This window comes from Ruegeria sp. AB10 (genome assembly GCF_056542745.1).
In genome coordinates this window covers 57,672-112,559 of sequence record NZ_JBQGAI010000003.1, presented here as the reverse complement: position 1 = coordinate 112,559, position 54,888 = coordinate 57,672, and the positions used below count along the sequence as shown (strand labels likewise).

Annotated in this window: 61 protein-coding genes and 1 pseudogene (2 of these 62 running past the window's edge); 37 read left to right on the top strand and 25 right to left on the bottom strand. The window is 60.4% G+C overall.

Annotation, left to right across the window (positions count from 1 at the left end):
* Window positions 1-2,176: the 5' portion of an esterase-like activity of phytase family protein gene (locus ACR0NT_RS07955; protein ID WP_170674401.1), read on the bottom strand. It extends 14 nt beyond the left edge of the window; the window shows 2,176 of its 2,190 coding nt (coding positions 1-2,176); its start codon is at window positions 2,174-2,176; its stop codon lies beyond the left edge, outside the window.
* Window positions 2,177-2,299: 123 nt separating this feature from the next.
* Window positions 2,300-2,506 (bottom strand): annotated as a pseudogene (locus ACR0NT_RS07950) (aldehyde dehydrogenase family protein); the annotation flags it as partial.
* Between the two features lie 412 nt (window positions 2,507-2,918).
* On the opposite strand from ACR0NT_RS07950, the gene ACR0NT_RS07945 reads away from it, so the two are divergent.
* The 8 genes from ACR0NT_RS07945 (at window position 2,919) to ACR0NT_RS07910 (ending at window position 10,565) form a co-directional block, all read left to right on the top strand.
* On the top strand, window positions 2,919-3,998 hold the full coding sequence (locus ACR0NT_RS07945) for a coiled-coil domain-containing protein (RefSeq protein ID WP_170674399.1): 1,080 nt from the start codon (window positions 2,919-2,921) through the stop codon (window positions 3,996-3,998).
* A gap of 8 nt (window positions 3,999-4,006) precedes the next feature.
* Window positions 4,007-4,501 (top strand): DUF4279 domain-containing protein, encoded by a 495-nt coding sequence (locus tag ACR0NT_RS07940; protein WP_170674397.1) that lies wholly within the window; start codon window positions 4,007-4,009, stop codon window positions 4,499-4,501.
* On the top strand, window positions 4,501-5,628 hold the full coding sequence (locus tag ACR0NT_RS07935; RefSeq protein ID WP_170674395.1) for a hypothetical protein: 1,128 nt from the start codon (window positions 4,501-4,503) through the stop codon (window positions 5,626-5,628). The genes ACR0NT_RS07940 and ACR0NT_RS07935 overlap by 1 nt, the downstream gene beginning before the upstream one ends.
* A gap of 90 nt (window positions 5,629-5,718) precedes the next feature.
* The gene (locus ACR0NT_RS07930) at window positions 5,719-7,650 is read left to right on the top strand and encodes an ATP-binding protein (RefSeq protein ID WP_170674393.1); all 1,932 of its coding nucleotides are present in this window, start codon (window positions 5,719-5,721) and stop codon (window positions 7,648-7,650) included.
* Window positions 7,647-8,171: a hypothetical protein gene (locus ACR0NT_RS07925; protein ID WP_170447408.1), complete on the top strand. Its 525-nt coding sequence runs from the start codon at window positions 7,647-7,649 to the stop codon at window positions 8,169-8,171. The genes ACR0NT_RS07930 and ACR0NT_RS07925 overlap by 4 nt, the downstream gene beginning before the upstream one ends.
* Before the next feature lie 133 nt (window positions 8,172-8,304).
* Window positions 8,305-9,642 (top strand): DUF6638 family protein, encoded by a 1,338-nt coding sequence (locus ACR0NT_RS07920; protein WP_170447406.1) that lies wholly within the window; start codon window positions 8,305-8,307, stop codon window positions 9,640-9,642.
* Between the two features lies 1 nt (window position 9,643).
* On the top strand, window positions 9,644-9,910 hold the full coding sequence (locus tag ACR0NT_RS07915; protein ID WP_170447404.1) for a hypothetical protein: 267 nt from the start codon (window positions 9,644-9,646) through the stop codon (window positions 9,908-9,910).
* Window positions 9,911-9,920: 10 nt separating this feature from the next.
* The gene (locus tag ACR0NT_RS07910) at window positions 9,921-10,565 is read left to right on the top strand and encodes a DUF1523 family protein (RefSeq protein ID WP_170447403.1); all 645 of its coding nucleotides are present in this window, start codon (window positions 9,921-9,923) and stop codon (window positions 10,563-10,565) included.
* 48 nt (window positions 10,566-10,613) lie between these two features.
* Here the strand turns inward: ACR0NT_RS07910 and ACR0NT_RS07905 are convergent, their stop codons facing one another.
* The 6 genes from ACR0NT_RS07905 to ACR0NT_RS07880 form a co-directional block, all read right to left on the bottom strand.
* Window positions 10,614-11,708 (bottom strand): flagellar basal body P-ring protein FlgI, encoded by a 1,095-nt coding sequence (locus ACR0NT_RS07905; protein ID WP_170447401.1) that lies wholly within the window; start codon window positions 11,706-11,708, stop codon window positions 10,614-10,616.
* Entirely contained in the window at window positions 11,705-12,712 is a 1,008-nt protein-coding gene (locus ACR0NT_RS07900) for a flagellin (protein ID WP_170447399.1), read from the bottom strand. The genes ACR0NT_RS07905 and ACR0NT_RS07900 overlap by 4 nt, the downstream gene beginning before the upstream one ends.
* A gap of 2 nt (window positions 12,713-12,714) precedes the next feature.
* Window positions 12,715-14,166, bottom strand: coding sequence for a flagellar hook-associated protein FlgK (gene flgK / locus ACR0NT_RS07895; protein ID WP_170447397.1), 1,452 nt, complete (start codon window positions 14,164-14,166; stop codon window positions 12,715-12,717).
* Window positions 14,167-14,199: 33 nt separating this feature from the next.
* Window positions 14,200-15,495 (bottom strand): flagellar hook protein FlgE, encoded by a 1,296-nt coding sequence (locus ACR0NT_RS07890; protein WP_170327825.1) that lies wholly within the window; start codon window positions 15,493-15,495, stop codon window positions 14,200-14,202.
* 98 nt (window positions 15,496-15,593) lie between these two features.
* The gene (locus ACR0NT_RS07885; RefSeq protein WP_170674391.1) at window positions 15,594-16,430 is read right to left on the bottom strand and encodes a flagellar motor protein MotB; all 837 of its coding nucleotides are present in this window, start codon (window positions 16,428-16,430) and stop codon (window positions 15,594-15,596) included.
* An 86-nt stretch (window positions 16,431-16,516) separates the two neighbouring features.
* Entirely contained in the window at window positions 16,517-17,836 is a 1,320-nt protein-coding gene (locus ACR0NT_RS07880) for a FliI/YscN family ATPase (protein WP_480442968.1), read from the bottom strand.
* Between the two features lie 105 nt (window positions 17,837-17,941).
* On the opposite strand from ACR0NT_RS07880, the gene ACR0NT_RS07875 reads away from it, so the two are divergent.
* From ACR0NT_RS07875 to ACR0NT_RS07835, 9 genes are read left to right on the top strand one after another with little or no spacing between them, the layout of a single operon-like run.
* Window positions 17,942-18,328 (top strand): FlgB family protein, encoded by a 387-nt coding sequence (locus ACR0NT_RS07875; protein WP_170447538.1) that lies wholly within the window; start codon window positions 17,942-17,944, stop codon window positions 18,326-18,328.
* 12 nt (window positions 18,329-18,340) lie between these two features.
* On the top strand, window positions 18,341-18,727 hold the full coding sequence (gene flgC, locus ACR0NT_RS07870; RefSeq protein ID WP_170674389.1) for a flagellar basal body rod protein FlgC: 387 nt from the start codon (window positions 18,341-18,343) through the stop codon (window positions 18,725-18,727).
* Between the two features lie 12 nt (window positions 18,728-18,739).
* Window positions 18,740-19,030: a flagellar hook-basal body complex protein FliE gene (fliE, locus tag ACR0NT_RS07865; protein WP_170674387.1), complete on the top strand. Its 291-nt coding sequence runs from the start codon at window positions 18,740-18,742 to the stop codon at window positions 19,028-19,030.
* Window positions 19,031-19,034: 4 nt separating this feature from the next.
* Entirely contained in the window at window positions 19,035-19,307 is a 273-nt protein-coding gene (locus ACR0NT_RS07860) for a flagellar biosynthetic protein FliQ (protein ID WP_170405833.1), read from the top strand.
* Window positions 19,307-20,017 (top strand): flagellar hook-basal body complex protein, encoded by a 711-nt coding sequence (locus tag ACR0NT_RS07855; protein ID WP_170674385.1) that lies wholly within the window; start codon window positions 19,307-19,309, stop codon window positions 20,015-20,017. Before ACR0NT_RS07860 ends, ACR0NT_RS07855 begins: the two co-directional genes overlap by 1 nt.
* Before the next feature lie 22 nt (window positions 20,018-20,039).
* Entirely contained in the window at window positions 20,040-20,825 is a 786-nt protein-coding gene (flgG, locus tag ACR0NT_RS07850; RefSeq protein ID WP_170674383.1) for a flagellar basal-body rod protein FlgG, read from the top strand.
* On the top strand, window positions 20,825-21,241 hold the full coding sequence (flgA, locus tag ACR0NT_RS07845; RefSeq protein WP_170674381.1) for a flagellar basal body P-ring formation chaperone FlgA: 417 nt from the start codon (window positions 20,825-20,827) through the stop codon (window positions 21,239-21,241). The genes flgG and flgA overlap by 1 nt, the downstream gene beginning before the upstream one ends.
* Window positions 21,241-21,972, top strand: a complete 732-nt coding sequence (flgH, locus tag ACR0NT_RS07840; RefSeq protein WP_170447379.1) for a flagellar basal body L-ring protein FlgH — start codon at window positions 21,241-21,243, stop codon at window positions 21,970-21,972. The genes flgA and flgH overlap by 1 nt, the downstream gene beginning before the upstream one ends.
* Window positions 21,973-21,984: 12 nt before the next feature.
* Window positions 21,985-22,500 carry a flagellar basal body-associated protein FliL gene (locus ACR0NT_RS07835; protein ID WP_480442865.1) on the top strand — a complete coding sequence of 172 codons (516 nt, stop codon included), beginning with the start codon at window positions 21,985-21,987 and terminating at the stop codon, window positions 22,498-22,500.
* Window positions 22,501-22,516: 16 nt separating this feature from the next.
* On the opposite strand, the gene ACR0NT_RS07830 is transcribed toward ACR0NT_RS07835, so the two are convergent.
* The 7 genes from ACR0NT_RS07830 to ACR0NT_RS07800 form a co-directional block, all read right to left on the bottom strand.
* Complete coding sequence (locus ACR0NT_RS07830; protein WP_170674380.1) at window positions 22,517-22,909, bottom strand: hypothetical protein; 393 nt, start codon at window positions 22,907-22,909, stop codon at window positions 22,517-22,519.
* Window positions 22,906-23,994, bottom strand: coding sequence for a flagellar type III secretion system protein FlhB (gene flhB / locus ACR0NT_RS07825; RefSeq protein ID WP_170674378.1), 1,089 nt, complete (start codon window positions 23,992-23,994; stop codon window positions 22,906-22,908). Before flhB ends, ACR0NT_RS07830 begins: the two co-directional genes overlap by 4 nt.
* Entirely contained in the window at window positions 23,991-24,764 is a 774-nt protein-coding gene (locus tag ACR0NT_RS07820) for a flagellar biosynthetic protein FliR (RefSeq protein ID WP_170447372.1), read from the bottom strand. Before ACR0NT_RS07820 ends, flhB begins: the two co-directional genes overlap by 4 nt.
* The gene (flhA, locus tag ACR0NT_RS07815; RefSeq protein ID WP_480442967.1) at window positions 24,761-26,788 is read right to left on the bottom strand and encodes a flagellar biosynthesis protein FlhA; all 2,028 of its coding nucleotides are present in this window, start codon (window positions 26,786-26,788) and stop codon (window positions 24,761-24,763) included. Before flhA ends, ACR0NT_RS07820 begins: the two co-directional genes overlap by 4 nt.
* Window positions 26,789-26,857: 69 nt before the next feature.
* Window positions 26,858-27,550 carry a lytic transglycosylase domain-containing protein gene (locus ACR0NT_RS07810; RefSeq protein ID WP_480442864.1) on the bottom strand — a complete coding sequence of 231 codons (693 nt, stop codon included), beginning with the start codon at window positions 27,548-27,550 and terminating at the stop codon, window positions 26,858-26,860.
* A 73-nt stretch (window positions 27,551-27,623) separates the two neighbouring features.
* Window positions 27,624-28,052: an Lrp/AsnC family transcriptional regulator gene (locus ACR0NT_RS07805; RefSeq protein WP_170674374.1), complete on the bottom strand. Its 429-nt coding sequence runs from the start codon at window positions 28,050-28,052 to the stop codon at window positions 27,624-27,626.
* A gap of 35 nt (window positions 28,053-28,087) precedes the next feature.
* Window positions 28,088-29,320, bottom strand: coding sequence for an MFS transporter (locus ACR0NT_RS07800; RefSeq protein WP_170674480.1), 1,233 nt, complete (start codon window positions 29,318-29,320; stop codon window positions 28,088-28,090).
* Window positions 29,321-29,518: 198 nt separating this feature from the next.
* On the opposite strand from ACR0NT_RS07800, the gene ACR0NT_RS07795 reads away from it, so the two are divergent.
* From ACR0NT_RS07795 to ACR0NT_RS07765, 7 genes are all read left to right on the top strand, one after another.
* Window positions 29,519-30,133, top strand: coding sequence for a ribonuclease D (locus ACR0NT_RS07795; protein ID WP_170674372.1), 615 nt, complete (start codon window positions 29,519-29,521; stop codon window positions 30,131-30,133).
* A complete protein-coding gene (locus ACR0NT_RS07790) occupies window positions 30,130-31,092 on the top strand; it encodes a KpsF/GutQ family sugar-phosphate isomerase (protein ID WP_170674370.1) in 963 nt (320 codons plus the stop codon). Before ACR0NT_RS07795 ends, ACR0NT_RS07790 begins: the two co-directional genes overlap by 4 nt.
* Before the next feature lie 33 nt (window positions 31,093-31,125).
* Window positions 31,126-31,707, top strand: coding sequence for an LPS export ABC transporter periplasmic protein LptC (locus tag ACR0NT_RS07785; protein ID WP_480442860.1), 582 nt, complete (start codon window positions 31,126-31,128; stop codon window positions 31,705-31,707).
* A 3-nt stretch (window positions 31,708-31,710) separates the two neighbouring features.
* The gene (locus ACR0NT_RS07780; protein WP_480442859.1) at window positions 31,711-32,202 is read left to right on the top strand and encodes an LptA/OstA family protein; all 492 of its coding nucleotides are present in this window, start codon (window positions 31,711-31,713) and stop codon (window positions 32,200-32,202) included.
* A complete protein-coding gene (gene lptB, locus ACR0NT_RS07775) occupies window positions 32,202-32,960 on the top strand; it encodes an LPS export ABC transporter ATP-binding protein (protein WP_170447358.1) in 759 nt (252 codons plus the stop codon). Before ACR0NT_RS07780 ends, lptB begins: the two co-directional genes overlap by 1 nt.
* A 252-nt stretch (window positions 32,961-33,212) precedes the next feature.
* Window positions 33,213-33,776 carry a ribosome hibernation-promoting factor, HPF/YfiA family gene (hpf, locus tag ACR0NT_RS07770; protein WP_170447356.1) on the top strand — a complete coding sequence of 188 codons (564 nt, stop codon included), beginning with the start codon at window positions 33,213-33,215 and terminating at the stop codon, window positions 33,774-33,776.
* Window positions 33,777-33,838: 62 nt separating this feature from the next.
* Window positions 33,839-34,303 carry a PTS sugar transporter subunit IIA gene (locus ACR0NT_RS07765; protein ID WP_170674368.1) on the top strand — a complete coding sequence of 155 codons (465 nt, stop codon included), beginning with the start codon at window positions 33,839-33,841 and terminating at the stop codon, window positions 34,301-34,303.
* 66 nt (window positions 34,304-34,369) lie between these two features.
* Here the strand turns inward: ACR0NT_RS07765 and dalA are convergent, their stop codons facing one another.
* Window positions 34,370-34,885, bottom strand: a complete 516-nt coding sequence (dalA, locus tag ACR0NT_RS07760) for a divisome-associated lipoprotein DalA (protein ID WP_170674366.1) — start codon at window positions 34,883-34,885, stop codon at window positions 34,370-34,372.
* A 167-nt stretch (window positions 34,886-35,052) separates the two neighbouring features.
* Here dalA and ACR0NT_RS07755 point away from each other — a divergent pair, with 167 nt between their 5' ends.
* Together ACR0NT_RS07755 and ACR0NT_RS07750 are read left to right on the top strand one after the other, a co-directional pair.
* Window positions 35,053-35,652, top strand: coding sequence for a L,D-transpeptidase (locus ACR0NT_RS07755; protein WP_170674364.1), 600 nt, complete (start codon window positions 35,053-35,055; stop codon window positions 35,650-35,652).
* Between the two features lie 140 nt (window positions 35,653-35,792).
* Entirely contained in the window at window positions 35,793-35,975 is a 183-nt protein-coding gene (locus ACR0NT_RS07750; RefSeq protein ID WP_010442520.1) for a hypothetical protein, read from the top strand.
* An 89-nt stretch (window positions 35,976-36,064) separates the two neighbouring features.
* Here ACR0NT_RS07750 and hemH read toward each other — a convergent pair whose 3' ends face one another.
* Both hemH and ACR0NT_RS07740 read right to left on the bottom strand, forming a co-directional pair.
* Entirely contained in the window at window positions 36,065-37,114 is a 1,050-nt protein-coding gene (gene hemH, locus ACR0NT_RS07745; RefSeq protein WP_170674361.1) for a ferrochelatase, read from the bottom strand.
* 57 nt (window positions 37,115-37,171) lie between these two features.
* Window positions 37,172-38,002: a methyltransferase domain-containing protein gene (locus tag ACR0NT_RS07740; RefSeq protein WP_170674359.1), complete on the bottom strand. Its 831-nt coding sequence runs from the start codon at window positions 38,000-38,002 to the stop codon at window positions 37,172-37,174.
* A gap of 16 nt (window positions 38,003-38,018) precedes the next feature.
* Here ACR0NT_RS07740 and ACR0NT_RS07735 point away from each other — a divergent pair, with 16 nt between their 5' ends.
* The 4 genes from ACR0NT_RS07735 to ACR0NT_RS07720 are packed head-to-tail and all read left to right on the top strand — an operon-like array spanning window position 38,019 to window position 40,327.
* Window positions 38,019-38,747: a ComF family protein gene (locus tag ACR0NT_RS07735; protein WP_170674357.1), complete on the top strand. Its 729-nt coding sequence runs from the start codon at window positions 38,019-38,021 to the stop codon at window positions 38,745-38,747.
* Window positions 38,748-38,784: 37 nt separating this feature from the next.
* On the top strand, window positions 38,785-39,042 hold the full coding sequence (grxC, locus tag ACR0NT_RS07730; protein ID WP_170447341.1) for a glutaredoxin 3: 258 nt from the start codon (window positions 38,785-38,787) through the stop codon (window positions 39,040-39,042).
* A complete protein-coding gene (locus ACR0NT_RS07725; RefSeq protein ID WP_170674355.1) occupies window positions 39,042-39,872 on the top strand; it encodes a carbon-nitrogen hydrolase family protein in 831 nt (276 codons plus the stop codon). Before grxC ends, ACR0NT_RS07725 begins: the two co-directional genes overlap by 1 nt.
* Window positions 39,873-39,886: 14 nt before the next feature.
* Window positions 39,887-40,327, top strand: a complete 441-nt coding sequence (locus ACR0NT_RS07720; protein ID WP_170327795.1) for a MarR family winged helix-turn-helix transcriptional regulator — start codon at window positions 39,887-39,889, stop codon at window positions 40,325-40,327.
* 69 nt (window positions 40,328-40,396) lie between these two features.
* On the opposite strand, the gene ACR0NT_RS07715 is transcribed toward ACR0NT_RS07720, so the two are convergent.
* Both ACR0NT_RS07715 and ubiG read right to left on the bottom strand, forming a co-directional pair.
* The gene (locus ACR0NT_RS07715) at window positions 40,397-40,981 is read right to left on the bottom strand and encodes a hypothetical protein (RefSeq protein ID WP_170674353.1); all 585 of its coding nucleotides are present in this window, start codon (window positions 40,979-40,981) and stop codon (window positions 40,397-40,399) included.
* Window positions 40,982-41,042: 61 nt separating this feature from the next.
* Window positions 41,043-41,789 carry a bifunctional 2-polyprenyl-6-hydroxyphenol methylase/3-demethylubiquinol 3-O-methyltransferase UbiG gene (gene ubiG, locus ACR0NT_RS07710; RefSeq protein WP_170674351.1) on the bottom strand — a complete coding sequence of 249 codons (747 nt, stop codon included), beginning with the start codon at window positions 41,787-41,789 and terminating at the stop codon, window positions 41,043-41,045.
* A 48-nt stretch (window positions 41,790-41,837) separates the two neighbouring features.
* Between ubiG and pip the strand changes: the two genes are divergently transcribed.
* The 7 genes from pip to ACR0NT_RS07675 all read left to right on the top strand — a co-directional run bounded on the left by pip (window position 41,838) and on the right by ACR0NT_RS07675 (window position 49,756).
* The gene (gene pip / locus ACR0NT_RS07705) at window positions 41,838-42,815 is read left to right on the top strand and encodes a prolyl aminopeptidase (protein ID WP_170674349.1); all 978 of its coding nucleotides are present in this window, start codon (window positions 41,838-41,840) and stop codon (window positions 42,813-42,815) included.
* Window positions 42,812-43,630 (top strand): ABC transporter substrate-binding protein, encoded by an 819-nt coding sequence (locus ACR0NT_RS07700; RefSeq protein WP_170674346.1) that lies wholly within the window; start codon window positions 42,812-42,814, stop codon window positions 43,628-43,630. Before pip ends, ACR0NT_RS07700 begins: the two co-directional genes overlap by 4 nt.
* A 159-nt stretch (window positions 43,631-43,789) precedes the next feature.
* A complete protein-coding gene (gene rimP / locus ACR0NT_RS07695; RefSeq protein WP_170447332.1) occupies window positions 43,790-44,380 on the top strand; it encodes a ribosome maturation factor RimP in 591 nt (196 codons plus the stop codon).
* On the top strand, window positions 44,380-45,993 hold the full coding sequence (gene nusA, locus ACR0NT_RS07690; protein WP_170674344.1) for a transcription termination factor NusA: 1,614 nt from the start codon (window positions 44,380-44,382) through the stop codon (window positions 45,991-45,993). The genes rimP and nusA overlap by 1 nt, the downstream gene beginning before the upstream one ends.
* A 23-nt stretch (window positions 45,994-46,016) precedes the next feature.
* The gene (locus tag ACR0NT_RS07685; protein ID WP_170674342.1) at window positions 46,017-46,640 is read left to right on the top strand and encodes an RNA-binding protein; all 624 of its coding nucleotides are present in this window, start codon (window positions 46,017-46,019) and stop codon (window positions 46,638-46,640) included.
* Between the two features lie 8 nt (window positions 46,641-46,648).
* Window positions 46,649-49,123, top strand: coding sequence for a translation initiation factor IF-2 (gene infB, locus ACR0NT_RS07680; protein ID WP_170447325.1), 2,475 nt, complete (start codon window positions 46,649-46,651; stop codon window positions 49,121-49,123).
* Between the two features lie 330 nt (window positions 49,124-49,453).
* A complete protein-coding gene (locus ACR0NT_RS07675; RefSeq protein WP_170447323.1) occupies window positions 49,454-49,756 on the top strand; it encodes a hypothetical protein in 303 nt (100 codons plus the stop codon).
* 380 nt (window positions 49,757-50,136) lie between these two features.
* On the opposite strand, the gene ACR0NT_RS07670 is transcribed toward ACR0NT_RS07675, so the two are convergent.
* The 5 genes from ACR0NT_RS07670 to ACR0NT_RS07650 form a co-directional block, all read right to left on the bottom strand.
* Window positions 50,137-50,964: an alpha/beta hydrolase gene (locus ACR0NT_RS07670; protein ID WP_170674340.1), complete on the bottom strand. Its 828-nt coding sequence runs from the start codon at window positions 50,962-50,964 to the stop codon at window positions 50,137-50,139.
* A gap of 3 nt (window positions 50,965-50,967) precedes the next feature.
* Window positions 50,968-51,846, bottom strand: coding sequence for a tryptophan 2,3-dioxygenase (locus ACR0NT_RS07665; protein ID WP_170674338.1), 879 nt, complete (start codon window positions 51,844-51,846; stop codon window positions 50,968-50,970).
* 63 nt (window positions 51,847-51,909) lie between these two features.
* On the bottom strand, window positions 51,910-52,938 hold the full coding sequence (tdh, locus tag ACR0NT_RS07660) for an L-threonine 3-dehydrogenase (protein ID WP_170447532.1): 1,029 nt from the start codon (window positions 52,936-52,938) through the stop codon (window positions 51,910-51,912).
* Between the two features lie 19 nt (window positions 52,939-52,957).
* Window positions 52,958-53,908, bottom strand: a complete 951-nt coding sequence (locus ACR0NT_RS07655) for a cysteine synthase family protein (protein ID WP_170674336.1) — start codon at window positions 53,906-53,908, stop codon at window positions 52,958-52,960.
* Window positions 53,905-54,888, bottom strand: partial view of a glycine C-acetyltransferase gene (locus tag ACR0NT_RS07650; RefSeq protein WP_170674334.1) — the 3' portion only. 204 nt of this gene lie beyond the right edge of the window; only the last 984 of its 1,188 coding nucleotides appear in the window; its start codon lies beyond the right edge, outside the window; the stop codon is at window positions 53,905-53,907. The genes ACR0NT_RS07655 and ACR0NT_RS07650 overlap by 4 nt, the downstream gene beginning before the upstream one ends.

Here is a 54,888-nt window from a genome sequence, read left to right as displayed (position 1 = left end):
TCACCGACCCGATCGACCAGAACATCGTCTCGCCCGAGGCATCGTCGACGCCGTCATTGTCGGTCATCACGAACGCCTCGCCCGAGGGCAGGATGGCCAGACCTTCGATCTTGTCCAGAACGTAACCGCCGGTCGAAGTCAGGTCGGGCAGCAGGTCGCGGACCTCTTGCTTGCTGACCACGGGCAGCGGACCACCCAGTGGGGCCGGAGTCATCAGGGACAGCGGGATGCGGTAGATCTTTTTGGTCACCGCGCGGTGATCATGCTGGTTGTCGCGTTCGATGACGTAGACATGATCGCCGAAGGCCACGATTTCCGAAAGGCCGACCCAACCGGTTTCCGGGTCCACCTTGGGATAGTGGACGGCACCCCATTCCTTGGTGTCCAGATTATAGGCCACCAGCTTCACGTGGTTTTCCGGGTCGTCCTTCCATTCGCGCTGCACCGCCATCCACAGGGTGTCGCCCACCTTGGTGATGCCCTCAAAGCCAAAGCGTTTTTCGACCGCCATCAGTTCCGACGGCAGGCCGATCTCACCCTTGCGGTCTTTGATCAGACCATCGGCTGAGACATGGTAGATCGCGTGCGGGATGACACGGTCGGTGCGGCCTTCGGAGGCGACGTAAAAGCCACCCTTGCCGTCCAGCGTGATGCCCTCAAGATCCAGTTTCTGCGCCGGGTTGCCGTCCTGACGATGGATGCGGATCACGTCCACGATGCGGGCGGGCTGCTGGCTGGGGTCGATCTTGAAGATCGAGGGTTGGAAGCCGTAGAAGCTGTCATTGACCGCATAGATCATGCCGTCCTCATCTGCGACCAGACCGGACAGAGCGCCCCAGCCGATCAGCTCACCCGCGCCTTCCGACGTCAGATGCGGGTAAGCGGCGGGGGCGTCCTGATACTCAAAAATCGAAACATGCGCGCGCGGGCCGCCATCTTCGATCAGGTCTTTTTCATTGGCCGAGATCAGCAGGTTCCGTTCCGGGATCGCCACGTAACCTTCCGGACCAACGCCCGAGGGTAGCAGTTGTTTCAGCACCGGGTTGGCCGGATCGGTGGCGTCATAGACCCCCACGACCGAGGCGCGCTCGGCGCCCACAAAAATCATCGGTGTGCCGCCAAAGGTCGCTGCGGTCACGCTCTCGGGCTCAACCCCTTTGCTGTCCGAGCGTTTGTCGGGGTAGTGACCGATCTGGATGATGGCCTTCTCGAACTCGGTGCCGTTCTCGTAAACAACGGTGCCGTCCTTGTGGAAGATGGTCCAGCCGCGCGAGCCGCCCTTATAGTCGCCTTCGTTGGCGGTGGCGAAGTGGTTGTCATCGATCCATTTCACCGCGTCCGGTTCGCGCAGGCGGCCCGGCTGGCTTTCGGTGAAGATCAGCGCGCCGCGCTCATCGGTGGCATCGATACCGTCCAGATCAACCGCGCCCGCCGAGAAATGGCTGATCACGGTGCCGTTCTTATCGACAACGGCGATGTGGTTGTTTTCCTGCAAGGTGACGACGGTTTCGCCCAGGCCGTTGATGTCCACAAATTCCGGTTCAGGATCGGTCGGCGCAACCTCGGCCAGACCGGTCAGCGCAGCCATCTTCATGTTCATGCCCGCACAATCCAGCGCGCCGTCTTTCAGCGGTACCAGCGCTAGCGACCCGGCAGGCAGCTGCGGGATCACGCCGTCATTCAGGTCTTCGTCGCGTTCGTTTTCGATCGCGACGGCAACAAAGCTACCATCGGGGGCGATGGCGACGCTGTCGGGCTGACCGCCCAGGTCACAGGCACCGGTTTCCGCCTTACCCGCAATATCGACCGAGATCAGCTTGCCCGACGGGGCGGTGTAACTATCGGAGGTGTTCACACCAACAAAAGCCGTCGCGCCGACAATCCCCACGGAGGTCGGCTCTCCGCCTACGTCCATTGCACCCAAAGGCGCCGGGTTTGCAGGGTTGGTGATGTCGATCATCCCGATCGTGCCCAGCGGGCTGTCGGTGTAAACCAGAGTCATGCCATCTGCGGTGGCCGCGATGATCTCGGGCGAGGTTTCGCGGTTTGTATCCGCCCCCTCGGCCATGTTCTTGACGACAGGAAAAGACGCAATTCGGTTGAAATTCATCTCTGCCACGGCCTGACCGGCGGTCAGGGCAAGGGCAGATGTCAGGCAGACAGCGCGCAACGACATCGGTGGATTTCCTCTCTCAGTTGGATGTGAGGGGGGATGGACCGGGATCGTTGCGGTGTCGTGACAGTTTGGCTTCAGTTTTGTGACAAACGCGGCCTCCGCCGGAATGGTGGCCGGTTGCGATCAGACCGACACGCAGATGTATTTCATCTCGAGGTAATCCTCCATGCCGTGATGGCTGCCTTCGCGGCCCAGACCGGATTGCTTGACGCCGGTGACGATGGTGGGCTGAAAGAAGGTGCCGTCCGGATCATGCGGCAGACCGCCGGTCCGAACGACGGCGCCTTTTTTGGTGGCATCGGAGATATGTTCCTGCACTTTGGCCACTGCCTAATCACTGATCAGCGGGCTGGGTTGGTCACGGCAAAGGTGCCGTTGTCGCTGTCCACCCACTGGCCGCCGATAAAGGATTTGGTCACCAGCAGATTGGGGTTTTCAGGATCGATTTCAGGTCGGTTGTTGCGTCCAGCATGGCTCGGCCTCCGGCAGGAATAGGGGTCACGGGCACCCAATCAGGTCGGGCTGGAGTGCCTATGTCCACTGTGTCCTGCGGATCATTCCAGAATTGACAAAAAAACCCGGCTTTGCGGATGTCCAACAGATCGCAATCGGCGGCATCATGGCGCTATCTTTTTTGTGATGAGTTTGCCAAAGTCTGGATGAATTTTGGACCCAGGGGGATGTAAATCATCGTAACATTCCCTATCTTATGGGTAATTAAAGAAAAAAGGGGATAGCAGAGATGTCGAACCAGCAATTCGAAGCGTTGATTCAGGAAACGCAGACCAAAGTGCGGGAAAGCCAGTCGCAGATCGAGGGGCTGACGAGCCGGATCGAAGCCGCACGCGCCAAAATCGGCACGGCCGAGGCGGATATCGACATCGAAAACGCCACGCTTGAGGATGTGCACGCCCATACCGAGGTGATGAACGCCAACATCGCCGAGCTGATCATGGGGCTGGACGATGTCACCAACGCATTTTCCAAGGATTTCGACGAGATGCGCTCGAAAACCGGGTGGGAGTCGTTTGTCGGCATCTTTTCACGCGGCAAATCGGAATCGATGCGGCAGGAACGCATGCGCACTGCCAATATCGACGACAAGCTGCAGGACCTGATCGCCAAGTCCGACGTGATCGTGAAACTGCTGGAAGGGCAGCTGTCGGTGCTGGAAGAACAGCGCGTGAAGGTCGAAGACAACCTGAGCGGCACGCTGGACGACCGCGAGGCCACCGTGGCCGAGCTGGAAGCGCTACGGGCCGAGATTCAGGGCATGGACCCGGCCATCATCACGCTGGAAAACAAGATCAGCGTTGAACAGGACGCCGCCGCACGAACCCAGCTGGAAACCGAACTGGCCGAGCTGAACAAGCAATACAACGCCAAGGTTCAGGAAGAACAGGTCAAGCTGGCCAAGTCGCAAACGCTGGAGCGTTACATCGAAAAGGGCAAAACTTGGGTCGATTCGCTACAGAACCAGGCGGCGACACAGATGGTGCTGATCAACAAGCTGCAGACAGACACGCAGCAACGCGTAGTGCTGTATGACGCCCTGACCAAATCGCTGAAAACCGCGCAACAGCAGGATGTGGCCCACCGCATCAACGAGATCGGCGTGCAGACGGACCAAGAGGCTCAGACGGCGATGGCCGCCATCGGCACCGCGACCAATCAGAAGATGGCTGACATGCTTGAGGCGCACGAAGACCACATGGTCTTTGCCCGCGACGTGCTGGAGAAAAAGGCCAAGGCAGATGAACGCTTTGCCCGCCGCTTTGCGTCGATTGTCGAGAAGCATGATAAGAATTTGTATGGGGGGTGACCCCACTGATGAGCGGACAAAAACAGAATTTTACGTGTCAGGATTTTGCTTTGAATTCTACGCAGGACCGACAGTATGCCTACTTTGCGGTGACGTCCGACGAGCCGATTTCAGATCACGTCAGCAACATCCCGCTTGAACCAAGCCGATACTGGAATGTAGGAGAAATAGTTGTCCGCGGCGACCGTGAGTTCACGAGACGCGGTTCAAGATGGGTGATTGAAAGCGGTTTGCCTGAATCTGAACCATTAGAGGCCCATATCGAAGCCGTTATCGAGACCGTCACCTCAGTGTCGGCGCGCCTGCAAGAGTTTCCGAAACACTGCATTCAATCTGTTGTATGCGTCGCTTTCTCCGTCCAGAGTTCAGGTTTTGTGCTGTCCCCGAAGCTCTTGAGGAAAATTTCAGATCTTGGACTCAATTTGGAGTATGACTTCTACTCCAATGTTGACCCACATGATGAGTTGGCGGAGTTGCGGTCTCTTATCGCAAGAGACAGATAATGATAGAGTCTAGCGATCCAACTCAAGACCATGTCGGCCTGACCGACACCTTTGCCTCGCGCCGCTATTTCCGCAAATTTGAGGTGATCACCGTCCACCTCCTGCGCGTGGCCGCGACGATGGAGGCCGAGGGCGCGATCAGCAAGCAAGAGGTGCGGATCGTGTCGCGCTACCTTTCGGGGCTGCTCTACACCTTCCGCGCGCTGTCCATGAAGTACCTGCTGGTCGGGCGAGATACCGGTCGGTTCTTTGGCAGCCTTGCCATGGACAAGCGCGACAGCGGGTTTCCGGTGGCGGCTGAATTGCTGACCATGGCGAACGACGCGCAGCAGGCGCAGGTGCATCTGGCGAATATGCCCACGGAAGACGACCTGAAAACCGACATGGTCCGCACCATCATCGGCGACCGCGAAATCCCCACCAAGCTGCAATTCGCGCTGTCCCAACGGCTCTATTACGAGGAATTACTGAAGGGTCAGCTGTTCTGGGCGCGCAACGATCCCGAATGTCATTGGATCGGGAATGAGGGAGACCGGCGCAAGTTCCTGATCCATTGGGCGGTTTATGACAGCCAGATCAACCTGCCGGTCATCTACCTGATGCAGCTGGAGGATAGCGGCAAAACAGCCTTGCCCAAGGACCAACGGCGCTGGCCCGAGGTGCAGGCGCATCTGATGGCGCAATCCTTGGGTGGGTTGAAATTGGTGACGATTGCCAAAGGCTTCGATCAGGATTTCGACGACCTGCACCCAAAGCATTTGCGCCGCATCCACGTGGGGCCGATGTATTCCTCGGCCTATACCGAGCAATCCGGTCCGCTGCGGCAGGTGCTGGAGGACGCGCAGGCTCCGCAGGGGCAGGATTGGGCGCTGGCCTGGACCACGGAAGAGCTGGAAAGCGAAGAGGTGATCGAAGAACGCGCCGGGTGGTTCTCGACCGTTGAGCGTGAAGTGTTCGCTTTGGATCCGTTCGGCGGGCAGGGGGCCGAGACCGGGGCGACGCGGACGCAGCGATCGATCATTCTGCCTCAGCGTCCGTTTCAGGTGCTGGCCGAGCGCAATCCGCCGGGGTTTGCCGACGTGCGCAAATTCGTGGTCAGCAAGACCGGGCAGGTGTTGCGCTACTAGTTTCGCCTCCCCTAACGGGCCCATTCCGGGTCCTGTCGGGCAACGGGACGAGAGTATTTTTGAAAAGATGAAGCAAGGGCGGTTATTGAGATGAGTTTGACGTCAGATCAGATGGAATTGCGCGAGGCGGATATTCGCAAACACTATCCGGCGGCGACTGCCTTGCTGAACGGATTTGAACATGCGCCGCGGATTGCCAAGTTGGTTGAGGCGGCGGTCGAGCGGTCGCCGGGCGTGTCGACGGGGCGGCGGTTTCGATCCACCACGCCGGGATTGGTAACGCGGCGCACTGCGCGGGCCGACGGGGTGCATCTGGTCGAGCGGATCGAGGCGTCGGATGACGGCGATGCGCTGGTCTCGCCACCACAAGCCACCACGCAGCAGGCCATTCGCCGCGCGATTGCAATTGCTCTGGCGGTGGCCGAGGCCTATGCCGAGCAGACCCCGCTGGCCGATCTGAAACGCGCCAATCTGGCCGGGGATTTGCCTCCCGCCCGAAAGTCCGAGTTCTCGGAACTGCTGACGGCCGAGGCCCTGATTACATCGCACACATTCGGCAATTCACTGGCCTATCTGATGTCTTCGCATCTGGGTGAAACGACGGTGGACATAGGTGAGATCGAAGAGGTTCTGACCGACAATGGTCAGCTTGCTCTGCATGGTGCCCTGTGGGAGCTGGATCAGACGCTGGCCAAACACGCCCCCGATGATGCGCATCTGATTGCGGCCACCAGCGCCTATGCTGAGCAACTGATGGACAAGGCTGCTCTGCGCGCCCAGTCCGCAGGCCATCTGGCCCCGTTTCAGAACGCTGCGTGGCATATTGAGGCCGATGATCTGACGATCCGGGGGTTTGAACCAGCCTCCAAGGCCAAATCCACCACCCTGACCATGACCTTCAAGAAACCGAACGAGGTGGTGGGCAACCATATCGCAAAGTATCAGGCGATGAAGCTGGCCAAGATGGTGATGGCCTATGATTTCGACCGCCGCCTGAACCCGTTTGCCGAGCTTGGCGGGTTTATCTTTACCTTCATGGGCGACGGCAAACCGGGGACCGGCAAGACCACTCTGATCCAGATGATGGCCGGGCTGATCAATGATTACTGCCAGAACGCGGGCTATCCCTTCCGCTATCAGAACCTGAGCACCGACAATATCGACAGCTATCAGGGCAAATCCGGCCAGAACGCCAAGGCCTTTATCAACACGATCATTGACCCCTCGGTCATCGGCTTCGGCACCATTGACGACATCGACCAACTGGCAGGCAAACGCGGCGACCGGCAGTCCTCGGCCGGTCAGCTGGAAATCACCGCCGTGCTGATGGAGAGCTTTGCCGGCGCCAACACCGTCGTGCGCGGCAACTGCACCTTTGGCATGTTCTCGAACTACCCCGAAAACGTAGACGACGCCCTGCGCCAGCGGGCCGGTGCGCGGTTTCTGGTGGACGGGCCGCAAACGCGCGAGGATTATATCGACATCCTGCACCTGCTGATGGGCCGCAACCACGACATCCCGCTGGGCGAACACGACGCCTATGCCGCGCAGGAGATCAAAAAGGCCGTCGCCGCCAGTTTCGAAAGCCACTCCCGCCCGCATGAGGACGCCTTGCTGCAGGTTTACGATCGGGTCTCCGGCGAAATCGGCCAGATGGACACCATCGCCAAGCTGGGCACCTACCTCAAGGCGATCCAGCAGGCGGATGAGCGCTTTACCGGCCGCGCAATCAAGAACATCACCGACGCGGTCAAGGTCCGCGCGATGGATTTCGAACTGCCCGACGAATGGATGGAAAACCCCGACCTGTTCCTGTTCCGCGACTACGACACTAAGAAAGCCATGATCGAGGACCTGCGCCAGCCGATCACGGTGGACATGGTGATGCAGGAAATCAACCGCTACGTCGACAGCGAGTTCCGCTATGCCGACAAGAGCGATGAGGTCGCCATCGAAAACGCTGTCCGTGAGATGGGTCGTATGGAAGAGGCCAAGCGGCGGTATCTGGAGGGGAAAAGTTGATTGATATCCTTTCAGAATTGAACGGCTGGATCAGTGACAACCGAGCGTTGTCTGTTTCTGTCGGTATCCCGCTGTTGACTGTCCTGATCGGCTTTCTTGGTAGTTATCTGACTATGCGAGTGAAGTCCGCGGAAGTTAAAATGACCGGGCGCTTAAAACTAGCAGAGTACAGGAAAGACAATTTCGACGAACTAAAATCAGCAGTCGAAGACCTGCTACTTAAAACACGTGAATTTTCACTTGGCCGCCTGTCGGACGAGCCACAAGATGTCAAATTTACACTTGGCCAATTTCATGAGCTGGCAAAGCTGGTGCAGAGTATTTTAGTTCGAACGCATCATTCACGGAAACTCACTGAAGATTTGAGCAATTCCTTCGAAGAGAGTTTGGATTACATCCATTCCGGCCGCACACTATCAAACGGTGATTTGCCATTTACTCGACTTAGGACGATTTGTTCTAAAATTTTGACATCTGAGTGGAAAGCAATCGAAGGCGACCTTAAGAAACTAAACAAATAGGGGAAGACCTCATGGTTTGATTTTCTTCTGGAAGTTGGACATTTGAGAATCAGTTTGAAGCTCTGAAAGAAAGAAAAGGTTCTGCCGATTTTCACCGTTAGGAGGCAACTTAAATGACTCGTCTAGGAACAAAATGATCCGCCTCATCGAAAAAGGCCTGATGTTTGGCAACCTTGCCCACATCTCCAGCCCGGCGCTGGTCGAACGCTATAACCGCGCGCTGCAGCATCTGGCGGGTAAGACCACTCAGCTTTCGGATTTCCATGTCGATATCTCGGGCTATTCGCCGGAGGTGGGGATTGAGCTGGACGACCCGCTCTATCTCAACCCCAACGGGGTCAACCGGCAGTTCATTCTGCTGACGACCGAGCAGAAACGGGCGCCTCTGCTGAACGTCAAATTCTCGACCTCGCGCGATATCCTGCGCGAATTCATCGAGATGAACGAGGCGCAGCTGTTCGCCCTGACCGCCACCGATGCGGTGGCCGGAGAGCTGGTGAACTCGGTCTTCAAACTCACCACGCCTGCGGACCTGCTGAACCTGCGCAAGATCGAGATTGAGGCGGACACGGTCGGCGGCACCCTGCGCAAGGCCGAGCAACTGGCGGGCATGGTCGAACGGTTCAAGACCGAAGAGGATGCGTGGTTCGATGATGTGCTGATCGCCAAGATGATCGAAACCGCCAAGGAAACCGGCGACGTCACCCGCAACCCCGTCCACCTGCGCCACACGGCGTTTGAGCAGCGCAACTTCTGGACGGCGCATTTCGGCGGGCTCTACCTGTTCCCTGATTTGGACTATCCGGCAGCGATCTGCATGGGGGACCGGCCCGATGACGTTCCGATAGACCACGTGTTTGATCCCACGCAGAGGCACCGGATCGCGGCCTTTCTCAACGACAACAATCTGGTCGAGACGATTATCGAGGCACGCGGGGTGAACTCGGCTGCCGTTCTGCAGCAAAAGATGGATTTTCTGACCGTCCACGCCGCCGCCGACGCGGGCGTCGACCTGACCGGGCTGGACCGCAGCGACATGCGTCGTCTGGCCCGGAACCATGCAGACCGTCTGCCCGAGGCCTTTCACGGCCTTGCCCAATTGCTGCGCTGGGCCAGCGATGGCGGGCCGTGGCCGCGCATCACCTCGGATCATCCGGCCTATTTTTATACGCTGCGCGCAGCCGACACGCCCAACCGTGATCTGGTGAACATGCTGCTGGCTGAACTGGCCCCGCTGGACCCGCGCCAGATGTTCATCTGCCATAAGGAGTTGTTCTACAGCACTTATTCCACTTGGCCCGAGACCAAGAAAGCCTATGTTGCCGACTTCCTCGCGCGCGAGTATCAGGTGGACAAGGCAGGCGCTCGCGCCGCGTTGTTCGGCCATGAACCGGACATGAGCGGTGATGATCAGGTCAGCGAGGCGGTGATCGCGCGGGTCGGGCCCTGGGGCGCGTTGAGGAGGGGTTGAGATGTTCGGAGCGATACGCCTGTTTCTGATCCTTTTCGTCATCCAGACGATCGCCTTTTTCGCGCTCTCGTTCTATTCGCGCGGTGTCCGGCGCCGTAAGCTGGAAACCTGGTGGGACGAAAAGGGCAAAACCGGCGACAAGGCCGCGTTTGTCGAACGTGGCCTGCACGTCTATGACAATTCTTTCCGGCGTAAACTGATCCTGGGTGTCTATATAGTGCCTTGGGTGGCGATTGGCGCGCTGATCTATATCGTGAACTACATGTGAGGGTTACGGCATGGCCTATTTGAAATGGGCGTTCATTATCATCTTCTGGGGCGCGATTGCCGTGATCCTGCAATATTCTCTGCCGCAGCGCGACATCGTGCGGATCGTCAACACCTATGAAGAGCGGCAGGATCTGAACGACTGGACCCGTATTTTCTGGTCCGAGCCGGACGATCAGTCGACCAGCCTGTCAAACCGCGACGTGCAGTTCATCCAGGCTGTGCGCGCCAATGGTAAGCCGATCGTCTACCGAAATGAGGATACAAGCTGGGGCTGGCCGCCCTACTTCAAATTCGACACTGCGAACCTGTATACCGAGGCCAATGATGCGATCTCGAACAAGGATGACCCGGAATGGGTGGTCGTGACGCATTACGGGTGGCGGAATGAATTCATGTCGATCTTTCCCAACGCCGTTTCCATCAAACATGTGGAGGGGCCGGATGTCCGGATCATACCCTGGTTCAACATCCTCTTTCTGACCGTCTTCTTCGCCATTAGTTGGGCGATCTGGGTGCGCTGGCGCAGGTTCCGGCAGCGCCGCATCGACCCGATGCTCGAGAATGTCGAAGACAGTTTCTACGCGGCAGGCGATGCAATCGAGGAAAGGCGCACCGGATTCCGCCGTTGGCTGGACAGCTGGAAATCAAAGTGACGGTGGCGCGACTGGTCTGATCTGGCCATTCCTTTTTGGTCAGATCGGTTAGCGGACAACGAACTCGGCATGAAGCGCCCCGGCGGCCTTGATCGTTTTCAGAATGTCGATCATGTCACGGGGTGAAACTCCAAGGGCATTCAGGCCAGCCACGACCTCGGACAGGGTTGTGGCCTCGGGAATTTCGGCCAGCCCGGTGCCTTCTTCCTCTTCGATGCCGGCGAATGTGCGGGGAACAACAACTGTTTCACCACGGGCAAACGGGTTGGGCTGAACCGCGATCGGCGATTCCTCGACCGTCAGGGTCAGATTGCCCTGTGATACCGCGACGCGCGAGATCCGAACCTCTTGACCCATGACGATAGTGCCCGAACGCTGATCCACGACCACACGGGCCTTGGTTTCCGGTTCGACCAGGATGTTTTCAATCCGGCCCAACGCGTGCGCTGTCGAAATCGCCTGCGTTGCCGCGATGTTCAGCTCGACCGTGCCGGAATCGCGCATGATCGCCACCGCACGGTTGAACTCGGTGTTGATCGCAACCTCAATCCGGCTGGCGGTGGTGAAATCGGGCTCGCGCAGGGCCAGCCGCATTTGCGTCAGGGTCGAGAGGTCAAAGTCGATCTCGCGTTCCACCCGCGCACCCGACGGGATTACGCCAGAGGTCGGAACCCCTTGTACGACCGAGGCGGCCTCACCCTCGGCCACGGCGCCACCGGCCAGAACCGTGCCCTGCGCTACCGCATAGATTTGCCCGTCGGCCGCGTTCAGCGGTGTCATGATCAGGGTGCCACCCAACAGACTTTTGGAATCGCCGATGGCTGACACTGTCACGTCGATCTGCCCACCGACCCGGGCAAAAGGTGGCAGGCTGGCGGTCACCAACACGGCCGCGACGTTTTTGGGGCGAAAATCCTCTCCGTTCACATTGACGCCCAGCCGTTCGAGGATGTTCGACATGATCTCCTCGGTGAAGGGCGAATTGCGCAGCCCGTCGCCGGTGCCGTTCAGCCCGACAACCAGACCATAGCCGACCAGATCATTGCCCCGTACCCCGTCGAAATCCACAAGGTCCTTCAGGCGGATCGCACCGGCTGAGGCGATTCCGGGCAGCAGCATCAACAGAAAAACAAGAAGTTTCATCTCAGGAAATTCACTAGCGACAGATTCGCGTTGCGAACGGTGACGGAATAAAGGCTCTCCAACTGGAATTGGACGGTTTGCAGCTGCGCTGCGGTTTCATATGGGTCCGCCGCGATCAGCTTGTTCCGGCTGTATTCCAGGCTGGTTTGCGCCGCACCGTTGCGCGTCGCGGCCTGTTCGATCCGCGCCTCGGCCGACCCCACTTGTGCGCGCAGGTTCACGACCTCGTTCTGGGTATTGGCCAGATCGACGCCCAATTGGGCGAACAACGCCGTGCGCTGATCGCGCGGCAGGTTCAGCGCGTCGTCCGACACCAACGCGGCAACCGCAATATCGCGCAGCGCATCCTTGATCGCGGGATCCGTTGCCGTGATGGGGATACGGACACTTTCATTCTCTGAGATCTGCATCGCGGCCAAAGCGGTGTCCGATCCCTGATAGATCACCGCGTCAAATCCAGCGGGGTCGTTGAACCAATCTTCTGCCGCTTGCCGGATGTCCGACACTGTGCTGTACCCGGTCAGCTCGGCCTCCAAAGCGGTCAACAGCGTGTCGGCTGAGGGCAGCGGGGACACATCCGTTGAGGTGCCGGAATACAGGCTGCGCCCACCGGCCCGCGTGTTCAGCGCCGAAATGATCGTGTCCAGTTCGTTTCGCGCCTGCACGGATGCGTTTTCATGGCTGACCGCCTGGTTCGAGGTGCCAAAAGACAGCAGGGACGCGGTGAATTCGCTGATAGAGGTATCAATTGTCGTCAGGCTCAATTGCATGGCGTCGGTGAACAGCCCGGCCTCGGCCGTGGATACCTTATACGCGTCCAGCCGTGACAGGCTGCGATCCAGATCCAGAAGGTGCGAGTAATCGCCATCCAAGCGCCCAGAGACATCCTGAACCTTACCTGTGGACATTTCATACGACAGGGTCTCGATCTGGGTTTTCAACTCGGTCGAGCGGGCCTTCAGCGTCATGCCCCGCGCCAGATCACCGATAGACGTCAAATTCATCATCACAACCTCAACAGAGTATTCATCAATTCATCCACCACCGAGATGACCCGGGCATTGGCGGCATAGGCCTGTTCGATCTGCATCAGGCGCTGCAGTTCCTGATCCGTATCGACGCCGTCTTCCGCCTCGATCCGAGCCATTTCCAATTGGGCGCTGTTGGCAGAGGTCAGGCGTTGGCTGGCCGTGTGAGCATTTGCGCCAGCCTTGGATGAAAGCGCCTCGGTCAGATCAGAGGCGCGCATCGCACCGGTGCCAAAAGGCGAACCGGCGACAGGGCGCGCATCGCTGAGAATGGCGCCGAAGGCCAGTAACTGTGTGGCATCACCCGGATCGCCGGGGGCTGCCGCGCCCAGACCGTCGCGCAGCCGCCAGCTGTCGCCGCCATTGTCGGGATCGACAATCGGGTTCAGGCTGATGCGCGAGGCCAGTCCCGCCGGGGCCGTCGCATCGAACCGGTTACCGGCATCGGTGAACAGGCCCGCGTCGGTGGGCAGCGCGGCGGGGTCCAGGCCGGGCGTTTCGAACCGTTCGATCAGGTCCCGGGCGACCGAGTCCAGATTGGCCTGCGCTTCAACCGCCAATTCATCGCGGATCTGGAACTGCGCCATCAGCGCGCCGCCGCGTATCTGGGCGCTGTCGCCACTGGTGCGCACCGGATTGCCGTTCATCTCCAACCCCGATAGCAGGCCGTTGCCGACCGTCATGTGGGGCTTGGTGTCGCCGGTGGTGGTAAAAGAGAACTGTGCCGCCGTGCCTTCCAGCAGGATCAGGCCTCCATCGGAGTACAGCGAGACCTGGTCGTTGGCCCGCGGCACCGCATTAACTGGCACCAATTCGTTAACCTGATCAATCAGAACCTGCCGTTGATCCAGCAAGGCTCCGATGTCACCACCCGAGTGTTTGACCGAGGGAATTTTGGCATTCAGCTTCTCGATATCCCTGAGAGTCTGGTTCAGGCTGTCCACCTGCTTGCCAATTGTACGGTCCGCGTCCGACCGCAGTTGCCGCACGCCTTCGGAGGCGGAATTGATCCTGTTGGCCAGATCGCGACCGGTGCGGGCGACCTGGTCCAGCCGCTCGGACGAGTCGGGCAGGCTGGCCGCCGTGATCAGGCTGCTGTCGAAATCGGCCAGCCGAGCGGCGAGGGATGAACGATCATCAGCCGTTCCGACAAAGCCCTCGACCCCGGCGTGAAAGCTGGAAACTGCGGTTTGGTAGGCCAAATCCGCGTCGGTGGCGCGGCGATTCGCGGTCAGGACCGGGTCCTGGTTCCGAACCACACCGACCGTTCGCACCCCATGGCCCGAGATCGTATTTGTCGTCAACTCCAGCGACCGGCGGGCAAAGCCGGGGGTCAGCGCGTTGGCGATGTTGTCCGACACAACCGACGTGCCCCGGCCCGCGGCCGTCAGACCGCTTACTGCGTTGTTGAACGCCGTCGTCATATTCATCGGACAGCCCCCCTTTCCGGGTCAAAACCCAAATCAGCGTTTGATGTTGGTGGTTTCCTGCAGCATCTCGTCGACCGTTTTGATCACCGTTGCGCTCGAGGAATAGGCGCGTTGGGTCTGAATCAGCGAGGTCAGCTCGGTCGCGATGTCGGTGGTCGATTCCTCGCGTGCGAATGACACCAGATCGCCTGTCGGCCCTTCGCCTGCGTTCCACAGGAAAAAGGTGCCACTTTCGCGGGACGGCGCGTAGGTCTGGCTGTCCAGCGCGGTCAATCCGTTGGGATTGGGCACATCCGCCAGAGGGATCTGGAACATGCGACGGCTGACACCGGTGTCATAGAACGCATAGACATAGCCATTCTCATCGACCTGAACGCTGGTCATCGTGCCCACGGCCGATCCATCGCGCGTGATCGAAACCGGCGCGAACGTGTCGGACAGTTGTGTGATGCCGTCTGCATCCCCGATCTGGCCGATATTGACCTCCATCGGGCCACCGGCCACGTTCACCACAAGGCTGCCGGTGGTCGGGTCATAAGCCCCACCGGATACGGTCGTCACACTTGCCAATGTGCCGCCAGCCGTCCGGCTGTCCGTGAAAGTCAGCGTATATTCCCCGATCACCGCCCCGCCCGAGGCCGAATCGCGCAGGATCATGGTCCATTCATTGCTGCTGCCGGCTGCGGGAACGGTTGGCACCAGCTCGATATCGACGCTTTCGGACTTGCCCAGGTTGTCGAAATACTCAACCGACAGGGGCTGCGTATCACCCGGGGCGCCGGCGTCGGTTGCCGTTGCCGGAAGATTCATGCGCAGGTTCATCGCCGTGGTCGGAGAGCCGGACAGCTGGTTGACGCTCAGTTGGATGGGTTCCAGCGCCGCCGGAGTGTCCCGTGGCACCGCCGGGATCGTTCCGTCCGGATTCGCGCGCCAGCCCAGCAGGACAAGGCCGGATTCGGTGACCAGATACCCTTCTTCATTGGTACGGAACGATCCGGTGGTGGTCAGCTGCATCTCATTCGAACCGCCCGCGATCTGCGAGCTTGGGCGCACCGGCAACATGCCCCGGCCCCGCACCGCCAGATCGGTCGAGTTGTTGGTGGTCACCAGCGACCCACGCTGGTCAATCAGGCGCTGACTGGTGGTTCTGACCCCACCCGCCGAATAGCTGCCGCCCTGGCCCGACGTGACCATCGAATGAAAATCCGTTTCGACCCGCTTGTAGCCGAAGGTCGAAGAGTTCGCGATGTTATCCGAAATGGTGGCCAGCCGGTTGGCGTTGGCCTTCAATGAGGCCACACCGGCATTCAGCGAGGAGGAAATCGTCATTGGCACGCCCTTCTGTTGCGTCAATCTTTGATGCAACAGCTAACGCACTGCCCCTTAACAGCGCGCTAACAGGTAAAATGCCGTCTATCCTGTGATCGTCAGGTGTTGCGCAGAAAGATGATCTCGATCCTGTTGTTGCGCACGGCCATCGGGTTTTTGTCGGACAATTCCCGGTCGGCGTGACCGGTCACGCGATCCAGCCGCTTGGTCGTAAACCCCTTATCTTCAAGCAGTTGACGCACCACCTGCGCGCGTGAGGTCGAGATATCCCAGGACGGATCACGCGCCAGAACCACGGGCGAGGCGCTGACATGGCCTTCGACCGCCACATCATTGGTCACCAGATCCGAAGACCGCGCCACCAGCAGCGCCAGCGCCCGCATCATCGTTGTCGGTTCATCGGTACCCGATTCGAACAGCGGCTGATCCTCGGTATCGAACAGCTCGACCACCAGACCTTCGTCGGTGACGCGCGTGACGATGTGTTTCAGCACCTTGTCCGAGACCATGCTTTCCCCGGTATGCCCCAGCAGCTGGGCCTCGAGCGTCGAAAAATCCTCGGATGTTTCCTCGCCGCCATCCGGGTTCACCCCGATCGCGCCGCGCGCCTGCCGCGCGACCGTGGGGTGCCGTTTGGCCGCCCCCGAGCCATCCATCACCATAGTCTTTTCGGAAAACATGTTGTTGCCGCCAAAGGCCCCGTCCCCACCACCCGAGACTGGGTTCACCGGAATCGTCGGCGAGAAGTAATCCGCCAGACCTTTGCGTTGTTTCTCAGTCGTTGCGTTCAGCAGCCACATCAACATGAAGAACGCCATCATGGCCGTGACAAAGTCGGCATATGCGACTTTCCACGCGCCACCGTGGTGACCATCGCCACCGGACACACGTTTCTTCTTGATGATGATTGGCGCCGCATTGGATTGCGCACCCATCTCCACCACCTTTTTTATCACCCGACTATAGGGGTAGCCGGGCAGGTCTTAAGGTGGGCTTAACACTTAAAACTGTCCGGACTTCTCTAACGCGGCACGGTGGCGCTGGCCCGCCGCAGGATCAATTGCAGGCGGTTGAAGCTGTTCTGGATGCCGTCCGGCTCGGCTTTGCCAAAGAACGCGTCCAGTTCCTCGTGCACCCGTACGGCCTGATCCAGCAGCGGGTCTGCGCCCTCAGTATAGAGCCCGGCCTTGATCATCACCTCGGACTGCTCATAGCTGCCAACCAGTTTGCGGGTTTCCGAGATCATCTGGTTTTCTTCCGGTGTCGCCGCGCCCGGCAGGCTGCGCGAGACCGAGCGGCTGAGGTCGATGGCGGGGAATCGCCCGCGCTCGGCAATGTCGCGGCTCAGCACGATATGCCCGTCCAACACGCCGCGCAGGATGTCGGCGACGGGTTCGTCCATATCCGACCCGGCGACCAGAACGCTGAACACGGCGGTTATGTCCCCCTGATCTGCGGTGCCGGGTCCGGCGCGTTCGCACAGCCCGGCAATCAACGGTGTGACCGACGGGGGAAATCCGCGCAGCGACGGAGATTCGCCCATCGCAACGGCAATCTCGCGATGCGCCTCGGCAAAGCGGGTCACCGAATCGGCCAGAAACAACACGTTCAGCCCCTGATCGCGCAAGTATTCCGCCACCGACATGGCCGACCAGGCGCAGCGCCTGCGTGCCAGCGCCGACTGGTCCGAAGTCGCCGCTACGACAACCGAGCGTTTCATCCCCTCGGCCCCCAGCGCCTGTTCGACGAATTCATTCACCTCGCGCCCACGTTCCCCAACCAAAGCGACAACAACGGCATCCGCCTGCATCGACTTGGCCAGCGTCGCCAGCAGGGTCGATTTACCAACACCTGATCCGGCGAACAGGCCAATGCGCTGCCCCTGCACTACGGGCAACATGGTGTTGAGCATGGCCAGTCCGGTCTCCATCCGCGCGCCCAACGGTTTGCGCGCAACAGCCGGGGGAGGTGCGCGCATGATATCCTGCTCCAGCACGCCTGATAGCAGGGGCTTTCCGTCCAGCGGTTTGCCGAACGGGTCGACCACCCGCCCCAGCCAGTGCATTCCCGGCGCAAAGGCGGGTGTCTGGTCCAGAATCACCCGGTCGCCCAGACAGACCCCATCGGGGGCGGCGGTCGGCATCATGTGAATCACATCCGGTTCGACATGCAGCACTTCGCCCGGCAGATCCGGCCCGCTGCGCCGCCGAAGGGTCAGGTGATCGCCGATCCGCGCCTGCCCCTCAAGCCCCTGTATTTCAATGACACCCCGCGCCACGCCGGACACGCGGCCCATATGGCGCACCGCCGACAGGCGGTCGAATTCGCATTTCAGAAGCATCGGGTCGAGATCGGACATCGTGGGTTCTCCAACGGGTTTCTGAAAACGCTTTCTAAAGGAATCGGGGTTAAGCCTTGATTGAAATTGATCGAGGGAGAAGCCCCGATGTTCTATGACCTGAACGTCTTTAAGACAGCGCACGCAATGGCAACCCATGCTGGACAACGGCAGGCGGTCATCGCGCGCAACATGGCCAATGCGGATACGCCGGGCTACCAGCCCCGCGATATCGAGGCCTTTCAAAAAGCATTCGAAAACTCAAGGCGTGAGGTCGCCATGACCGCCACGCGGGCCGGTCACCTGAATGGTGCCTCTGGCCCTCAACCTTGGGCCGAATATGAGGTCGCGCCCTCGGGCGACCCCAACGGCAACGGCGTGTCCATTGAGGAAGAGATGTTCAAAGCGGTCGAGGTCAAGCGCCAGCATGACCGCGCGCTGACCATCTACAAATCTTCGATGAATATTCTGCGCAGCAGTATTGGCCGGTCGTAAGGGGGCTGAGACATGAGTGATTTTTCCCATTCCCTTGCCGCCTCGACCAGTGCCCTGCGCGCGCAATCGGCACGGTTGCGGCATGTGTCCGAAAATATCTCGAATGCCGACACACCGGGGTATCGCCGCAAGACGGTGCCGTTCGAGGCGGTGCAGAAAGACGGGCGCGAAGTGGTGCAGGCCGGGCGCGTCAAGCTGGATCGCCGCGACGGGTCGCGTATCTATGACCCCGGTCACCCGATGGCCGATGAAACCGGTCATTATCGCGGCTCGAATGTCGATCTGATGATCGAGATCGCCGACGCCCGTGAAGCGCAGCGCAGCTACGAAGCCAATCTCAAGATGTTCGACCAGACACGCCAGATGTCGTCGAGCCTGATGGAACTCCTCAGAAGATAAAAGGACACCAGAATGGATATCCGATCCCTGACCGCAGCCCAGAACTATGCCGTTGCGCGCCCGGCCACCCAGGCAGATCCCAACCACGCCGGACTGGCGCAGGGGCTGCGCAACACGTTTCAGGACTTTGCCGCAACGCTGAAACAGAGCGAGCAAGTGTCTCAGGTCGCCATGACCGGGCAGGCCGATCCGCACGCTCTGGTTCAGGCGCTGGCGCAGACCGAGCTGGCCGTCGAAACGGCCGTGGTCGTGCGCGACAAGGTGGTCGAGGCCTATCAGGAAATCCTGCGGATGCCGGTCTGACGAGATGCTGAGCGAAGGTCTCTTCTATGACATCGTGCGTCAGGCGCTGTGGGTCGCGGTGATCACCTCGGTCCCGATCCTGGCGGTGGCGCTGGTGTCGGGCCTGATCGTCGGCCTGTTCCAGGCGCTGACCTCGGTGCAGGAGATGACGCTGACCTTCGTGCCCAAGCTGATCGCCATTGTCGTCGTGTTCTGGATTTCGATGGGTTTCATGACCCAGACGCTGGTGACGTTTTTCACCACAACCCTCATCCCACTGATCGCAGGAGGCCGCTGATGGATACCGCCTATGTTACCCTGTCCCGCCAGTCCGGACTGATGAACGAAATGCGGCTGGTGGCGAACAACATCGCCAACGCCAGCACCACCGGATACCGGGCGCAGGGCCTGGTGTTTTCCGAATTCGTCCAGGACATACCGGGCAACCCGTCCCTGTCGATGAGCCGGGCTGAGGCGCGCAATACCTCGCAGCAACAGGGCCTGCTGACAGAGACCGGAGGACAGTTCGATTTCGCCATCGAAGGCGATGGGTTCTTCATGGTTGAAACCGCATCGGGCAATCATCTGACGCGGGCGGGCGCCTTTTCCCCAAGCGCCGAGGGCGATCTGGTCACGATGGATGGTCACCGGGTGCTGGACGTGAACGGCGCGCCTGTTTTCATCCCTCCGGACGCGGCTTCGATCGATGTGGGCAGTGACGGTACGCTCAGTATCGAAGGGCAATTGCTGGGGCAGATCGGCGTCTATAGGGTGGCCGACCCCAGCACACTGGTGCGCGAGGGCAGTACGCAATTCCGCGCCGAGGGCGAGATTGAACCGGTTGAAAGCCCGGTGGTTGTGCATCGTTTCCTCGAAGGGTCCAACGTCAATGCTGTCCATCAGGTGACCCGGCTGGTTGAAATCCAGCGCGCCTATGAGCTGGGGCAGAGCTTTCTGGAAACCGAAGACGAACGTGTGCGCGGCGCGCTCAAGGCGCTGATGCGCTGATTTGTGAAAAGGAGATTTCAACATGCGGGCTTTGAAAATTGCAGCGACGGGCATGACCGCGCAGCAGATGCGGGTCGAGACGATCTCGAACAACCTGGCGAACACGAACACCACTGGCTACAACGCCCGCCGGGCCGAGTTTGCGGATCTGCACTATCAGCAGATGGCGCGGGCTGGGACGGTGAACGCCAATGACGGAACGGTTTTGCCCACGGGCATTCAGCTGGGCCTGGGCGTGCGTCCGGCGGCCGTCACGGTGCAGCTGGCGCAAGGCGGGCTGTCGGCCACCGGCAACGATCTGGACGTTGCCATCGAAGGCCGCGGCTATCTTGAGGTGACGTTGACCAACGGCCAGTCCGGCTTTACCCGCGATGGCAGTCTGAAACGCTCAGCCGAGGGGCTGATCGTCACGTCGGACGGGTACGCGGTAGCGCCCGAGATCACCATTCCTGACGATGCACATTCGATCTCCATCAACGCCTCGGGCGAAATCTACGCCTATTTCGACGACGCGCCCGAGGGGCAATTGTTGGGGGAAATCACGCTGGCCAGTTTCTCGAATGCCAAGGGGCTCGAGGCGATCGGCAGCAACCTGTTCAAGGAAACCGAAGCCTCGGGCGCGCCGGTGGTTGGAACCCCGGGCGAAGATGGGCTGGGTACCCTGCGGCAGGGTTATCTTGAAGACAGCTCGGTCGATGCGATCCGCGAGGTGACCGAACTGATCGAGGCACAGCGCGGATATGAGATGAACGCCAAGGTCATTTCCGCCGTCGATCAGATGATGGGCGCAACGACGCAGGTGCGGTGATGCGGGTTCTGATCCTGATACTGGGGTTGCTGATGCCGGTGTTTGCGCAAGCTGACACCGTCGTGCCGACCCGCACCATCCGGGCCAAGGAAATCATCTCGGCCGCAGATCTTGAAATCAAGGCGCAGCAAGTACCCGGAGCGGTGACCGACCCCGAATTTCTGATCGGGCAAGAGGCCCGTGTCGCGCTCTACCCCGGGCGCCCGATCCATGCGGGGGATGTCGGCGCACCGGCGCTGGTCGATCGCAACGATCTGGTTGTTCTGATCTTTGACCGCAAACCGCTATCGATCACCGCCGAAGGCCGCGCGCTGGGGCGCGGGGCCGCCGGGGAGCGCATCCGGGTCATGAACCTGTCCTCCCGCACGACCGTGACCGGTCTTATCCGGCCCGACGGCCAAATCGAGGTGAAATGATGTCAGGACTTTCGAAATCTCTGTTGTTTGCCGTGCTTGCCGTGTCGGCCTGCGGTCGGGTGGACCATCTGGGAAAGCCGCCCAGTTTTACGCCCAATGAGGATTCGCCCGAACATGTCGCCATGTTGTGGCCGGGCCTGCCGCTGCACACACAACCGCAGCGCAACGTCGACCGGTCCTCGTTGTGGAGTGGTGGCCAGCAATCGCTGCTGGGCGATCAGCGGGCGATCAAGAAGGGTGACATCCTGACGGTCGTGATCGAACTGGACGAAAAAGCCGAGTTTTCGAATGACACGGAACGCTCGCGCTCGGCCTCGGAAAGCCTGGGAATCGTGGGCCTGTTCGGTTTGCCGCAGCGCGCGGACAAACACTTGCCGGACGGCGCGTCGCTTGCTGACGCGGTCGAGATTGACTCGTCTTCGGAAAGCACGGGCGAAGGATCGGTGAAACGCAAGGAGAAGCTGACCCTGCGCGTGGCCGCCACCGTGGTCGATGTGCTGCCGAACGGTGTGTTGTCGATCTCGGGTTCGCAGGAATTGCGCGTGAATTTCGAACTGCGTGAGCTGCTGGTCGCGGGTTATGTGCGGCCGCAGGATATCTCGCGCCAGAACGAGATCACCTATGACAAGATCGCCTCGGCCCGTGTGTCTTATGGCGGTCGCGGGCAGATCACCGATGTGCAGCAGCCGCGATACGGCCAGCAGGTCCTTGACGCTGTGCTGCCGTATTAAGGAGCGGATGTGATGAAGAAATTGTTGCCCGTCATCTTTCTGCTGGTCGGTCTGGGCGCCGGTATCGGCGCTGGCGTCATGCTGTCACCTTCGGAAACGAAAGAGGCCGCGAAGCAGGAAAAATCGGAACCGAAGGCGGAAAAGCCAAAGGAGAAATCCGCCAAAGCCAAAGGTGGTAAAGCGGGGGAAAAGGATAAGCCAAGCGACTATGAATACCTCAAGCTGACCAAGCAGTTCGTGGTGCCGGTGGTTGACTCCGAGCGTATCGACGCGCTGGTCACCATGTCGCTGAGCCTTGAGATCACCCCCGGCATGACCGAGGCTTTCTACGCAGTTGAGCCAAAGCTGCGCGACGGGTTCCTGCAGGTCATGTTCGACCACGCCAATACGGGCGGGTTTGATGGTGCCTTCACCGAGTCCGATAACCTGAAAGTATTGCGCAAAGCTCTGCTTGAGACGGCGCGCCGTGATCTGGGGGATGACGTCTCGCAGGTTTTGATCATGAGTGTCAGCCGTCAGGATGTCTGATCCTGGTGGCGCAGCCCTAGCCGGTTAAACCGACAGTTTTTTTGTTCTGCGCGCGTTTGAGCGCGTCTTTCTGGGCCGCCGACAGGTTTGCAACAGCCTGCTGGCGGCCAAATGCCGTGCGCAACGCCTCCATCGCCGTCAGCTTTTGTGCCCGCAGCCGGGCGAGCTCCATGTTCAGTTGGCGACGCGTGGCGGATTCCCATCCATTCCACAGAACATCCGTGCCGGTGACGCGATACCCTTCGGCCGAGGCGCTGTCCTGCCGGGATTGCAGCACCTGAGCATCCAGCCGCGCCAGTTGCTGTTGCACCCTTGCTTCGGCTTCGATCAGCGGGCGGAGGGTGTTGTATTCCTTCTGGAACGCTGCCTCGGTGACTTTTTCGAGGTCTGAAAACCCGTCCTGCCTCATCTGATCTGCCCCTTTGCCCGCTTGCGCATCGCCTCGGCAAACCGGATCGCGGCGGCCACGGGGCGATAGTGTTCTTCGGCGATCTCCTGACCGATCTCGACGGCCGCATGAAGCGCACGTGCGGTGGGCGGATCGGAGTGAATGGGAACTCCAGATTCGGCGGCGCGTGCACGGATCGCGGCGGCCACTTCATCCACGCCCTTGGCCACGCAGACCGGCGCTGAGCCCGCCGTGCGTGCCCATTTCAGCGCCACCGCATAGTGGGTCGGGTTGACGATCACCACATCTGCCGAGGGCACATCAGACATCATCTGGTTTGTCGCGATGTCCTGCGCGCGCTGTCGGCGTTGCTGTTTCACGTGCGGATCGCCCTCGGCATCCTTGGTTTCGTCTTGGATTTCCTTGCGCGACATCCGGTTCTTGCGCATGTGCTCGGCGTATTGCCACAGATAGTCCACGACCCCGATTGCCAGCGCTACTGCGATGACGATGAACAGAAAGCGAAACAGCAGGTTCATCATCAGCATCACCGAGGACCGCGCAGGGGCGGCGCTGGCCGACAGGATCTCGCTCAGGTTCGCGCGCAGGAACAGGGCTAGGCAGGTGCCGTAGATCGCCAGTTTCACAAAGCTCTTGGCAAATTCGAACAGCCCCCCGCGCCCAAACTTGTTCTTGGCGTTCGACAGGATCGAGATGCGGGACAGCTTCGGTTTCAGCTTGCTGGGTGCAAAGATCAGCGCGCGCTGGGCGATCAGGCTGAGCAAAACGGCGCTGGCGGGCAGGGCGAACAGGACCGAAACCGACAGCAAGGCGGTTTTCAGCATCCCGCCCACCGGGCTGGCGGCGGGGCCGTCGGTCACCAGCGGGGCAAAGGTATCCGCCTGGTCGATCAGAACGACAAACAGGGTTCCCAAATGCTGGACGCCGAACTGACCGGCAGCGAACAACGCGATGAGAAACCCGGTATAGGCCGCCACAACGGACAGGTCGTTGGATTTGGCGACCTCGCCCTTTTCCCGCGCTTTCTGCAGTTTCTGCGGCGTCGGCTCATAGGACTTGTCACTGTCGTCATCCGATCCGCTCATCGTGTGCCCTCAAGCGGGTTCAGCATGAAGGCGAACAGGGTGTCGGACCACACCGATAGGATCAGAGGGGTGCCCGCGAACAGCAGGAACAGCCCGGCAAAGGTGATGGCGGGGGCACCGACAAAGGCCACCATCAGCTGCGGCATCGCGCGGTTGATGACCCCAAGCGCGAGGTTGTAGATCAGCGAGGCGATGACAAACGGCATGGCCAGCGCAAAGGCCATGCCAAAGCTGCGCGCGATCTGCTGCACGCCCCATTGTGACAGGTCGGGCGCCATCGGAGCAATACCCATCGGAAACAGCGAGTAGCTGTAGATCAGGAACTGCGCGACGCGGATGTGCAGGCCCAGCAGCACCGCCAAGGCCAATCCCGCCAGGGTCAGCAGATATCCCATCGCAGGGACCGGGTCTGCCGCCGCACCGCCCAGAATCTGAGACAATGAGGTCGCCTGCGCCGCAATCGACCCGGCTGTTTGCAAGGCCAGTACGAACAAGCGCAGGCCCAGACCCAGAACCACGCCGATCAGGGTCTCAACCACAATCATCCGCGCCAATGGAAACAGGTCAGGTGCGGTACCCGCAGCCTGAACTGCCGGCGCTACAATCAGTGTGAACGCCACCGCGATGCCAAGTTTGACACGGGTCGGGATGCTGCGCTCGCCAAAGGCGGGCAGCAATGAGACCATGGCAGAGACGCGCAGGAAGACGGCAAACAGGTGCCACAGACCCTCGCCCAACTGGGGCAGAAGCTCTGGCGGCAGCGAGATCACGCGGGCACCGTTCCGACCAGTGCGGGGCGTGCTTCGAGCCCGATTTCCTCGAAGGACAACACCGGGTTGGCGATGCCGCGCGCGTGCATGATGGTGCGCAGCAACCTGCGCCGCCGGGTCGAGGTGACCAATGCCGGGAACAGCCCGTGATCGGCGGAATGCGCCACACTGTCGACCACACCGTCGGCCAGTTTGTTGAACAGGTTCGGCGGCAGTGCCACGTCCAGCCCGGCATTCGGCGCGTCGATCTGGTAGGTGGCGAAGGTGTCCTCCCATTCCGGGGCCAGCTGAATCAGGGGAATCGAGCCATCCTCGCGTTTCATCTCGGCGACCAGCTGGAAGCCCAGCCGTTGCCGGACCAGCTCGCAGATGCCCTCGGGTTGGGTGGTGGTCAGCCGCGCCTCGGCCACGCTTTCCAGGATCAGCGCCATGTTGCGGATCGAGACACGTTCGTCCAACAACAGCCGCAGCACCGCGTGCAGCGTGTCGATCGGCACCTTGTCGGGGATCAACTCATCCAGCAGTTTGCGGTTGGCCTCGGCCCGGACCGGATCGCTGAGCCGCGTCATCTCGGACAGCAGGCGGCGCAAGGATTTCAGCGTCAACAAGCGTGAGAAGTTCTGTTTGATGATCTCAAGCAGATGGGTCGCCAGAATCTCGGGCGGAGAGACGATGGTGGCCCCGCTCATCGCGGCGGCCTCGCGGTCCTTGGGCAGAATCCAGCGGGCCGGGGCGCCATAGACCGGTTCGGTCACGTCATTGCCTTCAGGCAGCATATCGCGGTCATCCTGCACCAGTGCCAACACCAGATCGGGGTTCAACACACCACGGGCCTGCTCGACCCCCTGCACCTTGACCACATATGTGCCCATGGGCAGATCAGCGCGATCCGTCAAGCGGATATCGGGCAGGATCAGGCCAAAGCTGGAGGCCACGTAGGTCCGCATATTGGCAATCCGCGCGTCCAGACCGGTGCCGGGATTCAAAACCATGCTGACCAGATCGGGAGCGAATTCCAGATGCACGTCGTCCAGATCCAGAATATCGCCAATGGCCTGCGAAACGGGTGTTTCATCCTGTGGCGTGGGCTCCAGCGCTGCCTCTTCTTCGGCCTTTTGTTTGCGGTGCACGTTGAAGGCGGCATAGCCCAGCACCCCCGCGCCCAGAATGAAGGGTAGGAAGGGCAGGCCGGGCACCAACGCAAACAGCACCATCAGAATCGCAACCGTTCCCAGTGCCGCCGGATGTTTGCCCAGCTGCGAGAAAATCGCGTTGTCGGTGGCGCCTTGCGTGCCGCCGCGGGCCAGCAGCAGGGCCGAGGCAATGGAGATGATCACCGCCGGGATTTGCGACACCAAACCATCGCCGACGGTCAGGATGGCATAGGTCTCGAACGCGGACGAGATCGGCATCCCATGCACGATCACCCCCATGATCAGACCCATCACGAGGTTCAGCAGGGTGATCAGCAACCCGGCAACCGCATCCCCTTTGACGAATTTCGAGGCCCCGTCGAGTGAGCCGAAGAAGGTCGTCTCCTGCTGTTCCCTCTCGCGCCGTTCCTTGGCCTGCTGGTGGTCGATGGCCCCGGCGGACATGTCGCTGTCGATGGCCAGCTGCTTGCCGGGCATCCCGTCCAGAGCGAACCGCGCGCCGACCTCGGCCATACGCGCGGCACCTTTGGTAATGACCATAAAGTTCACGATCAGCAGCACGCCGAACACAACCAGCCCCAGAAAGATGCTGCCGCCCATGACGAAATCGGCAAAGCCCTCGATCACGTCCCCGGCGGCGTTGGGGCCGGTATGCCCCTGGCCAATGATCAGCTTGGTCGAAGACACGTTCAGCGACAGCCGCAGCATCAACGAGGCCAGCAGGATCGTAGGGAAAGAGGAGAAATCCAGTGGCCGTTCGATAAACAGCGTCAGCGTGAAGATCAGGATCGCCAGCGCGAAGGACGCCGCCAGCCCCACATCCAGCACCCAGGCGGGCATCGGCAGGATCATCATCACGATGACCGTCATCAGCGCCAGCGCCAGCAGCACGGTCGGAGAGAACAGGGAACGAGCGTCGATCTTGGGCACGCAGGCCTCCTAGTTGAACGAGATAAAGGCGGTGGCGGTGCCCGAGGGCGGAACCAGTGACCCCAAAACGCTGCCGGATTGCGGCAGGTTGACCGGGATCAGAGGGGTTGCGGCGGTGGTGAACGGGTTGCGCGACACCGCTTCCGGGGCGGCGGGCAGGGTCTGGTCCAACTGTGCCAGAACCGTTTGAAACCGGCCGGAATAGGCCTGGGCCAGAGACGGCGTGCGGGAATGATAGGCCCCGACGGCGGCGGGCCATGAGCCAAGCTCGGCATAGAGGTCGTTCAGGAACCGCGCGGCGTAGGTGGCGTTTTCATCCGGATCGAACATGGCGTCGATGGACCGGAACGCTTTGCCGTGCCAGCGATAGTTGATCTGGAAACAGCCGATGTCAAAGCTGCGCTTGCCTGCCTTGAAGATGTCGAAAACGTAGGATTTCGCCTCGAATTCCGAGGTGAACCAAAACCCCTGCCCCTCGACATTGATGGTCCAGGGCCAGGGTTCCAGCCGTCCGTCCCGCAGGCGCCCGGTCTCCACCCGCGCAATCGCGCGCAGAACGTCCAGCGGGACACCTTCGGACTGTGCGGCCCGTCGCGCGGCTGAGTCGCAGACCCCGGCGATGCGGGCGTCGGGCATGGCAAAGCCCTGTTGCGCTGCACACAGCGCAAGGAAACTCAGTCCAAAGATCAAACGATGGGGCATTCTGCCGGTCCGGGATTCTGATCAGTCCCGGCCAAGCTAATCCCGCTTGGGTTTACAGAGGGTTATCAGCCACCTAGTTCCGGTCGATCCGGCGACCGAAGACAACGCTGGTATTGGTACGCAGCACGCCGGGGATTTTGGCCAGTTCGTCGACCAGAATGTCCAGGTCTTCAATCCTCGGGGCCTCTGCCGACAACAGCAGGTCGAACTCGCCATTGATCGACAGGCACAGTTTCACCTCGGGATAGGCCTCAAGCCGGTTGATGATGCGTTTGGTTTCCTTTTGCTGCACTTCCAGCAGCACCACGACCTGAACGCGCGGGGCATCCTCGGAACTGTTCAGGATCACGGAATATCCGGCGATCACGCCGTTTTCTTCCATCCGCCGAATGCGTTCATGCACGGTGGTTCGGGCCACGCCCAGTTTCGCGGCGATCTTCGAGGTCGTCTCGCGGGCGTTGTGCTGCAGGGCGGCGATGATGCGGCGGTCTAGCTGATCCATGATCCCCAAGGTGTAATGCACAGGAGGCGGGGGGCTCAAGACATGTCAGAGCGTTCTTTCGAAACGGCTTTCCGGTCCGGACGTGGCCAAATCAGGGTTGCAGCCACAAGTCCCGGCGATGCGACCAACGCCATGCAGACAAGCGTGATCGCCGCGCCAAACGTCGTCATCATCCAGCCCGCCAACGGATACAGCACCAGCCAGCAGGCATGGGACAGCGTGAACTGGGCGGCAAACACCGCCGGTCTGTCTTCGGGGCGGGCCGAGCGGGTCAGCAGGCGGCCCGAAGGTGTCAGCGTTGCGGAATAGCCGAACCCGATGCAGGCCCACAGCAATGCCAGCCCGGTCAGCGAGACCTGTGCAAAGGCGAAGGCGCCCGCGGCTATTCCCATGATCAGGGTTCCGAGTGCGGCTCCGGACAGCATGACGCTGCGGTCTTTGTAGGTCTCCAGCAATTTGGGCAGGGTGAACGCGGCCAGCATCGACCCACCGCCGAACCCGGCCAGCGCGATGGCCACCGCGCTTTCGGACAGGCCCAGATCGGCGCGGACGATGACCACGGTGTTGACGATGACCATCGCACTGAGCGCTGCTGCCGTCCATGTCAGGGCCAGCAAGCCACGAAGCCGCGGAGTGCGCAGATACAGGCGTATGCCGTAAGTTGTCCGGTCATAGATGCCCCGGCGTTGTGTGGGCTTGGGAGAAGGCAGGGCAACCGACACCACAAGCAGGGCCGAGGCGATGAACCCCAGCCCGGTGCCCCAGAACAGGCTGTCAAAGCTGACGATCAACAGCAGCGCGGCGGCCAGCATCGGGCTCAGCAGGCTTTCCAGATCATAGGCAAGCCGCGACAGCGACAGTGCCTTGGTATAGTCCTGCTCGTCCGTCAGCACGTCCGGAATGGTGGCCTGAAACGCCGGAGTGAACCCGGCCGAGGCCGATTGCAGCACGAAGATCAGCACATAGACCTGCCAGATCTCGGTCACGAAGGGCAGGCAGATCGCAACCAGCGCCCGCACCATATCAAGCGCCACCAGCATCCGGCGGCGGTCCAGCCGTTCGGCAAAGGCCGCCGCGATGGGGGCGATGGTCACATAGGCCACCATCTTGATCGTCAGGGCCGTGCCCAGAACCATGCCCGCCGCATCTCCGGCCAGATCATAGGCTAGCAGCCCCAGCGCCACGGTCGCCAGCCCGGTGCCCGTCAGGGCAACCAGTTGCGCCGCCAGCAGGTGGCGATACGTTCGGTTTCGCAGAACACTCAGCATCGGCAGGTTGGACCTTTTGACCATTCGGACCCGCCCCAAAGCCTCTTGTGACCCGGAGCGTTGCGTCCGGAACCATTTTCCCGTCAATGCCTTCGGGGTCAAGAAATCCGCGCAACTTGGCCGCATTCCATTGATAGCGTTGAGTTTGGGAACCAAACCTCCTATCTCGGGGGCGATACCGGACAAAGGAAGACCCGCGTGGCGAACCATCTCTATAATAACGACCTGCCGGACGGGTTGGATCTGGGTCCTGTTGTGGCCATTGACTGCGAAACCATGGGGCTGAACCCGCATCGCGACCGCCTGTGCGTGATCCAGATGTCGGGCGGCGACGGCAACAGCCATATCGTGCAGGTCGAGAAGGGCCAGACGCAGGCGCCGAACCTGTGTGCGATGCTGGAAAACCCCGACGTGCTGAAGCTGTTCCACTTTGGCCGGTTTGACATTGCCGCGATGTACCACACCTTTGGCGCACTGGCCGCGCCGGTCTATTGCACCAAGATCGCCAGCCGTCTGGTGCGCACCTATACCGACCGCCACGGCCTGAAAAACCTGTGCCAGGAACTGATCGGCGTCGATATCTCGAAGCAGCAGCAGATGAGCGACTGGGGGGCCGAGACCCTGACCGCCGCGCAACTGGATTATGCGGCCTCGGACGTTCTCTACCTGCACCAACTGCGCGAGGCGCTGGACGGGCGTCTGGCCCGCGAGGGGCGCTCTGAGATGGCGCAGGCGTGTTTTGACTTCCTGCCGATGCGTGCGAAACTCGATCTCGCCGGTTGGCCCGAAACGGATATTTTTGCGCACTCATGACCGATACCGAAGCATTCCTGAAAACCGCCCGGCAGGTCGTCACAGACGAAGCCCGCGCGCTGGACGTTCTGGCCGACAGTCTGGACGAACATTTTGCCGAGGCCGTGCAGCTGATCCTGCAGGCGCCGGGGCGGATCATCATCAGCGGTATCGGCAAGTCGGGCCATATCGGCCACAAGATTGCCGCGACGCTGGCCAGCACCGGTACGCCGGCCTATTTCGTGCACCCGGCCGAGGCCAGCCATGGCGATCTGGGTATGGTGTCGAAGGGCGACGTGGTTCTGGCGATCTCGAATTCGGGCGAGGCGCCGGAACTGGTGAACCTCCTGGCCTTTACCCGCCGTTTCAGCATCCCGCTGATCGGTCTGTCCAGCAAGCCGGAAAGCACGCTGATGAAACAGGCCGACGTGCATCTGCTGATCCCGTCGATGGGAGAGGCCTGCGGGTTCGGTATGGTGCCCTCGATCTCGACCACGCTGACATTGGCGATGGGTGACGCGCTGGCGATTGCGCTGATGAAATATCGCGATTTCAAGCCCGAGGATTTCCGCGCCTTCCACCCCGGTGGAAAGCTGGGGGCGCAGCTGTCCACCGTGCGTGACCTGATGCACAAGGATTTGCCGTTGGTTTCGGTCGGCACCCCGATGAGTGAGGCTTTGCTGGTAATGAGCCAGAAGAGCTTCGGCGTCGTCGGTGTAACGGATGAAGAGGGCCGCCTGATGGGCATCGTGACCGATGGCGACTTGCGTCGAAACATGGACGGGCTTCTGAACAAGACCACCGAAGAAGTGATGACCGAAAATCCGCTGACCATCGCACCCAATGCGATGGCGGAAGAGGCGGTGGCGATCATGAACGATCGCAAGATCACCTCTCTGTTTGTGGTTGATCCCGAAACGCAGGGTCCGGCGCAGGGGCTGCTGCATATCCACGACTGCCTGCGCGTCGGTCTGGGCTAGGCGGAGGGTCGCACGGTGGACGGACATTCCCGCATGGTTCAATTCTTCAAGGTGGTGCTGCCGTTGGTGGCCATCCTGATGCTGTCCACCGTTTTCCTTCTGTCGCGCAGTATCGAAACCAATGTCAGCGTTCCGTTTACCCAGCAGGATATCGATGAACGGCTGGCCGATCAGGTGGTGACGCAGCCGAATTACCGCGGCACCACCCGCAAGGGCGAAGAGGTCCAGATCGAGGCAATCCGTGCAACGCAGGGGCGGGAAGGCTCGATTCCTACCGCGGCCGAATTCCGTGGCCGCATGAACCTGTCAAGCGGCGGTGTCATCACGCTGGATTCCAATTCCGGCATGATCCGCCCCGATAAGAACTCGGCCACGTTTGTCGGCGATGTCGTCATCACCTCGACCGACGGCACCGAAATCACCACTGATCTGCTGAACACGTCATTGGACGAAATCCGGGGCGACGCGCCCGGTCAGGTCAACGGAACCGGGATCATCGGCAACTTCACCGCCGGCAGCATGAGCTTTGGTACGGAAAAAACCGACGGTCCCGTGCATATTCTTTTTACAGATGGCGTGAAGCTGATATACGAGCCTGAAAAAGCAGAAAGATAACCTGTGTTCCATTTCCGATTTGTTTCACTTTGCCTTTTATTGACCCTTGGCGCCTTTTCTGCGGCGGCGCAGGAGACTCAGGTTGCGTTTGGCGCGACCCAGGCCGACCCCAGCCTGCCGGTCGAGGTGACCTCGGAAAAGCTGAACGTCAACCAAGAGGACGGTTCGGCCGAGTTTCTGGGCAATGTGATCGTCATTCAGGGTGAAATGCGCCTGACCGCCGAACGAGTGCTGGTGATCTACAATCAGGATCGCTCGGGCATCGAACGGATGGAAGCGACCGAGGATGTGGTTCTGGTCAGCCCGCCCGATGCGGCCGAGGGCGACTGGGCCGAATACACCATCGATTCCGGCGTGATCGTAATGAAGGGCAACGTACTGCTGAACCAGGGTCCCAGCACCATTAGCGGCGATCAGATGAATGCCGACCTGACCGCCGGAACGGCGACGATGACCGGCAACGTCAAAACCATTCTGCAGCAGGGCAACAACTGATGGCGCGCCCTGAACTGACCGTGGCCGAGGGCAATTCCGGCCTCAGGATCGAAAAGCTGCGGAAATCCTACCGCAAGAAGACCGTGATCCGGGATGTGTCGATGACGCTGGACCGGTCCGAGGTTGTGGCGCTGCTGGGTCCAAACGGGTCGGGCAAGACGACCACCTTCTATTCGGTTGCCGGGCTGGTCTTCCCCGAAGCGGGCACGGTCACGATCGACGGGCAGACGGTAACGACTCTGCCGATGTACCGCCGCGCGCGGCTTGGGATCGGCTATCTGCCGCAGGAAATGTCGATCTTTCGCGGCATGAGCGTCGAGGACAATATCGCTGCGGTTCTGGACATTACGGTACGTCACGCCCACCGCCGCAAGGAGCGGCTGGAAGAGCTGCTTTCGGATTTCTCGATCGAGCATTTGCGCCGGGCACCTGCCTTGGCCCTGTCGGGCGGTGAGCGTCGCCGCGTCGAGATTGCCCGCTGTCTGGCGGCCGACCCGAAATATCTGCTTTTGGATGAACCCTTTGCGGGTGTTGACCCGATCAGCGTCGGCGATATCCGCCATCTGGTTGCGGACCTGAAAAAGCGCGGCATCGGCGTGCTGATCACCGACCATAACGTGCGGGAAACGCTGGAAATTGTGGATCGCGCCTATATCTTGCATGACGGGCAGGTCCTGATGTCCGGAACCCCGGACGAAGTGGTCGAAAATGAGAACGTCCGCCGCGTCTATCTGGGCGAAAACTTCCGGATTTCATGAGCTTGCGCAGAAATGCGCCGAATGCATGACGGAAATCACGTATATACACGTCTGTTTTGATTGACTCTTCCGCTGTCTCTTGCCTCAATTGGGCCATGGCATTTCTTCGGTTCCCGTCTGGATCACGATGCCCCTTCATCGAAGGGGGAACGGTGCGGCTACCGCGGGAAATGTCTCTACCCCCCACCCGATAACAACAAGCGCGTCGCGTCACGTGACGTCAGAATGGGTGTGAATTGTGAAGGAGATCACATGCGTTACCAAATCAGCGGAAAACAGATCGACATCGGCGAAGCACTTCAGACTCATGTGCAGACCGAACTGGGCGAGGTCGTGGGCAAATATGCCCAGCGTCCGACCGATGCCAATGTCGTCTTTTCCCGTTCTGCGCATGAATATGTATGCGAAACCACCGTACATCTTTCCACCGGCCTGACGGCGCAGGCCAAGGCCCATGCAACCGAAATCTACGCAGCGTTCGAGGCCTGCTGCGACAAGATGGAAACCCAATTGCGCCGCTACAAACGCCGCCTCAAGGATCATCACAAGGATCGGTCCGAGCCGGTTGAACTCTTTGGTGCTTCCTCATATATCCTCGCTTCTGACGAGTCCGAGTCGGCAGCGGAGCCGGAATCTCTGCAACCGATGATCGTGGCTGAGATGGAAACCAAGATTCCATCGCTGAGTGTTGGTGAAGCCGTTATGCAGATGGAATTGGCCGGCGCCCCGGTGCTGGTGTTCCGTAATGAAAACAAGGACGGATTGAACGTCGTATACCGCCGCGATGACGGCAATATCGGCTGGATCGATCCGTAACAGGCAAGAATAGCAAAGGCACGCCCCTGCACCTTGTGGGGGCTTCGCCATGGAGCGTGATCATGGAGCTTTCGAGCATACTGAAGCCCGAAGCAGTGCGTGTATTGTCCGCCGCATCCAGCAAGAAGCGGCTGTTTCAGGAAATCGCCGATGTGGCCGAAGCGACTCTGGGTCTTGAGGCCCAGATCGTTGTGGACGGGCTGCTGGAGCGGGAAAGCCTGGGTCCCACCGGTGTGGGCCATGGCGTGGCTCTTCCGCACGCCCGCATGGCCGAGCTTGAGGCGGTTGCCGGTGTCTTCGTCATGCTGGAAAAGCCGATTGATTTCGGTTCGGTCGACCGCCAGCCGGTGGATATTGCGTTTGCGCTGTTCGCACCGGAAGAGGCCGGGGTGGATCATCTGAAAGCGTTGGCACTGGTCTCGCGGACCCTGCGCGACACTTCGGTCTGCGCGAAATTGCGGGCCAATCCCGATCCGGTCAAACTGTACGCCATTCTGACCGAAGCACAGTCCATGCAAGCGGCCTAAGCCATTGTATTTACAAAAAAGCCCCCGGATGTCCGGGGGCTTTTTCGTTTTCGGATGGGGCTGCGGTCAGCCGCCTGCACCCATTTCCAGCGTCCACCAGATCTTGCCGCCGCCTTCCTGATGCCAGGCAAAGCCCATCTGCGTCGCCTTGGGGTCCATGATCACCGAGCGCGGGCCGAGTTCCTGCATCCAGGCGGCCAGAGTTTCGGTCTCGGTCTCATAGGTTTCCGAGATGGCCTCGCCAATATATGTCCCGTAATATCCGACGCGCTGGGCACGTTCCGGCGGGGACGATCCGTCCGAACCGAAATGCCAGGGACGGTTTTGCCGGGCCATATCCTTGGAGTGGGTGGCGGCAGCAGCGTTGAGTTGCGAATTCAGCTGCACCGCCTGCAGACCCTGGGCCTGACGCAGCGCGTTGACCGAATCAAGCATACGGAACTGCAGTTTTTCGGGATTGCCCCGGATCTTGTAGACCGTCGGCAGCGGCCGCCCGTCCGATCCATATGTCGGCGTGCCGCCGGGAGTACATGCGGACAGCGCCACAAAGCAGGCAAATAGTAATGAAATGATACGCGTCATGATCGACCTGATGTTTGATTTAACCTAGGGCATAGCGCGACAGGCCGCCTTGGGCAAACGCACATTGGCCCGGTTCCGCGTGATTCTGCCGGTTTGATTTGCGACTGAAGCATTCTGGCCATAAAATACGCGAAATTCAGACTGGCCTTAGAAAAGGACCGCCCGTCATGGTCAAAAAATATTATCTCGCGCCCTCCCGCCGGGGATTCCTGGCCGGAGCGTCGGCCCTGCTGGCCTCGCCCGCGGTTGCCCAGTACATTCCCGGCGACCCGCTGCGCCCCGCGCCCGAGCCGGAACCAGAGGTGCGCCGCAATATCTCGGGGTTCCGCGCGCTGGACTGGCAGCCCTATTTTTCCAATACCAATAACGGGGCCATTCTGGTCGATACCGTCTCGCGCGCGCTGCACTACTGGTCCGACGACCAGCGGGTATACAAACTATACCCCTCTTCCGTGCCACTGACCGAGGAGTTGACCCGCCGCGGTCGCACCAGCGTGGTCCGCAAGGTCGAAGGGCCAAGCTGGTCGCCAACGCCGTCGATGAAGAAGCGCAACCCGGAATGGCCGGACTATATCCCTCCGGGGCCGGATAACCCGTTGGGAACACACGCTTTGTATCTGGGCTGGAAGTATTATCGCATCCACGGCACCCACGATACGCGCAAAATCGGGCGCAGATCGTCTAACGGCTGCATCGGTCTTTTCAACGAGGATATCGCGGAATTGTTCTCAATGGCGCAGGTCGGCACGCAAGTGTTGCTTATTTGACGACATTTTCGCGCACGAACTCGCTTGCGGCGCAAGTTGCAATTGCATTCCAGTTGGATAGCTGATTAGAAAAAACGTACGAGGTAAGTCTTGGGTGTGCGGTTTCGCTATTTGGAACCGTGCAAATTCTGGAGGTTAATATGAAGAAACTCGTTCTCGCCGCTGCACTGACTGCTGCTGCATCGACCGCCTACGCTGGCAACCTGGAAGAGCCGGTTGTTGAAGCACCGGTTGTTGTCGAGGAAACTCAAGGTTCGTCGCAGGGCATCATCCTGCCGCTGATCCTGCTGGTCGTAGTTGCCGCAGCTGTTGCAGCAAGCTAATTTGACGAGCGTCATCTAGAGAAAAGGCGGTGGAGCAATCCACCGCCTTTTTTCATGTCTGCTTGACCGGGTCTGTTTGAAGGGGCCGGTCAGTCCAGCCAACCTTTCAGATTGTCTTCGATCACCTTGCCAAGGGCCGCGATGTGCGAATCATCGTCGTTGAGGCAGGGGATATAGGTAAAGCTTTTGCCACCTGCCTCCTCGAAGCTTTCCCGAATCTCTTCGTTGATCTCTTCCAGCGTTTCAATGCAATCGGCTGAAAACGCCGGGGCAATCACGGCGATGTTCTTTTTGCCCTGCCTAGCCAGTTCGGCCACGTGATCGACCGTATAGGGCTTCAACCATTCCTCGGGGCCGAATCGGGACTGGAAGGTCGATACAAGCCGGTCGTCCGACCAACCCAGCCGTTCCTTCAGCAACCGCGAGGTTTTTGCGCATTGGCAGTGATAGGGGTCACCCTGCTGCAAATAGCGTTCCGGCATTCCGTGGTATGAAACGACCAGAATGTCGGGCTTTGTCTCCATCGCCGCATAGGCCTGTTCCACCGACCCGGCCAAAGCGTCGATATAGGCGGGTTCGTCGAAATAGGCGGGCACGGTGCGGGTGGCAGGCTGCCAGGCTTCCTCCATCAGGGCGCGGAAGAACTGGTCATTCGCAGTCGCTGTCGTGGCACCCGCGTATTGCGGATAAAGTGGGAAGAACAGGATGCGGTCGCAGCCTGCGGCGACCATCTCGCGTACCTTGGACTTGGTCGAGGGGTTGCCGTACCGCATACAGAAATCAACCAGAACACGGTCGCCATAGCGCGCCTGCATCGCATCGCGCAGCTTGGCGGTCTGGTCCTTTGTGATCGTCATCAGCGGACTTTCGCCCTTGTCGTGGTTCCAGATCGATTTGTAGGCCTCGCCCGAGCTGAAGGGGCGTTTGGTCAGGATGATGCCCTGCAGGATTGGTTGCCATTTCCATTTCGGATAGTCGATGACGCGCTGATCCGACAGAAACTCGTTCAGATAGCGGCGCATTGGCCAATAGCTGTAATCGTCCGGCGTGCCCAGATTGGCCAGCAGAATGCCGACGCGGCCCATCTTGACCTTGGGGTGGTCTGCGGGGGCGTGGGATGGGCGAGTGGCGTCAAACATGTCGGGCTTCCTGAGATTTCTCTATGCCAAGCTGAGATAACCGGAAATACTCGGTCGTCAATCGGGCAGTTTGCCTTCTTTTGCACCCAGCGCATCGGCAAGGCGGGCTTGGGCCGATCCGGGGCGGAGGGGTTTGGGTTGGCTATCGTCGGGCGACCAGCCGGTCAGGCAGATCAACTCGAACGTGGCGGCCAGACGGTGCTGGGGCGTGGTGAAATGGTCGGCATAGATCTGCTGCGCCCGGGCAAAGACCTGCCGTTTTGTCAGGTGTTTCACGCGGCCGGACAGGCTGTTGGTCTCGCCCATCGCCCGAAGATCGCACATCAGGTGGGTCAGGTCGCGGTATTCCGCCGTCAGACGCGCGGTGTCGGCCACCGGCAGCGCAAGCCCCGCCCGTTGCAGCAAACCGCCCAGATCGCGCAACTCGGCCATCGGCGCGATGCGGGGGCTGAGGCCGCCTGCGACTTCGATCTCGGCCTGCCCGAGGGCGGCGCGCAGTTCGTGCAGGGTCTCTCCGCCCAGACAGACCACCAGCAGCAGCCCGTCGGGCCGCAGGGCGCGGTGGCATTGGATCAGCTGTCCAACCGGATCATTGGCCCAGTGCAGCGCCATGGCGTGTATCACCAGATCATGCGCGCCGGGCGTCAGGTCCAGCACCTCCTCATCCGCAACGATCTGTGCCCCAAGCAACACATCCTGCCAAACCTGTGCAAACGGCGTCACCACTGCGGGCGCCGTAAAGGTTTTGTTAACCATGGAGAGCCGATCCTGCACCTCGTCCACGGCGGCATGGTGCAGAAACAGCGCGTCATCCTGCGCGCGGGCGCGGTGCCGGGTCAGGGCCCGGCGGTCGAACAGAGAGGGTGCGTTGGAGTCAGGCAGCTTCATAGGGCGCAATTATCGCATGTTGCAGCGGATTCAAACCGCTGTTCACCTGATCTACCCGCCGCGCTGTCTTGGATGCGGTGAACTGACCGAAGCGGATTTCGGCCTGTGTGGCCAATGCTGGCGCGATACGCCCTTTATCGGCGGGGTGGTGTGCGAAAGCTGTGGCGTACCGCTGCCGGGCGAGGCGGACGGCCACCGGATCGAGTGTGACGACTGCATGAAAACGCCCCGCCCCTGGCAGGACGGGCGCGCGGCGCTTTTGTATGACGGCAAGGCGCGGTCCCTGATTCTGGCACTTAAGCATGGGGACAGGCCCGAACTGACAAAGCCGGCGGCCCGCTGGATGGCGCAGGCCGGGCGGGATTTGTTCCGCGATGACATGCTGATTGCTCCGGTGCCGCTGCATTGGTCGCGGCTGTTGAAGCGGCGCTATAATCAATCGGCCTTGCTGGCGCAGCATCTGGGCCGTCAGAGCGGGCTGGACGTGTGTCCGGATTTGCTGCTGCGACGGGTGCGGACCCCGGTTCTGGATGGTAAAACCGCGGCGGAACGGGCTGAAACCCTGTCGGACGCCATTGTAGCGCACCCAAAACGGGGTCACCGGATGCAAGGGCGTGATGTTCTGCTGGTGGATGATGTGATGACCTCGGGCGCGACGCTTGCAGCCTGTGCGCGTGTCTGCCTTGCCGTCGGGGCAAATCATATTTTCGTGTTGGTACTGGCGCGCGTTGCCAAGGATGCCTAATTCGCTCAGGATTGCGCGAAACCTTAAGGGACGAAATATGAAGCCGGTTGAACTCTACACCTCGCCGCTGTGCGGTTATTGCCACGCGGCCAAGCGGTTGCTGAAACAGAAGGGCGTCGAATTCAAAGAGATCGACGTGCTGTTGCACCCCAAACGCAAGCCCGAGATGATCCAGCGCGCGGGTGGCAAACGCACCGTGCCGCAGATTTTCATCGGCACGCAGCATGTGGGCGGCTGCGACGACCTCTATGAGCTGGAGCGTCAGGGCAAGTTGGATCGCCTTCTGGCGGCCTGATGAAAACCGCGCTGCTGCAACTTACCTCGTCGGATGATCCGGCCGAAAACCTGGCAACCGTGCGCGCCATGATGGCCGAGGCCGCCGGGCAGGGCGCGCGGTTCATCCTGACGCCCGAGGTGACGAACTGCGTGTCCACCAGTACGACACGGCAGAGCGAGGTGTTGCAGCACGAAGAAGATGACCAGACGCTGACGGGCCTGCAGGATCAGGCCGCCGCGCTGGGCGTCTGGTTGCTGATCGGCTCATTGGGGATCAAAACCCATGATGCGGATGAGCGCTTTGCCAACCGATCGTACATGATCGACCCACAGGGGCAGATCGTGGCGCGGTATGACAAGATACATATGTTCGATGTGCAGGTCTCGGACGCCGAGACCTTCCGCGAATCCAAGAATTACCGCCCCGGTGATCGCGCGGTGCTGGCGCAGACCGATTTCGGATCGGTCGGCATGACCATCTGTTATGACCTCCGGTTCCCGCATCTCTATGCCGCTCTGGCGCAGGCAGGGGCGCGCATCCTGACGGTTCCTGCGGCGTTTTCGCCGGTGACAGGCGCCGCCCATTGGCAATCGCTGCTGCGCGCCCGGGCGATTGAGAACGGCTGTTGGGTGCTGGCCCCGACGCAGACCGGAACCCATCCGAAAACCCGCGGCAAAACGCGCCATACTTACGGTCACAGCATGGTTGTGGCCCCGTGGGGCGAGGTCGTCATCGACGCAGGCATCGATCCGGGCATTCACATTTTCGATTTGGATGATAGTTCTGTGACAGAGGCGCGCCGCCGCGTGCCCTCACTGACTCACGTGCGGCCTTTCGACGGGCCCTGATCCAGAACCGAGACATGACTGACGAACACAATGCCCTTGCGGTCACGCTGTTCAGCGAGATCCTGACCGCCGACCAGCTGTTGCGGAACCGGCTGAGCCGGGTGCTGCCCAAGGGCATGGAAATTTCGCATTTCTCGGTGCTGAACCATCTGGTGTTTGTGGGCGACGAGCGTACCCCGGCGCAACTGGCCAGCACCTTCCACGTCACGCGCGGAGCGATGACCAACACGTTGGCTAAGCTGGAATGGGCCGGTTATATCCACATCCGTCCCGACTGGGACGACGCCCGCCGCAAGATGGTTGCGATCAGCCCCGCTGGCCGCCGCGCGCGGGATCAAGCGATTTCGTCGATTGCGCCGCTGATCAACCGCGTGGTCGGAGAGCTGGGGCTGGAGCGAGTCCGCAGCACACTGCCCGTGCTGCGGGATTTGCGGTTGCAGTTGGAGGGAGAGTAGGGTGACGCCCTAGAGCGATCACGGACCCCTCGCCCGATACTCCAACATCTTGACACGCACGGGCATTTTTCATTGTAGGACGACGAAGAATTTTCCTTCGTCCTTTGGCATTGTCACACTGTTTGACCTGACCTGAAAGAAGTCTTTTTTCTCCAAAGCGGAGTTCAGATCCGGGTACGAACACGACGTCAGTATTGGGTTGAGCGCGGCCAAAATCGTTTCACCGTATTGATAGTCAGCAAGGTAGTCCCATGTGTCATCAACGTAGTAGGGTTGTTTCAGAGGACTTACGGAGAACGAGAACTGGATCACTTGATTTGGTGCCAGCTCTACCAATTTGGATTTGGTATAAGTTTTACCTGGTGTTTCATCTGAGAAAACATCGTCGACGTGCGAGAACAGGAGCGCTGAATGGGTTTTGGATCGAAATTCAGTAGAAAAACCGCGCAATGTTCGCTCGTCCAAGCAGATCGTTGATGGTCCGCTATTTTTAATTTTGCTGCGGAACTCCGCAGAACCATCTTTTAAGTAACGCTGAAACTGCAATTCAGCGGAAACAGTGGAGCTATTAAGGTTGGCGTCCGCAGTGGGCTGATTGAAATTGGCTAGAAATAGCGATGCCGTAAGAAGCCCGCCAATGTATAGTATTTTCAATTGAACGTTCCTTGCGGGTGGGAGTAGCCGCAACAAAACCTCACCTCTTCCGCCCTCAATTTCACCCCGGCTTCACACTCGCCGTCACATAATTCACGCTCAGATCGCGGTCCGAGATCGACCAGCTCCACAGGATCGGGTTGAACACGAACCCCTTGCGGTCCACCGGGTCCAGCCCGGCCTGACGCAATAGGTCGAACAACTCATCCGGCGTGATGAACTTGTTCCATTCATGCGTGCCGCGCGGCAGCCAGCGCATGACGACCTCGGCCCCGAAGATGGCCATTGCATAGGATTTCGGGTTGCGGTTGATGGTCGAGCAGATCAGCAGGCCGCCCGGTCTCAGCAAGTGCTGCGACGCGGTCAAAAATCCCGCCGGGTCGGAGACGTGTTCGACCACCTCCATGTTCAGCACCACGTCGAATTGCTCGCCCGCGGCGGCCATGTCTTCGGCGGTAGTGTGGCGATAGTCGATCTCAAGCCCCGATTGCTCGGCATGGATGCGGGCGACGGGCAGGTTGCCTTCGGCGGCATCGGCGCCGACCACCGTGGCGCCAAGGCGGGCCATTGGTTCGCTCAGCAGGCCGCCACCGCAGCCGATATCCAGCAAGCGCAGGCCTTCGAACGGGCGCGGGACCTTCAGATCGCGGTCAAATTCGCCCGCAATCTGTTGTGTGATATAATCCAGACGGCACGGATTCAGCATGTGCAGGGGCTTGAATTTCCCATGAGGGTCCCACCACTCGGCCGCCATCGCTTCGAATTTTGCGATCTCGGAAGGGTCCACCGTGTTCGGATGCGCTTGCATTCCTGTCTCCGTATGCTCTTTTACGTTTAAGGACTATATAGGGCCATAATGGACAAGTACCCGGACCAAAAGCGCGCAGTTCAATATCTGTACCCGCCGATCGATCCCTTCGATCAGCGCATGGTCGATGTGGGCGATGGGCACCGTATCTATATGGAACAATGCGGCAATCCCAACGGCAAGCCGGTGGTTGTGCTGCATGGCGGGCCGGGCGGCGGCTGCAGTCCGGCGATGCGGCGGTATTTCGATCCTGCCGTCTTTCGGGTGATTCTGTTTGACCAACGCGGCTGTGGCCGGTCGCGGCCGCATGCGTCGGTGGCGGACAACACGACGTGGCACCTTGTCGCTGATATCGAACGGCTGCGGACCTTACTGGATATCGACGACTGGACGGTGTTCGGCGGCAGCTGGGGGGCGACGTTAGCGCTGGTTTATGCGCAAACTCATCCCGACCGGGTCAACCGTCTGGTGCTGCGCGGCGTGTTTCTGGCCACCCAGGCCGAACTGGATTGGTTCTATGGCGGCGGTGCGGGCAAGTTCTGGCCCGAGCCATGGGCGAAATTCACCGCCCTGCTGACCGAGGCGGAGCTGTCCGACACCATCGGGGCCTACAACAAGCGCCTGTTCTCGGGGGATCGTGCGACCGAGATTCTGTATGCGCGGGCGTGGTCGGCATGGGAAAACGCGCTGGCGTCGATCCACACCAATGGAATGACGGGGGAAAGCCCCGGCGAATATGCGCGCGCCTTTGCACGGCTTGAGAATCACTATTTCATCAATGGTGCTTTCCTTGAGAAAGACGGGCAGATTCTGGATCAGATAGAGAAGATCGCCCATATCCCCGGCCATATCGTGCAGGGGCGCTATGACATGATCTGCCCACCGCAGGCCGCTTGGAAACTGGCCGAACGCTGGCCCAATGCGGACTTGAAGATGGTGCGTAATGCAGGTCACGCCTTGTCCGAACCCGGCATCAGCGCCGAACTGGTTCGGATCATGGACCGTGTGGCCGAGGGGGTGGCATGACCCGGATTGACCGCCGTGCTCTGTTTGCCTCGGGTGCCGCTGCTGCGTTGCTGGCGGCCACCGGGGCCTCGTTGGCGGCCACGCCAAAGACCGGTGGTACGCTGCGCCTTGCGGTTCCGCGCGATGACAGCCTTGAACAGGTGGCCCGCGGGTCCGTGTTCGACACGCTGACCGAGATTGCGCCCGACGGCACCCTGCGCGGCGAACTGGCGACCGGCTGGCAGACCGATTCCGACGCGCGGATCTGGACCTTTGATCTGCGCACCGACGTAACCTTCCACGATGGCGCGGCCTTGGATGTGGCCGATGTGGTCTCGGTACTGCGCGAGGTCGGAGAGGCCGAGGCGCTGACGCCCGACTCGGTGCGGCTGGAACTGGCCGAGGCCAATCCGGGCTTGCCTTTCCTGCTGGCCGACAGCCGCTTTGTCATCACGCGCGATGGGCAGGGTGTGACACCTCTGAACGCTGCAAATGGTACCGGTTGTTACAAGGTCGAGCGCGCGGAAGATGACCGGCATTTTCTGGGGCGGCGTGTTCCGGACCACTATAAGACGGGTCAGGCGGGCTGGGTCGATGCGATAGAGATCATCGTGATCCCTGATCCGCGCGTCCGCGCCGAGGCGTTGCGGGACGGCTATGTGGATGTGGTGGCCTTGCCCGAAAGCGATGATCTGAAGGGCCGGCGCGGTCTGCGGTATCATCCTGGCGAATCTGATATGGCGCTGGCCGTGGCTGCGCATGTCGGTATGCCGCGTCAAATCGGCAGGGCGATGCTGGACGACGGGCGCATTGCGGAACGGTGGTGGCGGGCGTAAATCCGATCACGAATCCCGTCGGGGGTTGCAGACTCGGAAAACCCTGCGTATATGCATTTGCAACAGCGGCGCGTTGGACTTCTGGTCCAAGGCTCCACCGGAAAATTCGACGGGCCGCGCGCCCGTTTTTTTGTGCCCGGACGAAGGGTAGAGAATCTGATGACAAACGACCTGATAGCCAAAGCGGCGATTGACCGGCGACTGGCCGAGATCATCACCCCCGTGATCGAGGATCTGGGGTATGAGCTGGTTCGCATCCGCCTGATGAGCGGTAAGACCACCACGATGCAGATCATGGCCGACAAGCCCGATGGCGGCATCGAAGTGGATGACTGCGCCGAGATTTCCAACGCGGTCAGCGCCACGCTGGATGTCGAAGACCCGATTTTGGACGCCTATACGCTGGAGGTCTCCAGCCCCGGAATCGACCGGCCTTTGACCCGCCTCAAAGACTTTGAGGCGTTTGAGGGCTATGAGGCCAAGATCGAGACCGCCGAGCTGATCGACGGCCGCCGACGCTTCAAGGGCGAACTGGCCGGGATCGAAGGGGAAGAGGTTCTGATCAACATCCCCGAGGGGGATGAGACGATCACCATCGGTCTGCAATTCGATTGGCTGAGCGATGCCAAGCTGGTCCTGACCGATGACCTGATTAAGGAAATGCTGCGCCAGCGCAAAGACGCCGGTGCCCTGAACGAAAACGCTTTCGACGAGATTGAGACCGAAGGGTCCGAAGAGGAGACGAACTGATGGCAATCACCTCAGCCAACCAGCTGGAGCTGCTGCAGACCGCCGAGGCCGTGGCCCGCGAAAAGATGATCGACCCCGGTCTGGTTGTCGAAGCGATGGAAGAGTCGCTCGCCCGTGCCGCCAAGAGCCGCTACGGCGCCGAGATGGACATCCGCGTCAGCATCGACCGCAAGACCGGCAAGGCGACTTTTACCCGCGTCCGCACCGTTGTCGAAGATGACGAGCTGGAAAACTACCAGGCCGAGATGACCGTCGAGCAGGCGAAACAGTATATGGAATCGCCCGAGGTTGGTGACGTCTTTGTTGAAGAGGTTCCGCCGGTTGAAATGGGCCGAATTGCTGCGCAATCCGCCAAGCAGGTGATCCTGCAGAAGGTCCGCGAAGCCGAACGTGATCGTCAGTACGAAGAGTTCAAAGATCGCGCAGGCACCATCATCAACGGTGCCGTCAAACGCGAAGAATTTGGCAATGTCATCGTCGATCTGGGCGGTGCAGAGGCCGTTCTGCGCCGCAACGACAAGATCGGCCGCGAAAGCTATCGCCCGAATGACCGCGTGCGTGCGTACATCAAAGAGGTTCGCCGCGAAGTGCGTGGCCACCAGATCTTCCTGTCGCGCACCGCGCCGGAATTCATGGCTGAGCTGTTCAAGATGGAAGTGCCGGAAATCTATGACGGCATCATTGAGGTCAAGGCCGTGGCCCGTGACCCCGGCTCGCGCGCCAAGATCGCCGTGATCTCGTATGATGGCTCGATCGACCCGGTTGGTGCCTGCGTTGGTATGCGCGGCAGCCGCGTGCAGGCCGTTGTGAACGAACTGCAGGGCGAGAAAATCGACATCATCCCGTGGAACGAAGATCAGCCGACCTTCCTTGTGAACGCGCTGCAGCCTGCCGAGGTTTCCAAGGTGGTTCTGGACGAAGAAGCGGGCAAGATCGAAGTTGTGGTTCCCGAAGAGCAGCTGAGCCTCGCCATCGGCCGCCGCGGTCAGAACGTGCGTCTGGCCAGCCAGCTGACCGGTCTGGACATCGACATCATGACCGAGGCCGAAGAATCGGCACGCCGTCAGAAAGAGTTCGAAGCCCGCACCAAACTGTTCATGGACAGCCTGGATCTGGACGAATTCTTCGCACAGCTGCTGGTTTCCGAAGGCTTCACCAACCTGGAAGAAGTCGCTTATGTGGAAATCGACGAACTGCTGGTGATCGACGGCGTCGACGAAGGCACCGCGCAGGAGTTGCAGACCCGCGCTCGCGAATTCCTGGAAGCACAGGCCAAAGCGGCACTGGACAGCGCCCGTGCATTGGGTGCCGAGGACAGCCTTATTGAATTCGAAGGCCTGACACCCCAGATGGTAGAAGCTCTGGCAAAGGACGACGTGAAAACGCTGGAAGACTTTGCCACTTGTGCCGACTGGGAACTGGCCGGTGGCTGGACCACGGTCGACGGTGAGCGTATCAAGGATGACGGTGTGCTTGAGCCTTTCGGCGTGACGCTGGAAGAGGCGCAGGATCTGGTCATGACCGCGCGCATCATGCTGGGCTGGGTCGATCCGGCCGAGCTGGAGCAGGCCGAAGAAGACAGCGAAGTTGCTGAAGAGGAGGCCGAGGCCTGATCTCAGGGCCTCGGGTGGCGCACATGGGTCGCGGTGGCGTCCATAAGGATCGGTCCGAAGGACCTGAGCGCAAGTGCATCGCCACAGGCGAGATTCAGCCTAAATATGGCTTGATCCGCTTTGTGATGGGGCCGGACGGTCAGGTCTTTCCGGATGTCGCGGCGAAACTGCCGGGACGCGGGGTCTATGTGGCGGCGGATCGCGCCGCGCTGGACAAGGCCGTGGGCAAGAAACTGTTCGCCCGCGGTTTCAAGTCGCAAGTAAGCGTGCCGAAGGACCTGACCGATGAGGTCGAAAAGCAGGTTGCGCGCCGGGTGATCGAGTTGTTGAGCCTTGCGCGCAAGTCCGGTGACGCGGTCGCCGGGTACGAAAAAGTCAAGACGTGGCTGGACCGGGAAGAGGCTCAGGTACTGATTCAGGCCATCGATGGATCGGGGCGCGGCAAGTCGAAACTCAGCACGCCGCACTTCGGAAAATACATCGGATGGCTCACGGCGGACGAGTTGGGACAGGCATTTGGGCGCCAAACGGTGATTCATGCGGCCTTGGCCTCTGGTGGACTCGCCAAACGTGTTGTAGAGGAAGCGCAGCGCCTGCGTGGCTTGCGCGAAACGGATGACGGCGGCAGGGGCCGCGCGGAAGGGTAAGAAGCTTTATGAGCGATAATGACGGCAAAAAGACATTGGGTCTTCGTGGCGGGGCACGCCCCGGAAATGTGAAACAGAGTTTCAGCCACGGACGTACCAAGAATGTCGTGGTGGAAACCAAACGCAAGCGCGTGGTGGTTCCCAAGCCGGGCGCCGGCAAACCGGGTGGCGGAGCAACGCCCTCGGGTGATCCGTCGCGCCGCCCTGCCGGGATTTCCGACGCGGAAATGGCCCGCCGGATGAAGGCATTGCAGGCCGCCAAAGCGCGCGAGGCCGAAGAGGCCGCCGCCCGTGAGGCCGCCGAAAAGGCGCGTGAAGAAGAACGCGCCCGCCGCCGTGCCGAGCAGGAAGCCAAGGAACGCGAACAGCGTGAGGCGGAAGAACGTGCAAAGGCCAAGGCCGAAGAGGAAGAGCGCAAGCGCAAAGAGGCAGAAGACGCTGCCAAACGCGCCGCAGCCGCCCCGGCCCCCGAAGAACCCAAAGCTGCCCGCAGCCCGGCCAGCAAACCGGCCCCCGCTGCGGCTCCGCGCAAGCAGGATCGCGAGCGTGAACAGCGTGGCCGTGGCAAGGGTCGTGACGACAACCGCCGGTCCGGCAAGCTGACACTGGGTCAGGCCACCGGTGGCGAAGGCAACCGCCAACGCTCGATGGCGTCGATGAAGCGCAAGCAAGAGCGTGCGCGTCAGAAAGCCATGGGCGGCCCGGTCGAGCGGGAAAAGGTGATCCGCGACGTTCAGCTGCCCGAGGCGATCATGGTCTCGGAACTGGCCAACCGTATGGCCGAGCGCGTGGCGGACGTTGTCAAATCGCTGATGCAGATGGGCATGATGGTCACACAGAACCAGACCATCGACGCCGACACCGCCGAGCTGATCATCGAAGAGTTTGGCCACAAGGTCACCCGCGTCTCTGATTCGGACGTCGAAGACGTCATCAAAGAGGTCGAAGACAGCGAAGACGATCTGCAGCCGCGTCCGCCGGTCATCACCATCATGGGTCACGTTGACCACGGCAAGACCTCGCTGCTGGACGCAATCCGCGACGCACGCGTTGTGGCGGGCGAAGCCGGTGGCATCACCCAGCATATCGGCGCCTATCAGGTGAAAACCGATGGCGGCACCACGCTGACCTTCCTGGATACGCCGGGCCACGCGGCGTTTACGTCGATGCGCTCGCGCGGGGCTCAGGTCACGGATATCGTGGTTCTGGTTGTTGCTGCCGACGACGCGGTGATGCCGCAGACGATTGAGGCGATCAACCACGCGAAAGCGGCCGGAGTGCCGATGATCGTGGCGATCAACAAGGTCGACAAGCCGGATGCCAACCCGGACAAGGTCCGCACCGATCTGCTGCAGCACGAAGTGATTGTCGAGAAAATGTCGGGTGAGGTTCAGGACGTCGAAGTGTCCGCCATCACCGGTCAGGGTCTCGATGAGCTGCTGGAAGCCATCGCGCTGCAGGCCGAGATTCTGGAACTGAAAGCCAACCCCGACCGCGCCGCCCAGGGTGCCGTGATCGAGGCGCAGCTGGATGTGGGCCGTGGTCCCGTGGCTACCGTTCTGGTTCAGAACGGCACGCTGCATCAGGGCGACATCTTCGTTGTGGGTGAGCAGTACGGTAAGGTCCGTGCGCTGATCAACGACAAGGGTGAGCGCGTCAAGGAAGCTGGCCCCTCGGTTCCGGTTGAGGTTCTGGGTCTGAACGGCACGCCCGAGGCCGGCGATGTTCTGAACGTCACCGAAACCGAAGCGCAGGCCCGCGAGATCGCCGAATACCGCGAACAGGCCGCCAAGGACAAACGCGCCGCTGCTGGTGCCGCAACGACCCTTGAGCAGCTGATGCAGAAGGCCAAGGAAGACGAAAACGTCACCGAGCTGCCGATTCTGATGAAAGCGGACGTGCAGGGTTCGGCCGAGGCCATCGTTCAGGCGATGGAAAAGATCGGCAACGAAGAAGTGCGCGTGCGCGTGCTGCATTCGGGCGTGGGTGCGATCACCGAGACGGATGTCGGTCTGGCAGAAGCCTCAGGCGCGCCGATCTTTGGCTTTAACGTGCGTGCCAACGCATCGGCACGGAACACGGCGAACCAGAAGGGTGTCGAGATTCGCTATTACTCGGTGATCTACGACCTCGTGGATGACGTGAAAGCCGCCGCCTCTGGCCTGCTGAGCGCCGAGATTCGCGAGAAGTTCATCGGTTACGCCGAGATCCGCGAAGTCTTCAAGGTCACTGGTGTTGGCAAGGTTGCCGGCTGTCTGGTCACCGAGGGCGTTGCCCGCCGCTCCGCAGGTGTCCGCCTGCTGCGCGACAACGTGGTGATCCACGAAGGCACGCTAAAGACGCTGAAGCGCTTCAAGGACGAGGTGGCCGAGGTTCAGTCGGGTCAGGAATGCGGTATGGCGTTCGAGAACTACGACGATATCCGCGCCGGCGACGTGATCGAAATCTTCGAGCGCGAAGAGGTCACCCGAACGCTGGATTGATCCGGTACGGAATAGAAAAAGAAAACAGCGGCCCCCTCGGGCCGCTTTTTTTGTCGGCTGTTAAATACCTTTGTTCTTGTCCGCGAGTTTTGGCATCTCAGCAACACTTCGCGTCATGCAATCCTGACATGAACACGGGGTGAATTTGATTTACCACCGGCTGAGCGGACCCAGCTGCCTGAAACTGCTGTTGCGGAAATCTTCTGGAGATGCGGTTAAGAAGCCGGAAAAGCGGGCTTGCAAATTTGACATTTCGCCCAGGTCGTTTAAAATCGAGCTATTATTATATTCGACTAAAATCACAATCTATCGGTTATCTGGGGGTATAATATGAATATCCATCACAAGACAGAGTCTGATGACGCCGTTGAGCGTAGAGAAGTATTGGCCGCACTTATGAAGTACTCAGCCGCGGTGGGCGCTGCATCAACTGTAGCACTTTCAGCATCTGAAGTTGTCGCTAAGTCAGCGGCAAGCGGAAGGGTAAAAACTAAGTGTGATAATGGCTGGGGTAACGACGACGATTGCGTGCCCGGAAAATCATGGAATAACCAAGCAGAAAATGTCGGAGCAGACCCGGTTTCCAATCCTAACCCGGATAACACTGCGGACAGACCAGGAAACGGAAGCTAAAGTAACGACAAGAGCAACTTCTGCAGAGACTCTCATACGAGCGGTCTAAGAAGACGGCGAACCCGCTGCTGTGCGCGGTGGGTTTAGTCCGCACTCCAGCGGTCCAATAGGTGTGTGATTGGACCCAGAGTATCCACGGATTGTTCTGGTCGACGGAAACCCGATTGAGGGAAACGAAATCCCAGTGAGCTGTCAGGATACCCTCCACCTAGTTGCAAAGGGCTGTGTTATCTACAAAAACACACTTGATTGACCTTTGAACAGGCGCCGCTTTGCGCTCAACGCAGGCATTCCTTATCTCACCAAAACGTTCAACTTGAAAATGATTACGTTGCTTCGTGAGGCAAAGGCCAAATCTGTCTAACGCCCAATACCCCCAACTATCGATACACGGGCAGAAATGTCCCCGGATGCATGATGATGTCGAAATGCTGCATCCCCTTTTTCAGATCGAAACTGACCGAATGCCCGCCCTTGCGCAGCAATTCGGCATAATCCCGGCTCTGGCGGATGAACTCAGGCGTGTCTCGGTCCGCCACGGTCACGTGATAGCGCGGGCCGGGCCGGGGCAGGTGACGGATCGGAGAGAGGTCGTTCACCTCGACCGGGGTCAGTTGCAGCGGATCGTTGATGGGTGTCAGGCTGATCGGTTCCAGATCGTAGACGCCGCTGATCAGGATCACATCGCGTACCCGCACTCCGGCACGGGCCAGCGCATCGGCCGAACCCGCCATGACCATGCTGACCAGATGTGCGCCGGCACTATGGCCGGACAGGGTGACGCGGGAGGGATCGAAACCCAGATTGAACGCGTTTGCCGCCAGCCAGAGCAGGGCGTTGCGGCATTCCTCGATCATGTCGCCAATGCGCGCATCCGGGGCGAGCGTGTAGTTCAGAGTGGCAAAGGACTGCTCGGCCGCGACCAGCGCCGGGGCCATCATTGCCGATTCGCTCTGGCTGAGGGCCTGCCAATAGCCGCCATGGATAAACACATGCAGCGGTGCGCCAGCGCCTTTTGCGGGAAAGAAGTCCAGCACCTGCGTTGGGCTGTCGCCATAGGCCAGGTTCTCTTTCACCTTCATCTGCGCCCGGTACTGTGCGCTGAGCGCGGCATAGCTGTCGATATAGGGGGTCAGGTCGCCGCCGATCATCGACCGGGGCGAATACTCCTGATCCAGTTCGTCCTGAGTGAAACCCCGGTACAGCATCGCTTACTCCTGCTCGGTATACATCAGTTCGGTGCGCATATCGTAGAGATCATGGAAGAACCGCAAATCCAAGGCCTTGCGCAAAAAGGCCACGCCGCTGGAGCCGCCAGTGCCGGGTTGGTTGCCGATCACCCGCTCGACCGCGGTGACGTGATCGAAGCGCCAGCGCTGGAACAGGGATTCCACGTCCATCAGCTTTTCCGCCAGTGCATAGAGGTCCCAATACCTGTCCGTGTCGCGATAAACCTGTGCCCAGATTTTCACCACACGGCTGTCGCCGGAATAGGGTTGTGCAAAATCCCGTTCCAGCAGGTCCTGCGGCACGTCAAACCCTTGGCGCGCCAGCATAAACAGCACTTCGTCATAGAGCGACGGCTTGGTCAAAGCCGCGTTCAGTATCTCCATGATCTCTGGGTCATGTTCATGCACTTTCAGGGTCGAGGCATCTTTGTTGCCCAGAATGAACTCGATCTGACGATAGCCATAACTTTGAAACCCCGAAGAGCTTCCCAGCGCTTGCCGGAAGGTCATGTAATCCGCGGGTGTCATCGTCAGCAGGGTTTCCCATGCCGCGATCAACTGCCGCTGGATCGCCTTCACCCGGTCAAGGTTCTTCATCGCCGGGCCGAACGCATCCTGTTGCAGGAAGTGGCGTGTCTCGACTAGTTGGTGGTGCATCAGTTTCAGCCATAGCTCGCTGACCTGATGGATGATGATGAACAGCATCTCATCGGGTTGGGCGGGGTCCTGAAAGGTCTTTTGCAGGTTCAGCAGAGTCTTGAGTTGCAGAAAATCGCCATAGCTCTTGCGATGGGTCTGCGCGAAATCGGTGACCAGAGAATCCTCGATCCCGCGTTCCAGATACCTGTCCTTGTCGCCCATATGCTCCTCCAAACGCCCGGGTTCTTCCCTGTTTAGGGTCAAAACCCGCGCGGTGCCAGAGCGTCAGGTCCAGTCCAGCACCACCTTGCCGGACTGACCCGATTTCATTGCGGCAAAGCCTTCGGCGAAATCGTCGACCTTCATCTGGTGCGTGATGACCCGGCTGACATCCAGGCCGTTCTGCAACATGGCGATCATCTTGTACCAGGTCTCGAACATCTCGCGGCCATAGACGCCCTTGATGGTGATGGCCTTGAACACGATGCGCGACCAGTCGACCGGAGATTTTCCGGGCGGAATACCCAGCAGGGCGATCTTGCCACCCATCACCAGTGCCTCGACCATCTGGTCCAGCGCGATTTGCGAGCCCGACATTTCCAGACCCACATCGAAGCCTTCCTTCATGCCCAATTCCGCTATGACATCCTGCAACTCTTCCTTGGAGACATCGACGGTGCGCACGGTCGGCACCACATGTTCCGCCAGTTTCAGGCGATCCGGGTTGATATCGGTGATCACCACGTGCCGGGCCCCTGCATGACGGGCCACGGCGGCGGCCATGATGCCGATGGGGCCTGCGCCGGTGATCAGTACATCCTCACCCAACAAGTCGAAGCTGAGCGCGGTATGCACGGCATTGCCCAGCGGGTCGAGGATGGCGCCGATCTCATCCGGCACATCATCCGGCAAGGGCACCACGTTGAAGGCGGGCAGTTTCAGATATTGCGCAAAAGCCCCCTGTTCGTTCACGCCGATACCCCGCGTGCCCGGGTCCAGGTGGAACTTGCCGGCGCGGCTCTGGCGGCTGTCGGTTCCGATCAGATGCCCTTCGCCCGAGCAGCGCTGGCCGATCTCAAGCCCGGTCACGTTGCGCCCGATCTCGACGATCTCACCTGCGAATTCATGGCCGGTGATCATCGGGATCGGCACCGTGGCCGAGGCCCATTCGTCCCAGTTCCAGATATGGATATCGGTGCCGCAGATACCGGTCTTGTTGATGCGGATCAGAACCTCTTCCGGGCCGATCTCGGGCACCGGGGCCTGGACCATCCACAGACCCTCTTCGGGTTTGGATTTCTCAAGTGCTTTCATGGTGTTGGGTCGCATGAGGTTACTCCCACAAATCGGTAGACAGATATTTCAAACCGCTGTCACACATCACAATCGCAACGCAGCCGCCTTTTTCCGGCCCGCGCAACAGGTCGATGGCCGCAGCAAGGTTGGCACCCGCCGAGAAGCCCGCGAAAATGCCTTCGGTCCGGGCCAGCAATCGCGCGCTGTCCCGTGCTGCGTCACCCGAAACCGACAGATGCCCGGCCAGTGTCGTTCCGTTCAGGTGGACCAGATCGCCCATGGCATAGCCGCCGCCCTGAATTGGGTGATCGGGGTTGCTGATGGCTTCTCCGGCGATTGCGCGCGCGCCTTCGGGTTCGACCGCATAGCAGCGCACGCCCAGCGGGGTCAGGTATTCTGCCGCCCCGGCCAGCGTGCCGCCAGACCCTGCAAAGTCGCAGAATGCCGTCACGGACCCGGTGGACTGGTCCCAGATTTCTGGCCCCGTGCCGGTGGCATGGGCTTTGGGGTTGCCGGAATGACCGAACTGGTCGGCGCGAAACGCATTGCGTTCAGCGGTGATGCGCTGCGCGGCCTCATCCACCAAGGCCAGGTCGGCCCCCGAAACCTCGCCGGGTTTGCTGCCCTCGGCTTGCGGGACGATCACGACCTCTGCCCCGAGGGCCCGCATCATGCGTGCGCGTTCAACCGAGTTTCCGGCGCTCATGACCGCGACGAAAGGATGACCCAGAATGCCGCAGACAATCGCCAGACCTGTGCCCATATTGCCCGAGGTCAGTTCAACAACCGCCTGCCCCGGCGCCAATGTGCCATCGGCCCGGGCCAGTTCGATGATGGACTTCGCGGCCCGGTCCTTTTTCGAAAACCCCGGCAGCAGGTAATCCAGCTTGGCCAGAATACGCCCGTCCAGATCAAGCTGCCGGCATACGCGCGAAAGCTCGACAAGCGGCGTGTCTCCGATTGCGTCGATGACAGAGGGCAGGATCAAGAGATCACTCCCAGTTCCTTGCCCACCTTGCCAAACGCGGCCAGTGCGCGGTCCAGTTCGTCCCTTGTCAGAGCCGCATTCATCTGTGTTCTGATCCGCGCTTGCCCACGCGGGACAACCGGGAAGAAAAAGCCCGAGACATAGACGCCCTCGTCAAACAGTTTGGAAGCCATGTCCTGTGCCAGTGTTGCTTCACCCAGCATCACCGGGATGATCGGGTGTTCGCCGGGCAACAGGTCAAAACCCAGCTTTTCCAACCCTGCGCGCCAGTATTTGGCGTTGCCGAACAGTTGCGCGCGCAGCATGTCGCCCTCTTCGACCAGACGGATCGCTTCCAGACCGGCAGCGACGATAGAAGGTGGCAGCGAGTTCGAGAACAGATAGGGCCGCGCGCGCTGCCGCAGTAGGTCGATCACTGGCTGCGGCCCGGCGATATAACCGCCGATTGCGCCCCCAAGTGCCTTGCCCAAGGTTCCCGTCAGAATGTCGACATCGACGCCGAAATGATCCGGCGTTCCGGCCCCGTTCGGCCCCATGAAGCCGGTGGCGTGGCAATCATCGACCATGACGATGGCGTCGTATTTGTCGGCCAGTTCGCGAATCTTCGGCAGGTTGGCCAGATAGCCATCCATCGAAAACACGCCATCGGTGGCGATCATGATATGCCGGGCGCCATCCTCGCGCGCCTGTTTCAGCCAGGCTTCGAGGTCGTTCATGTCGTTGTTCATGTAGCGATAGCGCTTTGCCTTGCACAGCCGCACCCCGTCGATGATCGAGGCGTGGTTCAGGCTGTCCGAGATGATGGCATCCTCAGGCCCCAGCAAAGGCTCGAACAAACCGCCATTGGCATCGAAACAGGCCGCAAACAGGATCGCGTCGTCCTTGTTCAGGAATTGCGCCAGCTTCTGTTCCAACTCGCGGTGAATGTCTTGCGTGCCGCAGATGAACCGGACCGAGGCCATGCCGAACCCTTTGGGCTC

Bases quoted from the DNA above. Each gene is read 5' to 3' on its own strand.
- flgC (WP_170674389.1), top strand. From the start codon at position 18,341: ATGAGTGATTTTTCCCATTCCCTTGCCGCCTCGACCAGTGCCCTGCGC.
- rimP (WP_170447332.1), top strand. From the start codon at position 43,790: ATGACAAACGACCTGATAGCCAAAGCGGCGATTGACCGGCGACTGGCC.
- ACR0NT_RS07740 (WP_170674359.1), bottom strand. From the start codon at position 38,002: ATGAAGCTGCCTGACTCCAACGCACCCTCTCTGTTCGACCGCCGGGCC.
- flhB (WP_170674378.1), bottom strand. From the start codon at position 23,994: ATGAGCGGATCGGATGACGACAGTGACAAGTCCTATGAGCCGACGCCG.
- ACR0NT_RS07765 (WP_170674368.1), top strand. From the start codon at position 33,839: ATGGAGCTTTCGAGCATACTGAAGCCCGAAGCAGTGCGTGTATTGTCC.
- ACR0NT_RS07880 (WP_480442968.1), bottom strand. From the start codon at position 17,836: ATGCTTCTGAAATGCGAATTCGACCGCCTGTCGGCGGTGCGCCATATG.
- ACR0NT_RS07890 (WP_170327825.1), bottom strand. From the start codon at position 15,495: ATGACGATTTCCTCCTCGCTGAATGCCGGTGTGGCCTCATTGAAGGCC.
- flgG (WP_170674383.1), top strand. From the start codon at position 20,040: ATGCGGGCTTTGAAAATTGCAGCGACGGGCATGACCGCGCAGCAGATG.
- hpf (WP_170447356.1), top strand. From the start codon at position 33,213: ATGCGTTACCAAATCAGCGGAAAACAGATCGACATCGGCGAAGCACTT.
- ACR0NT_RS07915 (WP_170447404.1), top strand. From the start codon at position 9,644: ATGTTCGGAGCGATACGCCTGTTTCTGATCCTTTTCGTCATCCAGACG.
- flgK (WP_170447397.1), bottom strand. From the start codon at position 14,166: ATGAATATGACGACGGCGTTCAACAACGCAGTAAGCGGTCTGACGGCC.
- ACR0NT_RS07720 (WP_170327795.1), top strand. From the start codon at position 39,887: ATGACTGACGAACACAATGCCCTTGCGGTCACGCTGTTCAGCGAGATC.
- ACR0NT_RS07755 (WP_170674364.1), top strand. From the start codon at position 35,053: ATGGTCAAAAAATATTATCTCGCGCCCTCCCGCCGGGGATTCCTGGCC.
- ACR0NT_RS07900 (WP_170447399.1), bottom strand. From the start codon at position 12,712: ATGAATTTGACGTCTATCGGTGATCTGGCGCGGGGCATGACGCTGAAG.
- ACR0NT_RS07750 (WP_010442520.1), top strand. From the start codon at position 35,793: ATGAAGAAACTCGTTCTCGCCGCTGCACTGACTGCTGCTGCATCGACC.
- fliE (WP_170674387.1), top strand. From the start codon at position 18,740: ATGGATATCCGATCCCTGACCGCAGCCCAGAACTATGCCGTTGCGCGC.
- ACR0NT_RS07675 (WP_170447323.1), top strand. From the start codon at position 49,454: ATGAATATCCATCACAAGACAGAGTCTGATGACGCCGTTGAGCGTAGA.
- flhA (WP_480442967.1), bottom strand. From the start codon at position 26,788: ATGACGGTCATCGTGATGATGATCCTGCCGATGCCCGCCTGGGTGCTG.
- ACR0NT_RS07835 (WP_480442865.1), top strand. From the start codon at position 21,985: ATGAAGAAATTGTTGCCCGTCATCTTTCTGCTGGTCGGTCTGGGCGCC.
- flgA (WP_170674381.1), top strand. From the start codon at position 20,825: ATGCGGGTTCTGATCCTGATACTGGGGTTGCTGATGCCGGTGTTTGCG.
- ACR0NT_RS07885 (WP_170674391.1), bottom strand. From the start codon at position 16,430: ATGGGTGCGCAATCCAATGCGGCGCCAATCATCATCAAGAAGAAACGT.
- ACR0NT_RS07790 (WP_170674370.1), top strand. From the start codon at position 30,130: ATGACCGATACCGAAGCATTCCTGAAAACCGCCCGGCAGGTCGTCACA.
- ACR0NT_RS07665 (WP_170674338.1), bottom strand. From the start codon at position 51,846: ATGGGCGACAAGGACAGGTATCTGGAACGCGGGATCGAGGATTCTCTG.
- grxC (WP_170447341.1), top strand. From the start codon at position 38,785: ATGAAGCCGGTTGAACTCTACACCTCGCCGCTGTGCGGTTATTGCCAC.
- infB (WP_170447325.1), top strand. From the start codon at position 46,649: ATGAGCGATAATGACGGCAAAAAGACATTGGGTCTTCGTGGCGGGGCA.
- ACR0NT_RS07700 (WP_170674346.1), top strand. From the start codon at position 42,812: ATGACCCGGATTGACCGCCGTGCTCTGTTTGCCTCGGGTGCCGCTGCT.
- ACR0NT_RS07800 (WP_170674480.1), bottom strand. From the start codon at position 29,320: ATGCTGAGTGTTCTGCGAAACCGAACGTATCGCCACCTGCTGGCGGCG.
- ACR0NT_RS07725 (WP_170674355.1), top strand. From the start codon at position 39,042: ATGAAAACCGCGCTGCTGCAACTTACCTCGTCGGATGATCCGGCCGAA.
- ACR0NT_RS07805 (WP_170674374.1), bottom strand. From the start codon at position 28,052: ATGGATCAGCTAGACCGCCGCATCATCGCCGCCCTGCAGCACAACGCC.
- lptB (WP_170447358.1), top strand. From the start codon at position 32,202: ATGGCGCGCCCTGAACTGACCGTGGCCGAGGGCAATTCCGGCCTCAGG.
- ACR0NT_RS07920 (WP_170447406.1), top strand. From the start codon at position 8,305: ATGATCCGCCTCATCGAAAAAGGCCTGATGTTTGGCAACCTTGCCCAC.
- dalA (WP_170674366.1), bottom strand. From the start codon at position 34,885: ATGACGCGTATCATTTCATTACTATTTGCCTGCTTTGTGGCGCTGTCC.
- ACR0NT_RS07930 (WP_170674393.1), top strand. From the start codon at position 5,719: ATGAGTTTGACGTCAGATCAGATGGAATTGCGCGAGGCGGATATTCGC.
- ACR0NT_RS07905 (WP_170447401.1), bottom strand. From the start codon at position 11,708: ATGAAACTTCTTGTTTTTCTGTTGATGCTGCTGCCCGGAATCGCCTCA.
- ubiG (WP_170674351.1), bottom strand. From the start codon at position 41,789: ATGCAAGCGCATCCGAACACGGTGGACCCTTCCGAGATCGCAAAATTC.
- ACR0NT_RS07810 (WP_480442864.1), bottom strand. From the start codon at position 27,550: ATGCCCCATCGTTTGATCTTTGGACTGAGTTTCCTTGCGCTGTGTGCA.
- ACR0NT_RS07670 (WP_170674340.1), bottom strand. From the start codon at position 50,964: ATGCTGTACCGGGGTTTCACTCAGGACGAACTGGATCAGGAGTATTCG.
- flgH (WP_170447379.1), top strand. From the start codon at position 21,241: ATGTCAGGACTTTCGAAATCTCTGTTGTTTGCCGTGCTTGCCGTGTCG.
- ACR0NT_RS07685 (WP_170674342.1), top strand. From the start codon at position 46,017: ATGGGTCGCGGTGGCGTCCATAAGGATCGGTCCGAAGGACCTGAGCGC.
- ACR0NT_RS07855 (WP_170674385.1), top strand. From the start codon at position 19,307: ATGGATACCGCCTATGTTACCCTGTCCCGCCAGTCCGGACTGATGAAC.
- ACR0NT_RS07935 (WP_170674395.1), top strand. From the start codon at position 4,501: ATGATAGAGTCTAGCGATCCAACTCAAGACCATGTCGGCCTGACCGAC.
- tdh (WP_170447532.1), bottom strand. From the start codon at position 52,938: ATGAAAGCACTTGAGAAATCCAAACCCGAAGAGGGTCTGTGGATGGTC.
- ACR0NT_RS07945 (WP_170674399.1), top strand. From the start codon at position 2,919: ATGTCGAACCAGCAATTCGAAGCGTTGATTCAGGAAACGCAGACCAAA.
- ACR0NT_RS07860 (WP_170405833.1), top strand. From the start codon at position 19,035: ATGCTGAGCGAAGGTCTCTTCTATGACATCGTGCGTCAGGCGCTGTGG.
- hemH (WP_170674361.1), bottom strand. From the start codon at position 37,114: ATGTTTGACGCCACTCGCCCATCCCACGCCCCCGCAGACCACCCCAAG.
- ACR0NT_RS07940 (WP_170674397.1), top strand. From the start codon at position 4,007: ATGAGCGGACAAAAACAGAATTTTACGTGTCAGGATTTTGCTTTGAAT.
- ACR0NT_RS07910 (WP_170447403.1), top strand. From the start codon at position 9,921: ATGGCCTATTTGAAATGGGCGTTCATTATCATCTTCTGGGGCGCGATT.
- ACR0NT_RS07875 (WP_170447538.1), top strand. From the start codon at position 17,942: ATGTTCTATGACCTGAACGTCTTTAAGACAGCGCACGCAATGGCAACC.
- ACR0NT_RS07785 (WP_480442860.1), top strand. From the start codon at position 31,126: ATGGTTCAATTCTTCAAGGTGGTGCTGCCGTTGGTGGCCATCCTGATG.
- ACR0NT_RS07735 (WP_170674357.1), top strand. From the start codon at position 38,019: ATGTTGCAGCGGATTCAAACCGCTGTTCACCTGATCTACCCGCCGCGC.
- pip (WP_170674349.1), top strand. From the start codon at position 41,838: ATGGACAAGTACCCGGACCAAAAGCGCGCAGTTCAATATCTGTACCCG.
- nusA (WP_170674344.1), top strand. From the start codon at position 44,380: ATGGCAATCACCTCAGCCAACCAGCTGGAGCTGCTGCAGACCGCCGAG.
- ACR0NT_RS07830 (WP_170674380.1), bottom strand. From the start codon at position 22,909: ATGAGGCAGGACGGGTTTTCAGACCTCGAAAAAGTCACCGAGGCAGCG.